Source organism: Microbacterium aurantiacum (assembly GCF_002872075.1).
GTDB classification, from domain to species: domain Bacteria; phylum Actinomycetota; class Actinomycetes; order Actinomycetales; family Microbacteriaceae; genus Microbacterium; species Microbacterium aurantiacum_A.
In genome coordinates this window covers 48,285-105,136 of record NZ_PGGU01000025.1, presented here as the reverse complement: position 1 = coordinate 105,136, position 56,852 = coordinate 48,285, and the positions used below count along the sequence as shown (strand labels likewise).

Below are 56,852 nucleotides of genomic sequence, written 5' to 3'. Positions count from 1 at the left end.
CGGTACGCCTTCGCGAAGCGCGAGCCGCTGAAGGCCGAGCACGAAGCGTTCCGTGACACCGTTCTCGGCAAGCAGACGGACCTCGTCACCATGGAGCAGGGGCAGCGAACCCTGATCGTCGTCGAGGCGGCGCTCGACTCGGCCCGCACCGGAACCTCCCAGACGTTGCTTCCGACGGCGTAGATCAGCGAGCTCTCAGCTCAACCCCGCCCGGAGCACCCGGGCCACTTCGTCCAGCGCAGGCGCGAGTTGCGATGCCGACAGGTCGTACGTCTTCTGCGAACGACGATAGGGGTCGATCACGTCGTCGTCTTCGGAGGGTCCGGCCGGCGTCATCCCGCGCTGGGCGCCGACGGCGCTGACGACAGCGCGCAGCCGTTCTCGCGGCGAGGCCCCGGCGGCGTTCGCCGCTGCGCGCGCCTGATCGGACGTGAGCGTCGAGGCCAGACGGGCGAATTCGCGGAGCGTGAACACCCGCCGAAGGATGCCGGGCGACAACTGAACGGCGTGCGTGCGGTGCTCTCTCGCCATCGCGAGCACGAGGTCGGACTCGCCCAGCAGCGGCTCGACGAGGAAGCGCGCGCGGTGAGCGGCAGCCTCCACTGGAACGGCGCCGAGACCGATGGCGAGCTCCTGCGCGGGATCCGTCATCCCGTGATCGACCAGGGCATGCGTGCCGGCGCTGTGCACCCGCACGCCGAGTTCGCTCAGGCGGGCGCGAAGGAGCACCTCAGCCATCGGTGAGCGGCAGATGTTCCCGGTGCACACCATCAGGATGGTGGGAGCCTCAGCGGGCTCCACAGGGACCGCAGGAGCGGGAGCCGCCGCCGGAACCACCACCGCCGGCACGCCGGTGATGATGGAGGTCTCCTCTTGAGCGGATGAGCTGAGTGCGTCGAGGAGCTCCCGCCGCTGACGGCGACTCAGCTCGATATGGGGATTCTGCGAACCGGGTTCACTCATTCCTCCAGCGTAGAGCGACTCCGGTTGTGAAGACGTGCAACCGGCATGACGGCGTAGCATCCGAACACTCAGCGAGCCGAACTCGAGTGCGGGACCCTTCGACGGCACTGAGACCCAGCGAGGCGATCCGATGTCACGTTGCCCCGACGAATGCGCGGATGGAGTCGGCGAAGCGTTCCTCCCGGAACCGCGCGGTCACCGCCGCCGCGTCGAATGGCACCATCCCGAGCGCGGTCTCGATGGCGACCGCCAGGTCGGCGACATCGGCTGATGCGGCGATCACGCCGCTGACACCGGGCTCGATCGCCTCGACCTGCCCGCCGACGGGGCCGGTGACGACCCGAGCTCCGGCGGCCTGCGCTTCCACGACGACGATGCCGAAGTCCTCGACCGGCGGGAAGACGAACACCCCGGCCCGTTGCATCAGGGCGTAGAGCATCGCGTCGGAGGGCGATTCCACGATCCGAACCGGGACACGCGCTGTTGCGGCCAATGTGCGAAGGTGAGCTCCCTCCGGGCCCCGGCCGGCGATGACGGCGGGCCGCCCGGCCTTCTCGGCCGCCCGGATGACGAGATCGAGTCGCTTGTAGGGGATGAACCGCGATGCGCCGAGCACGTACGACTCGGGCAGGTCGTCGAGCACACGCCGCTCGCTGTCGTCGGTCACGGCGTTGCGCCAGTCGGCGGTGGCGCGGACGCGGTCCACGGCGACGGGCGGGTGGATGACGACGGCGTCCCGTTCCCACGCTGTCGCGATCCGGTCGCGAACGAACGCGCTGTTCGCGGCGATCGCCGTCGCTTCCTGCGCGCGACGACGGTCGAGCCGTCGGAACATCGGCGACACCGCCCTCACCACAGCCCTGTCGCCGCGCTGATCCAGCTCGGGATTCCAGATGTACCGAGCCGGGGTGTGCGCGTAGACGAACTTCGGAACGTCGTGACCGGACAGACGTGCGTGGTGAGCGAAGAGATGCGAGCTGACCAGCATCCAGTCGTAGTCCTCACGAGCGCGGAGCCGCCGCCAGACCGCGGTGGTGAAGGGCAGGGCGAGTGCCTTGTGTCGTCGCAGTGGAGTGCGGGCGAGCCAGGTCTCGAAGACGCGGCGGTCGGCGAATCGTCGGGGTGCGTCGTCCCACAGGCACTGGATGTCTGCGCCGGGGAACGCCCGCGCCATCGCCTCGAGCACCTGCTCGGCTCCACCGGATGCTTCGATCCACTCATGGACGAGAAGGCCCGTCACTACGGTCGACCCATGCCGAAGTAGGTCCATCCGGCGGCACGCCAGGCGGCGGCATCCAGGCAGTTGCGGCCGTCGACGATCACGTGTCCTCGCGTCAATGAGGCCGCATGCTGCGGAGTCATCCGGCGCCGGTACTCGTCCCATTCCGTGACGACGAGCACCGCATCCGCTCCGCGCAGCGTCTCATCGCGGTCGGCTTCATAGGTGAGCTGCGGGTGCAGCCGCCGGGCGTTCGCGATCGCCTGCGGGTCCGTGATGACGACATCGGCTCCGAGGCCGTTCAGCCTCACCGCTGCGTCGAGTGCAGGTGAGTCGCGGACGTCGTCGCTGTGCGGCTTGAACGCCGCCCCGAGCACGGCGACCTTCTTGCCGAACACGACGCCGCCCAGAGCTTCCACGACGAGCTCCACTGCGCGGTCGCGGCGTCTCATGTTGATGGCGTCGACCTCGCGGAGGAAGGCGACCGACTCGCGCCGCCCGAGCTCTTCCGCGCGCGCCGCGAAAGCGCGGATGTCCTTGGGGAGGCATCCGCCGCCGAAGCCGATCCCGGCACCGAGGAACCGCTTGCCGATCCGGTCGTCGTGTCCGAGCGCCTCGGCGAGCTGCGTCACGTCGGCACCGGTGACCTCGGCGATCTCGGCCATGGCGTTGATGAACGAGATCTTCGTCGCGAGGAACGCGTTCGCGGCGACCTTGACGAGCTCAGCCGTCGCGTAGTCGGTGACGAGGAACGGCGTGCCCTTCGCGACCGCGGGGTGGAAGACTTCGCGCAGCACCTGGGCAGCGCGTTCGCCCGCGGGCGTCGCCGCTATCCCGACCACGAGGCGATCAGGATCGATCGTGTCCTGCACGGCCCAGCCCTCGCGGAGGAACTCCGGATTCCAGACCAGCGTGGCACCGGTCGCCTCGACCCGTGGCGCCAGTTCGATCGCCGTGCCCACAGGGACGGTGGACTTGCCGGCGACGACGTCGCCCTCGTGCAGGTAGGGGAGGAGGGCATCGAAGGCGGCGTTCACATGGCTGAGATCGGCGGCGTGCCCGCCCTGCTGCTGCGGCGTTCCGACCCCGATGAAGTGAACCGCGGCGCCTTCGGCAGCGGCGATGTCCGACGTGAACGACAGACGGCCGGAGGCGATGCCCTCGGCGAGGATGTCCTGGAGTCCTGGCTCGAAGAACGGCGCCTCGCCGCGGGACAGCGCTTCGATCTTGCGCGGGTCGATGTCGATTCCGATCACCTCGTGACCGATCGACGTCATGGCCGCAGCGTGCACGGCTCCCAGGTAACCGCAGCCGATGACCGACAATCGCACGATACGTTCCTCTCCCGAAGGGGGCGTCGACACCTCATCATCGCGCATTCCGTGACGGTGATAGGTGAACTGCACGCGAATCTCTAGGCTGGAGATGCCCTGGGTCACGACCGGCGACCGGGCTTGGTCACCTCCACATGTTGGGAACGGATATGAGCACCGGCAATCTGACCGGCACCAGGAGCGAAGGCCGATCGGCATCGCGCTCACGACGACGGATGCTGATCCCTGACGTTCTGCGCGGGGTCGCCATCCTCGCGATGCTGATCTCCCACGCGGGCCCCTTCGTGCCGGACCTGCCGAGGGTGCTGCTGTACATGCAGGGGACCATCAATGACGTCGCCTCGCCCCTGTTCGCCCTCGTCATGGGAATTTCGGCGCAGCTGGTCTGGAACCGCCGCGCCGGGATCCGGCGCACACTCCTGCAGCAGAGCTGGCGCGGAGTGATCCTCGTCGCGTTGGGGATCTGGACGGCGACGTGGGGTTCGTGGGTGGCGATCGTACTGCAGGCGCTCGGACTGCTGCTGGTCCTCGGCGTGCCGCTGCTGCTCCTGGGGACGCGGACCCTGATCGTGGTCGCCGCTGCGATCGCGCTGCTGAGTCAGCCGCTGGTGGCGCTGGCGCGCGGTGCGCTCTGGGTCTACACGCAACCGCTCATCGTGCAGGAGATCGCGAACGGTCTGGCGCTCGGCCGTTCCTACCGGCTGATCAACCTGCTCCCTTTCTTCCTGCTGGGTGCGCTGCTGCTGCGCCACGGCTTCCGGCGTGACCGAGTGCTCTGGACGATGGCAGCGGTCGCGCCCGTCGCCTTCCTCGGTCCCCTGGTCATGGAGAAGTTCTTCACAGTAAAGGCCCAGTCGGGCGACTATCTCGACACGCTGCATGATGTCGGTCTGGTCTTCGCGGTGTATGTCGTCGTCGTGCTGATGGCGACGGCCCGCAACAGCGTCTTCGCGAGGGCGCTGGGCCCCATCGGAGCCTGGGGGCAGGTCGCTCTGAGCCTGTACGTCCTGCACGTCGGTCTCATCGCGATCTGGGCTCGCGTGAACGGATTCCCCGACGAGAACGTGCTGCTGGGGTGGATCGTCATCGTTCCCGGCATGGCGCTTCTCGGCTGGGCCTGGGCGCGCTTCGTCGGGACCGGACCCATCGAGTGGGTACTGGGGTTGGTCACCGGGCGCCCGAAGCGCTGGCGACGCCACTAGCCGGCCGCGGTCGCCGCCTGTGCGTTGACGATTCCGCGCACGAGTGCATCGATCTCGTCTTCTCGATGAGCGGTCGGTGATGCGACGAAGCGGTGACTCAGGCCGCCGAGCAGCAGGGCCGAGGGGATGCCCTCGACGCCGAGAGCTCGTTTGGCTGCTCGCGCCCCGAAGTAGGCGAAGGGCAGCACCTCCGGAATGCGGTCGGCGATGACGTCGGGGCGCGAAGAGGTCGCGACCCGCAGTAGCACCGACGAGCCGATCGCCTGCTGCCACTCGGGAAGCCGGCGCGCGACGGAGACGCATTTCCCGCATTCCGCGGAGAGGAAGACGAGCAGCACGGGGGATCCGCCGCCGAGCGCGTGCAGGGGGATCGTGACGCCTTCGGGGCTCACGAGTTCGGCGTCCGGAATCGGATCGCCTTCCGAAGACACTGAGGCCCCAGGGGATTCCGGTGTCGCATCAGTGCCGGCGCGACGGGCGCGGAGCAGAGCGGCCGTGAGGACGGCGACGGCGAGCAGGGCCCAGGCGAGGCCGCAGAGCAGAACCAGCTCCCGTTCGGACCGGAAGAGCTCGACGACGAACGACCCGTGCGGCAGAGCGGTGACCGCGATGGCGCCCGAGGCGGCCATCAGCACGATGTTGCGGGCGGCCGTCCATCCCGTGACGCGGTCATCGACCGACAGCGGCCCGAAGCATCCGCAATCCACCTCATCACCGCGGCGCAGCACCTTGACGATGAACACGGTGAAGATCGCGAAGGTGCCCAGGGCGAGCGCCGCGGCCGCTGCGCGATACCAGCCGGGGGCCAGGAGCAGGGCGAGGCCGAGCCCGATCTCCCATACGGGAACCGCGGCGGCGATCCACCGGCGCCGGGCGAACTCGGGAACTCCGAGGTCCGCCATGCTGTCGAGGGTGCGGGCGGTGCGACGGGTCTTCGCGGTGCCGGAAAGCAGGAGCACGAACGCGACGAACCCCGTCGAGAACATCAGAATGAACTCGACGGGGTTCGTGGGCATAACCCTCAGATTAGCGTCAGATCAAAGGTCGCAGGTCTGAACGGCGAGCGAGCCCGAGACGAACGGGATGCCGAGCGAGCCCAGGTCGATCGCGGCGGCAAGCAGGCTGCCGGTCGTCGCGCTGTTGTCGCCTGCGTTGGCGTCGGTCTGGACCTGGGTCAGCGTGAAGCTGCTCAGCGCGCCGACGTTGACGACAGCGCGGTAGACGTCGACGGTGAAGGTGCTGCCCTGGGGGATCGCGTTGGTGAGCGTGATCAGGAAGCCCTCGGAGGTGCTGACGACGCCAGCAACGCCGGCGCCGATGACGTCGCCGAGGCCGTCGACGGTCAGCAGCGCGTTCGGGTCGGTGAGCAGGTACTGGGTACCGGCCGGGATGTCGCCGGTCGTCGCGGTGACGATGAACTCGCGAGTCGCGTTCGGCTCGAGGCCGAGGACACCGAGCGCGGTCTGCACGACGCCGACGAGGCCCGCTCCGACGATTCCGGTCAGCACCGAGATGTCGTAGTCGCCGCTGCAGTCAGCGGTGACGGTTGCGTTCCAGGTCGGGACGACGGATGCCGAGGCGAGCGGGGTGGCTGCGGCGACCGCGATGACGGGCAGCGACCAGGCCGCGCCCTTCACGAGGGTACGACGCGAAACGCCCTTGGGCGCGAAGGTGTTCTCTTCAGACATGGGATCTCCGGTGGTCGTTCCGCTGGGGAAGCGGAAGGGTAAGGGAACCGCACAAGCGGTTTCTCTGAGACTGGCGGAACTCTGTACGTTATGGCTGATGGGTGTCGCATCTCGATCGAACGATGTCCGAAATTGATCGAACCGACGGTCTCTGGGCTGCGAGGGGCCGCAGTGCCATACTGAGACCACGCTTGAGGGGGCGCAATGGGGATGAAGGAATGCACGCGCGACGCGTGACCGGCCAGCCCTCTCGCCTGCGCGATTGGTGGGCCGGCGTCTGGCGCTGGGTGCTGTTCGCCTGCGGAGTCGCCGCCGGCGGATATCTGCTGCTCGACCGAGGGATCGCCAACGGCGTGGTCACGGCGGCAGCGATCGGCGTCTTTCTCATCGGGGCGGTGCTCACGGCATCGCAGCCGATGGCGATCGCGCTGATGGCGACACCCGCGCTGTTCATCGTCGAGCGCATCGGAATCGGACCCGGCGACCTGACCGTGTCTGATGCCGCGCTCGCCGCGGCGTTCGGCACCGCGGTGTTCCTCGGCGACCGCGACCTCAGCCCGCCACTGAAGGCACTGCTGCAGCTGAACCTGATCTATCAGTTCACCACGGTGTTCACCGTCATCATCAACCCTTTCGCGCAGAACGCGATCGAATGGTTCCACGCCTGGCTCCTCGTATCGGGAGCCCTCCTCAGCGGCTGGGCGATCGGGCGCGCGGGCAAAGCCCGCACCGCTCTGATTCTCATCTATGCCGTTTCGACGCTCATCGCGCTCGGCACCCTCGCCACCGCGCTCATGCTGGTCGCCGCCGAGGACTTCGGAGCCGTGTACCCGCAGTGGCCGTGGCCCATGCACAAGAACTTCGCGGGATGCGCGCTCGCGTTCGCCGCCTTCGTCGCGTACATCAACCCGGACTGGGCGCAGATCCCCCAGCGGTGGGCGCGCGCCGCGATGATCCTGTTCCTCCTGGCGCTCGCCCTCACCCAGTCCCGGCAGGCGATGATCGGATTCCTCGTGGCGCTCCTCGTCCACGTGTTCCGTCAGGGAGCGGCCCGGCACTGGATCCTCATCACCCTGATCGCCGTTCCCAGCGCTTTCCTCATCGTGCAGAGCGTCATCGAGCAGGTGGATTCGCAGAACCGCTTCAACTCCGTGTACCAGCGGGTCGAATGGATCCAGGAGGTGTACGCGCTCTGGAAGCACTCGCCGTTCGTCGGCCATGGACTGCGCTACTGGTACGTGCATCCGACGGCGAACTTCCAGCCGCCGCAGGCCGAACTCGAAGTCGTGGCCTCCGCCGGCCTCGTCGGCCTTCTGGGGTTCGTCGTCATGTGGATCGGGATCATCGCGGTGCTCTGGCGTGTCGACATCCGGTTCGGGATGCTGGCTCTGGGATCCGTGCTCGCCCGCATCGTGCAGGCGCAGTTCGACCTGTTCTGGGTCTCGGCACAGGTGTCGATCCCGTTCCTCATCGCCGGAATCTGCCTGGGCGCGCAGGCTCTCGCGGTCAGCCGGGGAGAGACCGAGGGCTTCTGGAACGACCGGCGGCGGAGGACTGGCCGGGTCGCGCCGAGGCGCGGGGGAAGGCGCGTGCCGGCGGCGCTCGGCCCCCGTCTCGCAGACGTCACAAGATCGCACCGCCCGCCGGCCGGGTCCGCGCGTAAGATCAGTCGAAACACTGGGGGTGTGCATGCAGATCCGTGATTATCTCCTGGCACTGAGGCGTCATACGATCGCGATCGCCCTGCTGGTGCTCGTGGGGCTCGGTGCGGGCTACGGCTGGGCATCCATCCAGACCCCCGTGTACGAAGCGCAGGCCAGCGGCTTCCTCAAATCGAAGGCGACCGACCAGCAGGGAGTCGCCCTCGCTCCGAGCGCGAGCGACACCTTCGCCAAGGCGAAGGTGCCGACCTATCAGGACATGGCCTACTGGACGAGCGTCGCCGAGTTCGCGGCGAACGAGATCGGGACCGACGTCGCTCCGGAGGACCTCGTGCGACGCATCACCGTCGAGAACCCACTGAACACGCCGATCCTGAAGATCACCGCCCAGGGCTCGACGCCCGAAGCCGCGCGGGATCTCGCATCAGCCTGGGTGCTCGGCCTCACCGCCACGATCGATGAGAACGAGGGAGACGGAACGCCGGGTTCGGCGCCCGTCGGCATCGTGCTCGGCGAATCGGCATCTCTCCCCGCTTCCCCGAGCTTCCCCGACACCAGGACGGCGCTCCTCGTCGGCGGCGTCCTCGGATTCGGCGCCGGCATTGCCTTCGCCCTGCTGCGTGCTCTGTCCGATCGCCGTGTGCGCCCCGGCGACGACGTCGAACAGCGACTCGGCGTCTCGGTGCTCGGCAGCATCCCGATGGTCGGGAAGAAGGATCCGGAGCAGCGCCTCCTCGATCTCTCCGACACGGCCAAGAAGAAGGGCGGCTTCGCGGTATCCGAATCGCTGCGCACCCTGCGCACGAACCTGCAGTTCATGGATGTCGACCATCCGCCGCGCTGCATCGTCGTCACCAGCGCGATGCCGGGGGAGGGCAAGTCCACCGTCGCCGCGAACCTCGCGACGATGCTCGCGGCGAACGGCGAGCACGTGGCACTGGTCGACGGCGACCTCCGGCGCCCGACGGTGGCCACGACCATGGGGCTCATTCCCGGGGCGGGTCTCACCGACGTCCTCGCCGGCCGCGCCGATCTGATCGAGGTGCTGCAGCGCACGCCGCGCGTTCCGGGTCTCGTCGTTCTCGGGGCCGGCACGATCCCGCCGAATCCGAGTGAGCTGCTCGGGTCCGAGCGGATGCGGTCGCTGCTGAACGAACTCGCCGAGCACGCCACGGTGATCATCGATGCGCCACCGCTGCTGCCCGTCACCGACGGCGCCATCCTCACCCATCAGGCCGATGGCGCCATCATCGTCGTCACCGTGGGCAGCAGCACCTACGACCTGGTCGACAAGGCGGTCGAGGCCCTCGAGAAGGTGCGGGGTCGGGTGCTCGGCGTGGTGCTCAACCGGGTGCCGCTGACCGGCGCTGGCTCGGCGAACTACGCGTACGACTACCACCAGCGCGAGCCCGAAACAGTACCCGTCAAACCGAAGACCCCGACGAAGCCCCGACGCGTGCGGACGGCCGCCCGGCCCGGCGGCGGCGTCGTGCGAACGGGACAGAAGCCCAGACCTCGGCCCGCTGCCCCGACCTCGGCGGAGAATGCGGACTTCGACGAGGACGCCGCTCTGGACCAGCTCTTCGACGAAGCTGCCATCGAGACGTCGGTGCCGAAACGGCGACCCAGCGGTTGACGTGCCGTCGTCGGAAGGGCAGCGCTCCCCGTTGCGCATCGCGCTGATCTCGTCATCGTTCGCTCCGCACGTCGGCGGGGTCGAGACGCACGTCGCGCAGGTCGCGATCGAGCTGCACGCGCGGGGGCATGCCGTCGAGGTGTGGACGGTCGACCGCGGCATGTGGTCGTCGCGGTCGTTCCCCGTTCCGGTGCGGTACCTGCCCACTCCGCTGCCCGCGCGCTCGCTCGACGGGCTGTTCCACACGGTCTGGTCGGTGCCGCGGGCCTGGCGTGAATGGCGCCGGACGCACGCACGATTCCGGCCCGATGTGCTGTCGGTGCAGTGTTTCGGACCGAACGGCATCTATGCCTCCGCGCTGCACCGGGTCTTCGCGACGCCGCTGGTGGTCAGCTCCCACGGCGAGACCCTCGGCGATGACAACGGCGTCTATGCGCGCTCCGCGCTGCTGCGTCGGAGTCTGCGCACGGCGGTGGGCCAGGCATCCGCGGTGACCGCCCCGAGCACGTACGTGCTCGATGACCTCAGCGCTCGTTTCGGGCTCGCAGGGGGGACTGTCGTGCCGAACGGCGTCGACCTGTCGATCGGGATCGTGGACCCGGAGCTGCCACGTCAGCGTCTCGTGCTCGCCGTCGGCCGGCTCGGCCGGATGAAGGGCTTCGATCTGCTCATCGAGGCGTTCGCGCGGGCGGAACTCGACGGGGTGCGGCTGGAGATCATCGGCGACGGGCCGGAGCGCGTCCGCCTGCAGCAGCAGATCGTCGCGCTCGGGCTGACCGAGGCCATCACGCTGGTCGGCGAGAAGGACGCGGCGGCGGTCGCGCGACGCATCGGCGACGCGGCGGTCGTCGCGGTGCCGAGCCGGTCCGAGTCGTTCGGGATCGTCGCGCTCGAAGCCTGGAGAGGCGGCTCCGCCCTCGTCATGACGTCACGGGGCGGCGCGGCGGACTTCGTCCGGGACGGCGAGGATGGGCTGCTCGTCGACCCGGAGGACACCGCAGCGCTGGCCGCGGCATTGACGTCGGTGATGACCGACGAGGCGCTGCGTCAGCGGCTCGCTGCACACGGGGCGGTCAGAGTCGGCGAGTACGACTGGTCCCGGGTGGCACTCGCCTACGAGGAGCTGTTCGCCCGGGTGCGTTCGGATGCCGGATCGTGAGATACGAGGGAGCTCTCCGCCGGCGCGGCCGTCAGCTGCGTCGCTTCGCCGAGGCGCTGGCGGAGCCTGGCGCTCGCCGCGACGGCATGATCGTCCCCGCGTTCTGGTGGGACGGGCATCCGAACTTCGGCGACGATCTCACGCCGTGGCTGCTGCCGCACTACGGCTTGGTGCCGCTGTACCGCGAGCCGCGAGCGGCGCGGCTGATCGGAGTGGGGAGCCTGCTCGAGTTCGTGCCGCAGGACTTCACCGGGGCGATCTGGGGCTCAGGGCTCATGAACGATCAGCGGCATCCGCTGCCTGCGGCATCCGTCCTCGCCGTCCGCGGGCCTCTCACCGCGGAGCGCATCGGCCTGTCTTCGGAGCCCGCCTTCGGCGACCCGGGCATCCTCGTCGCCAGACACCTTTCGCATCCGCCGGCGGACGGCCGGATCGCGGTGGTGCCGCACGGACATCACCGTCCGCATGCGCAACTCGATCGTCGAGTTCAGGAAGCCGGCGACGGTGCGCGCGTGGTGAACGTGCATCAGCGGGCTCCGGCGGCGGTGCGCGAGATCGCAGCGAGCCGTGCCGTGATCACGACGTCGTTGCACGGGCTGATCACGGCGGATTCCTACGGCATTCCGGCGGCGTGGACGACGCTGGACCCGCCACTCGGAGGGGGCGACTTCAAGTTCCGCGACTACGAGGCGGCGGTCACCCCCGGGCGCACGCGGTTCCGCCCCTTCGCGGAGGCTGTTTCGCTGGACGAGCTCGCGGCCGAGGCCTGGGCGGCGGATGAGGGCGTCGTCGCGCGACTCTCCGACGGGCTCGAGCGGGCGCTCGCCGAAGCGGCGGCAATGCCGCTCGGTCAGCGCCCTTTTCCCGGGGGCATCCCGGCGGCGCTGCGGGGCGCGTGAAAGAGCCGCACCGCGTCAACGATGCAGTGCGCGTCGCAGGGGACGCGCGAGCGGAAGCGACGCCGCTTCATGCACCAGACGCGACACCGCGTCGCGCGCCTTCTGCACGGCGCCTCGCCGGCGATCGGATGCCCGCCAGTGCCATCCGATCTCCTTCGCGTAGTCGCGGATCTCTCGAGGGTAGGGGCCGTCGGAGGACAGCACGCTCGCGATGAACGCATCGCGTCCGTTGAGGTACGGCTCGATGTCGAACGTCTGCGGGCAGAACTCCTGCAGATGACCCGCCATCTCCAGCGTGAGCATCGCACGCATGCACTTGGAGCAGGCCGAGCAGTTGCGCGTCCGCCGCGGATCGCCGTTCGTGCAGACGTCGAGATAGCGGGACTCCGCACGCCCGATGAGCGACAGGGTCTTCTGCACCCGGGTGAGTCCCGAGTTCGCCGAGCTGACGGTGACGGTGGTCGTCGACAGCAGCGGGACGAGGAACGGATCGAAACGGGCGATCTCGCCGGACGAGTCGATGCGGACGTATGAGAACGGGATCGCCGAGGCGAGGTGCAGGCGGCCGACACCGGCGCTCAGCAGGTGCGGAACCGTGGCGTTGCGCATCGTCACCGACTGGATGAAACCGATCCGCGGGTAGTGCTCGTCGAGATTGCTGTCGACCGTGACGAACGGAAGGCCGAACTCCGCGGCCGCCCGCTCGAGCGGCGCGCGACGCGCGAGCCAGAGGGCGTCGCCTTCGGCGCCGTGCCCGTGGGCGCCCACATTGTTGTTGAGAAGGTGGGTCACGCGCAGCGACACCGGGACGTCGTCTGCCCAGAGGTACTCCGCAAGCGTCGCGAACGAATCCACGCCGCCGGAGAACCCCGTCGACACGCCCGATGCGGGACTCGGCGGTGCGGCGACCTCGTCCGCCGTGACGCGGATCGCGTGCAGTTCCGGATGGATCAGCCGGAGGAGCCGCTGCAGATCGCCGTTCACGCTGTGCAGCAGCGCATCCGTCATCACGCCGCCGATGTGCAGGGCGCGACCCTCCTTCATCGCGGGCATGAGCAGCCCGATCGCGACGTGGTCGGCCCGATCGCCGATGAGGTCGGCGAAGCGTTCCTCCACCGAGAACCACAGCCCCGGTCGACCGCTGACGTCGGCCACCGCGCGCACGCGGTCATCGCGTTCGATACGCGGCGGCGACGTGACGATCGCGTCCATGCGCCCAGTATGACCCTCCGCAGGCGTCTCAGCGCAAGGAGTTCCAGACGCGGGCGTGTGCGAGCGCGCTGCGTTCCCAGGTGAAGCCCGCTGCGTGCTCGCGACCACCGGCCACGAGGGCGCTCAGCGCCGGGTCGCCCGAGGCGGCGTCTAGGAGTCCGGCGGAGATCGCGGCGGCATCCGGCTCGACGAGGAGTGCGTGGCCGGCCGCGACCTCGGGCAGGCTGCTGGTGTTCGCTGCGACCACCGTGACGTTCGCCGCCATCGCCTCGAGCACGGGAAGGCCGAAGCCCTCGTACAGCGAGGGGACGACGACGGCCTGGGCCGAGGCGACCAGTCCCGGCATCTGCGCGTCGGGAAGCCTGCCGAGCAGCCGCACCCCTGGCATGCCCTCGAACAGCGCCGTGCGCTGCGGATGCGGCGGGCCGGCCAGAGCCAGGAGCAGGTCGGGCCGCTCGCGATGGACACGCGGCCACGCCTCGGCGAGCGCGGCGAGGTTCTTGCGCAGGGCGGCGCCCCCTGCGTGCAGCACGTAGGGCCCCTCGAGACCGAGGGCACGGCGCCTTGCGGCATCCAGCGGCTCCGCATCGAAGTAGCGCGCATCCACGCCATTCGGGATGACGTGGGGATCCCGGATGCCGAGCAGGTCGACGGCCTCTGACGCGGTGAACGTCGAGACGCAGATGACCGCGGCGCTTCGCCGCAACTCCTCGGCGGCGGCGCGCACCGGAGCCGACTCGTCGGAGAACCGCCACGCGACGACGTCGTGCAGCGTCGCGACGTCGACGTGCGGCGAGGGCGGCAGCTCGAGGGTCATCCGATGCGAGACGGCATCGCCGGCGTACAGGACCCGTCCGATCGCGCGGCGGGCAGCCGGGGACGCGGCGGCCACGCGGCCGATCGGAAGCCTGCGGTTGCCGGCCAGCGTCGACCGCAACGATCGGAAGGTCAGTGGGCGAAAGGACCACCGCTCGCTCGATACCGATGACAGCGACTCCACGGTTCGACGCGCGATCTGCGATTGATACGCCTGGGCGCCCATCGGCACGTCGGTGGCGATGGTGGCGATCGTGAGGCGCGGCGTGGCCATCAGGTCGCGCCGTTCGTCCGGCCTGTGAGCCTGCAGACGGCATCCGGGAGCAGCTGCGCGGTCATCAGCGTCGCCATCGCGGCCGCAATGACTTCACGAACCGTGCGGCGCGACCGAGCAGACGATTGAGCGCTCCGTAGCGGCGTTCCAGGACGTCGAGGCGCGCGGACTGCCGGGTGTGCTCGTCCGCCAGCTTCCAGTACCGCGCCATGATCTCTTCGACGTGCGCGCCCCAGATCCCGGAGTTCCGCCGGACCACGTCGAGGCTGTGTGTGAGCTTGCCGTCTTCGGTCATCGTGGCGGTCACCTGCGCCGCGTGCCGCCGGTATTCGTAGAGGGGCCGGTGGACGACGCGAGCAGTGCGTCCGCTCGCCAGCAGGCGCACCCAGAACTCCCAGTCCTGGCCGAAGCGGAGTCCGGTCGCGAACCCGCCGAGGGCGACCCAATCGCTCCGGCGGAATGCGGATGCGCCCGGGATCGTGTTCCCGAACAGGATGTCGGCGACGCCGTCAGTGGCCGGCAGCCGATCGACGCCTTCGTACGAGCCGAAGAAGCGCAGATCGGTCGACACGATGCCCACCGATTCGTCGGCGTCGAGCACGGCGGCGACCTCGGCGCACAACGAGGGGAGGATGCGGTCGTCACTGCCCATGGGCATGAGGTAGTCGGTGTCGAGAGCGGCCGCACCGGAATCCAGCGCGACGCTCGTGCCGCGGTTCTCCGGATGCCGCACGACATGCACGCCCCGGTCCGACCACCGGGCGAGTGCGTCCACCGTGCTCGGGTTCGTCGATCCGTCATCGACGACGACGATCGGGCAGGCCACGGTCTGCGCCCGTGCGGAAGCGATGCTCTCATCGAGATACGCACCATCGGTGTTGTACACCGGAATGATGATTCCGATCGTGCCTGTCCCCATGCGTCAGCTCCCCTCAGCAGCCAAAGTCTAGGCCCACGCGCACCGCGGCTCAGTGGTGCCCGTCGATGATCGTCCACGACGGGTCGAGCTGGTAGGCATCGGTGCCCTGCTCGCGGCGAGCGTGGAAGCGGGGCATCACGACTCGGGCATCGGGGTGCAGCACTCCCGCGACATAGCCGCCCCAGTACGAGAAGGTCGAGTTCGTGCCGATCAGCACGCGGGAGCCGCATACCGCGAGGAAGTTGCCCAGAGCGCCGCGGGGCTCGTACACGACCTCGTCGGCGTGGCGCTCCAGCAGGTTCGCCACGTTCTCGCGGCACCATTCGGGGTCGTCGGACACGAGCCGGATGCGCGAGGCCGAGCCGACCGACTCGAGGGCGTCGGCGAGGTAGCCGGCCTGGTCGAATGCGTAGAGGGCACGGAGATGGTCCTGCGCGTAGTAGTCACCGCGGCGGACGTTGACGACGATGGTGTCGCTGTCATCGACCGGGACATGCGGTGCGAGGACGTCGGCGATGAAGGCATCGAGGGCGGGGCGGGTGAACTCCTCGCCGAACTTCTGGTTCCAGTGACGCTCGCCCCACACGCGACGATCGTGGAAGCGCAGCTCGGCCCGGGTGACCGTGAGTTCACGCAGGCCGGGGAAGGCGTCGAACCACTCGTCCATTCCCGGCGCTTCGAGCACCCGCCACGGGTGTCCGGCCGCGGACGACTCGTGCGCGTGCAGCCAGAGATAGAGCCAGTTCCCGAACCGCAGTCCCGCCGGGGGAGTCATCGTGACCGTGCGGTCTCCGCGGCGGAAGCGATCCGCGGTCACAACCCCCAGGCGTCGGGCGCGCCAGGCGAGATGACGCGCGATGCGCGCAACCGGGCGCAGGGATTCGGGCACTCAGCCAGGATAGGACCCGCGTCGAGGGCGGGTGAAGACTATCGACGCAGGGCTGCCCGGATGCGTTCCGCTTCGGGCCCGGATCGCTCGGCCGGCAGCGGCGCCAGTCCGGCCTGCCGGATCGCCGCCCCGGCACCCCAGGCGATACCCAGGACCGAGACACCGAGGCGCTCGATGCGCCGGCGGAGCCCGCCGGCGTCGCGGATGGCGCGCAGGTCGGCGCCGATCCACCGACGCAGAAGCGGTGCGCGAAGCCCGGCGTATCGCGCGAGGAGCACCATGTGGTTCCGACGGCCGTAGAGCTTGTACCGGGTGTCGAAGCGACGACCCTTCACGTGCGGTGCCGGGAGATGGTCGACGACGGCATCCGGCGCGAAGACGGTCCGGCCGCCGATCCGCTTGATCCGCAGGAAGATGTCGGTGTCCTCCCGCATGGCGGTCCCCGGGTAGTCATCGCGGAACCCACCCAGCCGGGCGAGCACCTCCCGGCGGAACGACATGTTGGCGCCGATGCCGTGATCGACGTCGATGATCCCGCTGGGCAGCGACGCGAACCCGGCCGTCAGCGTACCGTCGTCGCGCAGCCGGCCGATCGGGAGGTCGTACGTCTCCTCGCCGGGGAGGAGGTTGCGGGTGCGTCCCGCGACGGCGTCGGGTCGTGGTTCGGAGCCGAAGGCGCCAGTGAGCCCGCTCCGCCATCCGGAGGAGATGACCACATCGTCGTCGAGGAAGGAGATCACGCCGCCGCGCGCGTGCAGCAGGGCCTCATTGCGCGAACGCGTCATCCATCCCGCGAGCCCAGGGCGGTGCAGATACGTGACGGCGGGGAAGGCGGCGACGGCGGCCCGGTCGTCCGCTGTGGCGGAGGCATCCACGACGATGACCTGGACGTCATCGCCGACGTGCTCTGCCAGCGATCGGAGGCATCGCACCATGAAGTCGGAGCGCTCATAGGTGACGATGCACACACTGAGATCCGGGTCGGACATGCGGCTCAGCTTAGTTGTAGGCTCGCCGCTGGAAGGGCTGGAGGTACGGGAGATGGCAGACCGCCGTGTGACGGTGATCGTTCCGACCAACCGGGGTGGTCGCTACCTCGAGGAAGCCGTGGCTTCGGTGCGTGCCCAGACGTCGCCCGTGCACGAGATCCTGCTCGTCGATGACGGCTCACCCGCGCCCGGTCTCTCGGAAGTCGCGGCCCGGATCGGCGTACGGTACGTGCGGCAGGACGCGTCGGGGCTGTCCGTCGCCCGCAATTCCGGGGCGGCGGCGGCGGAGGGCGACTGGATCGCATATCTCGACGACGATGACGTCTGGCATCCGGAGCGGATCGAGCAGCAGCTGCGAGCGCTCGACGCCATGCCCGAAGCCATCGCGGCCTGCACCGGGGGCTGGTACATGGATGCCGACGGGGCGGCGTTCGGCGTCGACTGGGGCGCTCGGCAGGCGACGGCCGTGCAGATGATCGCCTATGAGTCCCTCCCGCCGCGGATCACGACGCTGCTCATCCGGCGAGAGGACTATCTCGCGGTGGGCGGATGCCGCACCGAGATGGAACCGGCTGAGGACAACGACCTGATCCTGCGGCTGCTCCGGAGAGGAGAGTTCGCGGCCGTCGACCGAGCACTGGTCGGTTATCGACGGCACGCGGCGAACGTCACCAGCCGGGGGCTGGCCGGACGCGAGGCGAATCGGCGCGTGCTGCTGGACCTGCTGCGGGACGCACGAAGACACGATGATCACGTGCTGACGGGACTGCTGCGACGGCACCGCAGAGCATTCCGCCACTATGCCGCAGAAGACAACCTCGGCGAGTTCGTCGACGCCCTGCGCCGCCGGGACCGGTCCTACGCCGTTCGCCTCGCCATATGGGGCGCGCGGCGCGCTCCGGCGTCGACGATCGCAGCGGCGGTGGCGCGGCTGGGCCGCCGTATCCGAGGTTCGCACGCCGCCTGAACCATCGCTGACCACCGCATCGCGGTCAGTGGCGCGGGGTCGCGGTCATTCCAGCGATCCGAGTTCGACGAGACGCGCGAACTCGGCATCCTGTGCGCGTACCTCGTCGAAGGTCCCCTCGGCGGCGATGCGTCCCTCGCGCAGATGCACCAGGTGATCGACGGTCCGGATGGTGGAGAGCCGGTGCGCGACGATCACGATCGTCATCCGGCCCCGCAGCTGCTGCAGCGTCTGGGCGATCTCATGCTCGGTCGCGTTGTCCAGCGCACTCGTCGCCTCGTCGAGCACGAGAACACGCGGTCGGCGGTACAGCGCACGGGCGAGCCCCACGCGCTGGCGCTGCCCGCCCGACAGCCGCACGCCGCGGTCTCCCACCATCGTCTCGAAGCCGTCGGGAAGTTCGTCGAGCAACTCGGTGAGCTGGGCCTGCCGCGCCGCCTCGTGCAGTCGGTCGACGTCGATGGCGGCCGCATCCTCGCCGAATGCGATGTTGCGGGTGATCGTCGCGTTGAGGAGGAAGACATCCTGCGGTACGACCCCGATACCCGAATACCACGACGCGAGGTCATCGTCGATCGATCGTCCTCCGCAGCGGATCGCGCCGGACGTCGGAGGCAGCAGGCCGAGCACGAGATCCACCACCGTCGTCTTGCCGGCTCCGCTGCCGCCCGTGAACGCCGTCGTCCGGTTCTCGGCGATCGTGAGGCTCAGGTTCGTGAGCACCGGCTGCTCCGCATCGGGATATGCGAACGTCACGTCGTCGAGCGTGATGTCGCCGACGTACGCGGCGCCGCTCCTGGGTGTCTCGTCGTGGCTGCCCTCGGCCTTCAGCTCGTCGAGGGTCTCGATCATGATCCGCAGTCCGGCCTGGCCGCCGCGCGTCGTCGCGAGGCTCGCACTCACCCGGTTCATCGTCGGCAGGGCGCGCATGGACGCGGCGGCGAAAAGTCCGAGCACGGGAACGACCTGTGCGCCGTCGCCGATGGCGAACAGGATCAGGGCGATCCCGACGATGGCCACGATGAAGGCGATCTCGAGCAGATAGCGCGGCACATCCGAGATGAACCCCATCTCACGGCCGAGGTGCGCTCCCCGCAGGCGGGCCGAGCGGAAAGTGCGCACGAACGTCGATGCGCTGGAGGTGAGTCTCGTCTCGCGGAAGCCGTCGAGGCCCGGCATCAGGGCCTGCCACGCCTCGAGGCTCGTCGCTGCGAGATCCTCGCCGATGCGGAGCTGGCGAGCGCGGAGGATGCGCTGAACACCGAAGACGAGTCCGCCGAACAAGACGACGGCGAAGGCGGTCACGAGAGGTGCGCTGATGGCGAGCACCGCCATGATCGCGAGCAGCATGAGGAAGTCGGTGCACACGTTCACGACGGCCACCAGGACGCTGGCGGCCTGGCTCGTGCAGTCGTTGATGTTGCGATAGACCACGCTCAGGGAGCGCGCGCGATGTGCGGAATACGGAGACAGCACATACCGGTTCATCATCTCGGACGACGCGAGCGCCGCGATACGCGAGGTGCGGCCGAGGAGCCACCAGCGGAAGGCCATGGATCCTGCGCTCTTCACGATGAAGGCCACCGCGACGAATCCGGCGAGCAGCGGGATGAGCGTCGAGAGTTCCGCGGTGCCGACGACGCTGACGACCCACTGCAGGAAATCACCGTCGGGGCTTCCGGAGGTGATCAGCTGCATCAGCGGGATCATCGCGGCGATGCCCGCCATGTCGAGCAGGGCGAGGGTGACGGATGCGGCCACGGTCGAGCCGATCCAGCGGCGCGGATGCGTGTCGGTGAGCAGGAGGAGCCGGCGCAGCTGCGGCAGGAGCCGGGGGCGACGCACGGGATCGGTCATCTTCATCCTCCTGGCCGGTGTCCGCCAGGTGGGTGTTCCCCGCGGAGCGCTCTTACGCTATCATCAGGGTGAAGTCGCTCCGTGTCTGGGGACATGGCGCCTGGGGAAGGGTCCCAGAACGTCAATTGAGCGACCAAAACTGGGGAGTTCAACCATGGTTGACAATGCAGCAAAAACGTCCGAAGGCATCAGCCGTCGCACCGTGACCAAGGCTATGGCCTGGGCGGTTCCGGCTATCGCCATCGCAGCTCCGGTGCCCGCGTTCGCGGCGTCGGGCGAGACGCCGATCATCGATACCGGTGCGGCGTGCAAGGCGCCGGGCAACAGCTGCAACCCGATCGTCAAGGGCTACAGCGTTCCGGCGACCGTCAGCAATCCCGACCAGAACCAGGACGTCTGGATCACCGCGATCTCGATCAACGTGAACACCAGCGGCATCAACTTCGGGCTCAACCCGATCCCGGCACTGCCCTGGTTCATCCCGGCCGGCGGATCGCTCAACGTGAACTTCAACGCGACGAGTCAGAACAGCGCGAATCTCGACTTCGAGCTGGGCTTCCTCGTCACCTGGGGTCACGAGTCCGATGGATCCGACACGGAGCACGAGCAGATCCAGGTCACGGTCACGGTGCCTTCGACTCCGCCGGACTGCTGCAAGCCCTGACCAGCCGAGGCAGCTGATCAAGGCGATCACCCGATCGCCTCGATCACCCGACGCATCTGATCGACGCGCACGCGCCAGTCGGTCCCATCCGCTGCGTCTCCAGGCAGCGGTTCATCGAGCGCGCCGATCACGGCGTCCGCGAACCCTTCCGCGTCCGCGATCCGGATGCGGGCGCCGGACGCGTCACGGAAACCCGCCACGGCGGTCGAGACGACAGGACGCCCTGCCGCCTGGTACTCGTAGAGCTTGATCGGGTCGAGGCTGTCGGTGAAGGCCGTGACCAGATGCGGCACGAGCAGCACATCCGCGTGCTGCAGGTGCGCCGCGACCTGTGAGCGATCGAGCGGGCCGAGGCGCTGCGCGCCCGCTGCGTCGAGGCGAGCATGATCGTGCGGCGTGAGCAGATCAGGACCGGCCAGCACGAGGTGCACGCGGTCGGCGAGCTCCTGAGCCACGCGGATGCAGAGGTCCACGTCGATGCGGTCGGGGTGCAGGGTTCCGAGGTACAGCGCCACGGGAGCGGCCGGAAGATCGGCGGGTCGCTCCGTAGGGCGGCGATAGGCGTCGAGGTCGACGGCGTTCGGGATCAGGTGGATGCCGGTGCGGTCACTGCTCTTGCGACGGACGAGCTCCGGAGAACAGGCGACGACGGCGTCCGCCTGCTCGAGCAGGAGCCGTTCGCCGTCGGCGATGCGCGTGAGCTCGGCCGCCGGGCGCGAAGCGCTGAGCCAGTCGTCGGTGATGTCGTACAGCGTGCGCCATCCCGTCTTCGTCAGCATCCCCGCTGCCGTGGGGTCGTTCACCCAGAGGATCGGCGCGGTGAAACCGAGGGTGGTGGCGGCCCGGCGGATCGCCTCCGCTCGTCGCTCGTCACCGCGGTCATCCCACTTGCGGGGGAGCCATTTGACGGGCCGCATCGTCCACAGCCGGTCCGCCACCCGGCGCACCGGCTGGCCGAACCCGGGACGACGATGACTGCGGACATCGTGCAGCGGGTCGTCGACGGGTTCCACGAACAGCACCCGCAGTTCGGGATCGGCATCGAGGAGCCCCGCGACGAGGTACTGGTTGCGCCGCCAGACGGAATCCCAGCCCTCCAGCGAGAGCACGACGAGGTCGGTCATCCGCTCCTCCTCGCGATCGTGGCGCGGTAGACGGCCTCGGTGCCGGCGGCCTGCTGGGTGAGAGAGAACTCGGTCAGCGCGCGGTCCCGGGCCGCGCGGGCCAGCATTCCCCGGCGACCGGGATCGCCGGCGAAAACGCGTAGCGCGGCGGCAGCATCGGCCACATCGTCCGGCTGGAACATCGCCCGGTCGTCGAGGCCCTCCAGAAGGTCGAGGTGCCCGGCGGCGCCGGCCGCGATCGGTGCGACGGCATGTGCCATCGCTTCCAGGACGGCGAGCCCCAGACCCTCAGCCGGGCAGGGCGCGAGCAGGAGAGATGCCTCTGCGAGCAGGTGCGGCACATCGTCACGGAAGCCGAGCAGCCGCACCGCTTCGACGACCCCGAGGTCCTCGATGAGCGTGGTGAGCTGATCGCGCTCGGGGCCCTCGCCGACCACGTCGAGCCGCCAGCCTTCGGCGGCCAGACCCGATGCCGCGAACGCCTGCACGCCGATGCCGGTGTGCTTCTCGGGCTGCAGCCGCTGCACCATCAGGATGCGCTTCCGGTCGCCGCGGGACACCACCTCTGCGGGCGGGATGCCGGAGTGCACGACGGTGCTCGGCGCGCCGATGGAGCCGGCCACCGCGCGGCTGATCGAGATCTCGGCATCCACCCGTCGTCGGATGATCGCGTCCAGCGGCAGGGGGCCGAAGCGTCCGCGTCGGCTGGCGAAATGGCGGGTGGAAACCAGCGCCGTGTCGCGGCCGAGCAGAGCGATGGCACAGGCTCCGTCGGCGGCTGTCATATGCGAATTCACCACGTCAGCCCGAGTCCGTCGCACGGCGCGGAGCACGTCTCCGGTGCGGGCTGCGGTGACCATGCGGGCGCCGGCCGCCTGCAGGGCGACGGCCATCCGGGCAGGCGCTCCGCCGACGACCGTGACCTCGTGCCCCTGTCCGGCCTGCTCCGACGCGAGGCGCAGCACGAACTGCTCCACGCCCGCGAAGCGATCGGAGGCCACGGCGTGCACGATGCGGAGCGGGGTCACCGTCGTGCCTCGGAGCAGGTGCGGATGCTGCGCATCATCGCGCCTGCCGGAACCGCGCTTCGATGCGCACCGGCCCGAGCCGGTAGATCGCCGCCCGGCGACGCGCCTGAGTGCGCCGCTCGCCCCGTGACAGGGCGGCCCGCATACCCGCGCCGGCCCAGCCGGAGAGGCGCGCCACGGTCCAGCCGGGCGCACCGAAGTGCTTGCGGAAGTAGCGTTCCTGCGATGCGAAGAAGAAGGCCTCGCGACGTCGCGGATCCGAGCTCGTGCCGCCGGCGCGATGCACGGCCGTGGCCGCCGGTACCGCGCGGTGCCGCCAGCCGAGCAGGTGCGCCCGGTACGCCCAGTCCGTCTCTTCGGCGTACAGGAAGAAGCGCTCGTCGAATCCGCCGACCTGCGCGAGCGCCTCGGCACGCAGCAGCAGCACCGAGCCGATCACGAATCCCGGCCCGCCGACGAACCGGCCGAGACCGACGGCATCCTGCAGCGATCGTGAAGGGGTCGGGAACGGCCACTCGACGCGCGCTGCGCGCCCATCGCCATCGACCTGGACCGGCCCCACGCTGGCCAGGTCGGGCGCTGCGTGCAGCGCCCGCTGCAGCGTCTCGATCGCGGCCGGGCTCACCTCGGCGTCCGGGTTCAGCAGGAGCACGTCGGCGTCTGGGCGCTGCCGGTCGGTCAGGGCGAGGTTCACCGCTGCGCCGAAACCGAGATTCGCCCCGGAGTCCCGGTAGCGCACGCCGAGTTCGGCGCACAGTTCTGCGATCTCGGGGAGCGAGGAGTTGTCGACGACGGTGACCGGGAGATCGGCGACAGGAGCGAGTGCTCGGCGCAGCAGGTCGGGAGCGCCGTAGGCCACCACGACGACCTCGACGGGGCGATGCCGAGCGGTCGAGGTGCGAGTCGCTGCCCGGTACAGGTCCTGGTAGGCGGCGGCGACGCTGTCCCAGCTGCATTCGGCGGCGCGAACGCGGCCGGCCGCGACCAGTTCGTCGCGGCGAGCGCCCGCAGCGTCGATCAGAGCTTCGCCCAGCTGCGCGGCCTCTCCGGACGGCACCACGATCCCTGCTCCGCCGACGACGTCCGGGAGGGCGCCGGCGTCGCTGGAGACGACCGGGACGCGCAGTGCCATCGCCTCGACGGCGACGCGCCCGAACTGCTCGGTCCAGCGCGGGGTGGCACGGGACGGCACGGCGAGCACGTCTATCGAGCGATAGAAGCCGTCGACGGCATCCGGATCCAGGGCACCGACCAGCTCGACGCGGTCGGCGACGCCGCGCGCCGACGCCCAGGCAGGGAGATCCGCTTCGAGCGGCCCTGATCCGCCGATCCGCGCACGCAGCCGCGGCTGCAGGGCGAGCGCATCGAGAAGAGTGGCGAAACCCTTCTCCGGCACGAGGCGCCCCAGCATCCCGACGACCACCGGACCGCCGTCCGCCGGGGCGGTCCCGCGCTCGGCGATCGCGCTGCTCACCTCGACGCCGAGCGGGATCACGCGCGCCCTGCCGGCGAAGCCCTTCGCCTCGACGATCCGGGCTGCCTCGGCGTTGCAGGCCGATATACCCGCAGCCGAGCGCAGCGCCCAGCGCTCCAGCCAGCGGAACGGCACCGGATACGTCTTGTGCAGGTTCTGGGCGGTGTACAGCACGATCGGGGCGCGGTTGCGGCGCAGCATCCGCAGCACCAGCACCTCAGCCGTGCTGAGCGCGAACGGCTCCTCGTGGATGTCGATGACGTCCCACTCCTCGCCGAGTGCACGCCAGAGCGGACGGGGGTCGTACAGGAACAGTGCCGGATGCGTGCCGAACGTGCGCGCCGAGGAGGTCATCTCGTCGGGCGCGGCGTCCAGGTCCACCCAGGTGCCTCCTGCGTGCCAGCGACGCGCGGTGATCAGGGAGACGTCGTCGCCACGCGCGCGGAGTGCCTGCTCGCGCCCCCGCCATGCGGCGATCGCGGCGCTGTGCGAAATCCTCAGCACTCGCACGAGGCCTCCCCAAGATATGCTCTGTGAGCAACCATAACCGTCCACCGGTGCGCAGGGGAGCGCACGGACGGCATGCAGTTTTCTGGGGGAAGGGGAGCTGTGGACGGCATCGGATACGACGCGGATCGTCCCCGCGTCGTGCACCTGGATCACACCACCGTGCGCGGCGGTGCGGAGCTCGCTCTCGTGCGTCTGCTGTCGGCCGATCCCGCCTGGACTCCCGCGGTGCTCGTACCGGCGATCGATGAGGTCGACGTGTTCGCTTCGCTGGCGCCGACAGTCGTCCGCCGCACCTGCGGCGTGCGCCAGGAGGCCGGGGGCAGCGACGCCTCGCCCGTGCGTCTGGCCGGCCTCGCGCTCCGCCTGCTCGCGCAGGCCGTGCTCACCCGTACGCATCCGCTGGTCCGCACCGCCGACGTCGTGGCGGCGAACAGCACCCGCGCTGCCGCCTATGCCGCGATCGCGCTGGGGCTCTCGCGCACGCCGCTGGTGGTGCACCTGCGCGACATGATCGACCAGGAGAGCCTGGGGACGTTCGGGTACCGGTTGATGACGCGTCTCGTGCTGCCCCGGGCCGACGCCGTCATCGGCAACTCGAAGGCGACCCTCGCCGGGGCGCTGCCGTTCCTGCGCGCGGATGCCGTGCCCGTCGTCATCCCGAGCGCATCCGGGCTGATGCTCTCCGGCGGGCGAACGCCGCGATCCGGTCCGCTGCGGATCGGGATGCTGGCGCGGATCGATCCGTGGAAGGGTCAGGCCGAGCTGCTGGAGGCATTCGCGGACGCGTTCGGCGGTGGAAATGAAGAACTGGAGCTCGCCGGAGGAGCACCCTTCGAGCACGAGGCATTCGCCGAACGGCTGCGCGGGCGCGCGGCGGCGCTCGGCCTGGCGGACCGTGTGCATCTGCTCGGCCACGTCGACGACACCCACGCGCTGCTGGGGCGCTGGGACATCGCCGTGCAGTACTCCACTCGCGCGGAGCCGATGGGGCAGAACGTGCTCCAGTATCTCGCCGCCGGCGTCGCCGCCGTCGTCGCCGATGAGGGCGGCCCCGCGGAATGGGTCACAGACCGCGTGAACGGGCGCCGCGTCGCCCCTCGCGATGTCCGGGAGCTGACGCGCGCGCTGCGAGAGCTCGGCGGGGATGATCAGGAAAGGCAGCGGCTCGCCGAGGCAGCCGGGCGGACACCCGGGCTGCTCGAAGACGCCGCTGTCGCCGCCGCGCACGCCGAGGTGTTCCGTGAGGTGCTGCATCGCCGTGAGCAGCACGCGCGTCGCCGCCCCGTGCAGGGACGTGCGGGAATAGGCTGACGCCGTGGACTCGCTGGACACGACTCCGATCTCTCTCGACGTGCGGCTGGAGTTCAGCCGAGCGGCCGTCGAGGTGATCGCGCGCCGGGCCCGCATCCGCCTGCTGCACATCAAGGGCGGGACCCTCGACGGCGCGCTGCGCCCGGGGAAGCGCAGCGGCACGGATGTCGACGTGCTGGTGGATCCGCGCCGTGTGCCTGAGCTGCACGCCCGGATGACCGAGAACGGGTGGAGGGTGTACAGCTCCTTCCTCGACGGGTCGCCTTTCGGGCACGCGCAGACCTACCATCACCGGGAGTGGGGCTACCTCGACCTGCATCGCAGGTTTCCCGGTGTCGGCATCGCCGATCAGGACGCCTTCGAGGTGCTGTGGCAAGGGCGCGGATGCCATTTCGCTGCGGGGGTGGAGTGCTCGGTGTCGTCGGTGGATGCGCAGGCCGTGCTCTTCGTTCTCAACGCCGCGCGCGACCTCGACATGCTCGGCGCCGAGGCCAGGGAACTGTGGGCGCGGCAGGCCGACGACGAGCGCGTACGCCGCTCCCGGCTGGTGCGGCGGCTGCGCGCAGAGGTGGCCTTCGCCGCCGCCCTCGGCGATCTCGAGCGCTACCGGCGTCGACGCGAGTACCTGCTCTGGAAGACCGTGTCGCAGGGCGGCAGCAGGACGGCCGAATGGTGGGGGCGGATCAAGGCGGCGCCGACCGTGAGTGCGGCGCTGGGGACGGTCGCACGAGCACCACGCGTCAATCGGGCGGTGCTCGCCCACGAGCTCGGCCATGAGCCCCGGACGCGCGACGTCATCGTCGCCTTCCGGCGACGGATCGGCACGGCGCTCCGCGAATCTTTCGGCCGAGGGGAGCGGAAGCGGTGACCCGCTTCGTGCAGGGCGTCGACGTCGGTGTCGTCGACGACGGAGTGCGGGTGTTCGCGGCTGTGCTCCCCGAAGGCCCCATCATGGTGCTCGCCGGAATGGCCGCAGCGGTGTGGCGAGCGGCGCTCGGCTCGGACCTCCGGACGCTCGCAGAGCAGCTGGTCGACGACGGCCTGTGCGACGAGGACGACGCGGCGGCGGAGGCCGCCCTGTTCGCACGGACGCTGGTGGACGCCGGCCTCCTGCGGGAAGAAGAGGAAACCTGATGACGTCACTGCTCGCAGCGGCCCCCCTGATCCTGGCCGGCGTGCTGATCGCGAGCGGAGTCGCGAAGCTGTTCCGCCCCGAGGATGCATCGGCATGGGAGGAGCTCGGCGTCCCGGCCGTTCTGCGACAGCGGTGGCTGGTCAGATCGCACCCGTGGGGAGAGATCCTGCTCGCGCTGGCGCTGCTCGTCTTCGGCGGCGTTCTCGGCCTTCTGGCCGCCACAGTCGCCGTCCTGCTGTTCGGCGCCTACCTGGTCCTCGTCTGGCGGCGCCGGATGGAGTCGGCCGACGCCTCATGCAACTGCTTCGGCGCGCGCCAGCCGATCACCTGGCTGACGATCGTGCGCAACGGATGGTTCCTGCTGCTGGCGATTCTCTCGGCCGCAGTGAGCTGGACGACGCCGTTGCTCGGCGGCCCGGCCGCCGCGCTGGCCGGCGACAGGGGATGGGTGCTGGCGCTCGCGGCATCCGCCGTCACCGTTGCCTTGATCCTCTGGCACCCGGCCTCGGTCGCGGCACCCGAAGCCGGGGTACCCGTGGTCGGGGGCTCGGCGCACGTCATCGAGGCCGAGCCGGGGGAGTACATCCGAACCCGCACTCCCGCCGTCCCGGTGCAGTTCGCCGACGGCCGCACCGTCAACCTCCGCCAACTCGCGGCACGCGGCCCGATGCTCCTGCTCGCGGTGAAGGAGGGGTGCAGCTCGTGCACGCCGGTGATCGCGGCCGTTCCGCGCTGGCGCGCGCTGCTCCCGCAAGTGAGCGTGCGCTTCCTGCTCTGGCCCGCGCCCGAGAACAGCACGCTCACCGAGACGGCCGAGCCCCAGTCGCTGCACGACCCGCACATGTACGTGCAGGGGTCGATCGCCGATTGGGCGACACCGGCCGCCGTGCTCATCGGCGCCGACGGCTACCTCGCCGGCGGGCCGGTATCCGGTTTCGACGCGATCGACACCATGGTGGACGACATCTACGAGAGCCTGCACGGGGAGCGTCCCGCCCGGAACGCGTGAGAGATCAGCCGCAGCCTTCGCTCGTCAGCGTCTCGCCGACCGGTCGCACCATCGGCGTGTGGCGGATGTCGAGCGGCCCGTATTCGCCGGGGGCGCCGGCGAACGTGGCGACGACGGTGTGGGTCTGACCGGGCTCGTTGAGCACGGGGACTTTGACGGCCCCGCGGCCGAGGTGCTGAACCCCTCCGACACCGGCCGGCTGACCGTCGACCGTGATCCCGGTGAATGTGGATCCGACGGGCCCGTAGAAGACGAGGTCGGTGGCGACATGGCCCTTCGGGAAGTAGCGACCGGGCGCGATGTGGCGAGGGAGATCCGGTGCCTGCTCCGGTGTCACCGTGTTCGTCAGGGTCGCCGTCGTCGTGAAGACGGGGCTGTCCGGCGTCGTGCACTGCGTCGAGACGGCGGCGATGTCGAGCTGCATGTAGTAGTCGAGCTTGCTCTGCGTGAAGTCGTTCACGTAGACGCCGAGCAGCGTGGTGTCGTCGTTCGTGCTCGGGAGGCGACCCGACATCTTCGTCTCGCCGATGAGTTTCGCCTCGGCCTCGTTCGCCGGTGAGTAGAGCAGGCGGTCCTCGTCCACGGCGAGAGTGAGGCTGTCGAGCAGCGCCTTCGGCGGCGCGCTGCCGGAGGTGACCGCGTCGAAGACCGATTTGGCCGCCGCGGCGAAGAACGCGTCCTGCAGGTAGCCCTCGGGGAACATCCAGTACGCCTCGTTGAGGAGCAGGGGCACGGCGTTCTCCGCGGTGAGGGTGATCGGCTCCTGGATGACGTCGATCGTCTCACCGTTGACTTCTGCAGTTGCCGCGGGGATGACCGTGGGCCCGGTCGCCTGGAGCAGGTAACTCAGACCGACGGGGTCGAACGACAGCACGGCGTCGACCGGAGTGCCGAACTGCTCGGCCCAGTACGCGCGGACGACGGCGACCGTCTCGCTGAAGTCGGGACTGAGCGTGGCATCCGAGATCCAGCGACCCATCTTGTCGCCGTACAGAGCTTCGGTCTCGGGATTGAGCGGGATGATCGGCTCGGGGCGGTTGTTCTTGAAGTCCGTGCTCGATGCCTGCTGGGTGATGCTGATGCGTCCCTGGTCGGCCGTCACCATCACGAGGGCGGCCGGATTGCCGCCGGTGCCGCGGGCCTCGGCGTTGTTCTGGAAGATCATCAGGTAGTTCCGCGGGCCTTCGGCGCCGAGCGCGGTCGGCAGGATGCCGATGATGTCCTTGGCGGGTCCGAGCATCGGCTCCATCTCGTCGACGGCTCCGGTCAGCTTCGCGAGCGCGTCGTCGACCTGATCGATCAGCCCGTCCCGGTTGATCGAATCGAGGTCCGAGGCTGCCTTGGTGACGGCATCCGACGCCTGCGCCACCGTGGTCTGCATGCCGGTCACCGCCGCGAGGTCGATGGCGCCGTTCACGGGCTTCAGGGCGTCGATGCTCAGAGATGAGGCAGGGGTCAGCGCGTTGGTCACCAGGTCATCGGTGACGGCGGCAGCGGTACGCACGGCGTACAGGTTCGGGCCGACCACGGGCAGCCACTCGAGGTTCTTCCACAGCTGGCCTCCGGTCTGGGCGCGCGCATCGGCCGTCAGCCCGGCGAGCTGGGCGGTGGTGGCCTTGGCGCCCTCGGAGTCCCCGGCCAGGATCTGGTCCTTGGCTGTCGTCGCCAGTGGCATGGCCTGCTCGAGGGAGCCCTTGGCGGCCATCGCCCGATCGTAGATGCGCTCGCCGACCATCCAGGCCGCGATCCCCGCGGCGATGAGCACGAGCAGGATACCGACCGGGACCCAAAGACGGAAGCTGCGAAGCAGAGGTCGGCGCGGTCGGTCGGCGCGGCTGGCGCGCTCGGCTCTGGTGGTCATGCCCTCAATCGTAGGAGTACCCGCCGAGTGGTTCATGTGAGGTCAGTACGCGCCGTGTCTCCGCAGCACCGCACGCACTGTGCGCCAGATGATCACCAGGTCGCTCGTCAGCGACCAGTTCTCGACGTAGTAGAGGTCGAGGCGGATGCTGTCTTCCCAGGAGAGATCCGATCGTCCGCTGACCTGCCACAGCCCCGTGATGCCCGGCTTGACGAGCAGTCGGCGCTGCACCCACTTCTCGTACGTGTCGACCTCACTCATCAGCGGCGGTCGCGGACCCACCAGAGACATGTCGCCGCGCAGCACGTTCACCAGTTGCGGCAGTTCGTCCAGACTGTATCGGCGCAGGATCCTGCCGAGCCGGGTCACGCGCGGATCGTCCCGCAACTTGAAGAGGATGCCGTTGCCCTCTGAGAGGCCGCGCAGCTCGGGCAGACGCGCCTCGGCGTCGACCACCATCGTGCGGAACTTCAGCATCGTGAACTGGCGGCCCTCGAGCCCGACCCGGCGCTGCCGGAACAGCACCGGCCCCCCATCCTGGCGCACCATCACGGTCAACGCGAGAAAGACCGGACTCAGCACGACGAGCGCGAGCGCCGCGACGATGACGTCGAAGGCGCGCTTGGTCGCATACCGGGAGCCCGTGAACGCCGGATAGTCGACGTGGATCAGAGACAGGCCGGCGACCGGTCGGGCGTGGATGCGCGGGCCGGCGACGTCGGTCAGCGCGGCGGCGACGATGAGACCCACGTTCCGCGATTGCAGATCCCAGCCGAACTGGCGCAGCTGCGCGGGCGTGATCAGATCGGAGCCGCTGTAGACCACGGCGTCCGCCCCGTCCAGATCGATGCCGCCGATCGCGTCGTCGAGGCTGCCGACGACCGGGATGCCAGGGAGCAGGGAGCCCGTTCCCCGCTCGGTCAGGGCGCCGGTGATGACCATTCCGGCCCCGCCGTCGCGCTGCATCTCGCGCGCGATGTGCATCGACTTCGCGTGCTCGCCGACGAGGACGACTCGGGACAGGCAACGGCCCTCGGAGCGCTGAGCGTCCAGCCACCGCCGCCACGCCCAGCGGCTGCCCACGAGCACCGCGAGCCCGGCAGGCAGCGCGAGCAGCAGGTAGCCGCGCGCCACGTCGATGTGCAGGAGGAAGGAGAGGATCGCGAGGACGCCGAAGACGCGGATGCTGGCGTCGGCGACACGACGGAACTCCTGCCAGCCGCTCCCGACGACCTGGGCATCGCGAGTGCCGTAGAGCCGCAGCCCGAGCACCCAGGTGATGACGAAGATCGCCGAGACGGAGGTGTAGGCGATGTCGAAGCCCGCTCCGGTGACGCCCGGGATGTACAGATCGGCGTTGCTCTGGCCGAAGCGCAGAAGTTGAGCGCCGAACACCGCCCCGATGATGATCACGGTGTCCGTGATCAGGAGGCGTCGCGCATACGAGCGCTGCCATCGCGCCGGCCTGTCCGCGTCGATCGCCAGTCGCGCCGCGGTCTGCGTCGCAGCCGACCGTACGGCCGCGGCGGCTCGTTCGTTTCTCCTCCCCTGTCGCGGTGACAGAGCGAGATCCCCAAGTACAGCCACAATCCCTCCCCAGAGAATGTGTGCGCCCCAAACAGCTCCTCCCCGCCCCAGCGGAGAGTGAAGACATCGCTGCCCCAGCAAACGATGCTCTTTCCTCCGTCAAGCTGACGAAGGCCCAGAGCCGCAGTCTAACCGCGAGAATCGGTTTCCGATACCCTGCAGGGCGGAGAAATCGTCAGAGACCCGTCCAGCGACCGATCGGCCACACGATGGCGGCGGCTCGACCGACGATCTGGCCACGTTCCGCCCAGCGCCAGCACTCGGAGGAGGGTACGTCAGCGCCACGGCAGGCGATGGCGGAATCGCTCGATCGGGAACGGTGGTCACCGAGCACGAGGTACGAGTCCGGTGGCACCGTCACCTCGTCGAAGCAACGGCTCGATGCCGGCGTCGATGAGCAGTTCAGGGTGCCGTCGAAGGGGAAGTCCTCGAAGACGTAGGGCTCGTCGATCGGTTCGCCGTCGACGATGAGAGAACCGTCGTCGGTGCAGCAGCGCACGGTCTGCCCAGGACCTGCGACGATGCGCTTGATGAGAGTGTGCGGCCCGGACGGTCCGAAGCCGGTGACTTCGCCCACCCAGCGAAGAACCGCTTTGAGAGGTCCGTCGTCTGCCGCCGACGTGGAACCCCAGCTCTCATCGGCATCGAAGACGACCACATCGCCCGGCGCAGGATCCGCGCCGAGGTAGGCGAGGCGGTTCACCAGCACACGATCACCCGGCCGCAGGGTCTCCTCCATCGAACCGGAGGGAACGAGGTACGGCTTCGCCACGAACGAGAGCACGAGGCCCGCCACGACGAACGCCAGCAGCAGGTGGAACCACACGCTGCCGGTGATCCGGCGGCGCAGTGAGATCGGCTCATCAGCGCTCACGGGGGCTCCAGATCTGAGAGGACGGCGGTGTCAGCCACACTACCGCCAGCGACCACAGGCGGGCATGTCGGCGGTACATGGGGAAGCGGGCCGCTGTAGTACCTTTGTCAAATGCCTCTGGGGGGCATCGATCGACCGGAACAGAGGACGGCTCAATGGATCTGCGCCACTATTTGCGCGTTTTTCGCGCGCATTGGCTGGGAATGCTCGTGCTCGTGGTTGCGGCCGTCGCGGTCGCCTTCGGCTGGACCCTTCTCCAGCCGCGGGTGTACACCGCCGACGCGACGGCGATCGTGCAGGCCACCGCAGCATCCGATGATGTCGGCGCGAAACTCGTGGGCAATCAGCTCGCGGCATCCAGCGTGAAGACCTACATGAACCTCGGCTCGTCCCGTTCTGTCGCCGATCGGGTCATCGAGGACCTGGGGTTGGAGACGACGCCCGAACGGCTGGCATCGCAGGTCACCGTGACCAACCCGCTCGACACGTACTCGCTCAAGGTGACGGCGACCGCGTCGTCGCCCGAGGAAGCCCGCGACATCGCCGAATCCTGGGTGCGCGGCATGGCCGCCGAGGTGAACGTGCTCGAGACGGCCGACGAGGAGAAGCCGGGACTCGTCTACCTCGCCGCGATCGACTCCGCCCGCCTGCCGACCTCGCCCTCATCGCCCAACACGCGGCTCGCCCTCGCGATCGGAGGCCTGATCGGACTTGCCGTCGCGTTCGGATACGCGATGCTGCGATACACGCTCGATCGCCGCATCCGCTCGGTCGACGGCGTCGAGAAGGAACTGGGCGTCGCCGTGGTCGGCACGCTCCCGGAGGAGAAGTCGTTCACCGCAGAGAACCGGCTCATTCCTCAGGACGGCGGCACATCGGTGAACAGCAGTGCCTCGCACCTGTTCGCCATCGCCGAGTCGATGCGAGAGCTGCGCACGAACATCCAGTTCATGGACGTCGACAACCCTCCGCGTGTCATCGTCGTCACCAGCCCGTTGCCCGGTGACGGCAAGTCGACCACCGCGTCCAACCTCGCGATCACCCTCGCCTCCAGCGGGGAACGCGTCATCCTCATCGACGGCGACCTCCGTCGCCCGATGATCGGCAAGATCTTCGGCCTCGTCGACTCCGTCGGTCTCTCCGAGGTGCTCTCAGGGCGCGCGGAGATCGCGCAGGTCGCCCAGCGCATCCCCGGTCGTGACAACCTGATCGTCGTCGCGGCGGGGAAGCTGCCCCCGAACCCGAGTGAGGTGCTCGGCTCGGCGAAGATGCACGAACTGCTGCTCTCGCTCACCCGTGAGGCCATCGTGATCATCGACGCCCCGCCGCTCATCCCCGTGACCGACGCCGCCGTGCTCACGCAGCACGCGGACGGCGCCATCGTGGTGGCGACCGTCGGAAAGACCACCTTCGAGGTGCTCGGAAAAGCACTCGGCAACCTCGAGCGCGCCAACGCGCGAGCGCTCGGAATCGTCCTGAACAGGGTGCCCCGACGTGGCACCGGAGCCGCGTACTACGGATACCAGTACCACGGCGACTACTACCGCGCCGACTCCGATCCGGACGACTCCGAGGTCGTGGAGGCCGAAGGCGGCCCGCGGCGCCGGGGCGCCGCGATCGCGTGAGGCTGCGCTCGTGAAGAAGGCGGTCGTCGCGCTCGCCGCCATGGGTGCCGTCGTGCGCATCGAGTTCGGCGCCGATGTTGCCGACGAGGTCATCGAGCGCGCTCGCCGTGCATGGTCCGGCGCTGCCATCGTGCCGGCACCTGAAGCCTTGGACAGCGACCTCCGCATCGAGGTCGACCAGATCCCGGACATCGAGCGATTCCTCGAGCGGCTGTCCACCGATGTGACGCTCGAGGCCCTCGCTCATGGCCGAGGCAACCTGATGATGCTGCATGCAGCTGGCGTCGCGCTCGACGACGGCAGGGTCATCGCCTTCGTCGGCCCCTCCGGCCGGGGCAAGACGACCCTCAGCCGCGTGCTGGCGAGTGTGCACGGCTACGTCTCGGACGAGACGATCGCCTTCGATCGCGACCTGCGGGTGCTGCCGTACCGCAAACCCCTGTCGGTGGTGCGCAAGGGAGCGCCGAAGGATCAGGTGGCCCCGGCGGATGCCGGAATGCGAGACCTGCCGGACACGGAGCTGACGCTTGCCGCGATCGTCCTCCTCGACCGCGACCCCTCGGTCGTCGAGCCCGAGATCGAGCACCTCCATTTCATCGACGCGGTCCCCCTGCTGGTCGAGCAGACGAGTTACCTGGCCGAGCTCGACGGCACCGTCGCCGCCCTCGCCGAACTCTGCGAGCGCGCCGGCGGCGTCCGCCGTCTGCGCTACTCCGAGGCTGCGGACGTGCCGGCGGTGATCCAGTCTCTGCTGGCGGCAGAACCCGCCCCGGAGCCGTGGGAACGAACCCGGGTCGCTGTGAAGGATGCCGAGGGTCAGTCGTCGTGGGCGGATGCCGTCGACTACGGAGACACCCTCGTCGTGCTCTCCGATCGCACGCTTCGCGTGCTGACCGGGATAGCGCCCACAGTGCTCCGCGCGGCGAGAGAGTCCGACGACCTCGGGTCGATCGTGAACGCGGTGATCGAGCACCACGGGACTCCGCCGAGCGGTGATCCCGAGGAGATGGTCGTCACGGCGATCCAGGAGCTCGTCGAGGCCGGGCTCATTCGTCGCCCCTGACGCCGGCGCTCCAGCATACGGAGGTTCGCCTGCGTCAGCCGTGCCCCGCCCGCAGCGCGCTGGGCGGAGGAAGATGCTCCGCCCCGAGCGCACGCCGCAGCTGCAGCGCGCTCGTGAAACCGGAGTGCCGCGCGATCTCGTCGATGCTGAGGGTGTCGTAGTGCGGGTTGCGCAGCAGCGACTCCGCCAACTCGACGCGCATGCGACGCAGCGCGATCACCGGAGTGGTCATCTCCCGCGCGAAGGCGCGCTGCAGCTGCCGCGCGGATACGTGCAGGTCCTGGCTGAGTTGCGCAGCGGTGAATCCTGCATCCTCGCGCCGCGCCATCATCACTGACCGCGCGCGCTCGATGAGCGGTGCCGCGGCCACCGTGAGGTGGTCGGAGGAGTGTCGTTCCAGAAGGGCGCCGAAGGCCATCTCGACGAGCAATCGCTCGATCGCGTAGCGGGCGACACCCGATGAGTCCTTGGCGGCGCCGGAGAGCGACGTCGCGAAGGCGCTGATGGCAGTGAGGAAGGGCGAGTTCGGGAGCGCCGACGGCACCGGCGCCAGGGTGTTCGCGAATTCAGAGACGGCATCCGGCGGCAGCCAGACGGCGATCAGATCAGCCGGTTCGCTCCACACGATCGTGGCCGAGCCCACCGGCGGCAGGAAGAGCGCCCTCGTCGGCGCGCCGTCTCCCGCCGATACGGTGTGCCCCTCGGCGGCGATGACCAAAGCGGCGAATGCGGCGGAGCCTTCAGGGGGCGCCCACGTCCACTCACCCGGAAGCGGGCGCATCCGGCTCACGCACACCGACCGGAACACACGACTGGAGACCAGCCCGCTGCGATGGGCATCCTGGCCCAGGTGCGTCTGAAGGAGGTGAGAGGCGTTCAGGGATGCCATTTCGGGGGAGGTTCTCAGGGGCGGGACGATCCGCGGGGGAGGCGGAGCGGTCGATTGTCATCGCCAGAGTACAACCACGGGGACGCGGCTCACGCCTTCCTCGCCCCTGGAGGCGCGAACGGCAGGCGGCGTCAGGCGAGCGCGAGCCGGACGACGCGTTCGACCTGGGTGAGAGCGGGAAACAGCTCTCTCGCGGCCTGCTGGTATATCTCGGAATCGCGGCGGTACGGATCGATCACGTCGTCCATCGAGGATGCGCCACCCGACAGCCCGCGTCGATGCGAGATGGCGGTGACCGCCGCGCCGAGCCGGGCCCGGGGAGTGCTCCCGGCATCCGCGGCACGCCGCACGTCATCGTCGGACACCGTCTCGGCCAGCCGTGCGAATTCGCGCACGGGGAACACCCGGTGCAGACGGCTCGGCGTGAGCTGCACGGCGAAGCTGCGATGCTCGCGGGTCATCGTGAGCACGAGATCCGCCTCGATCAGCATCCGCTCGTTGAGGAGCCGCCCTCGGTGCCGCAACGCATCATTCGCGAGGGCGCCCCCGGCAACAGCCAGCTCACCGGCCTGCGCCGTCATCTCGTGGCCGACCAGCGCGTGGGTGCCGGCGCTCGCGACAGTGATGTCGAGCTCGGCCAGCGAGGCACGGAGCATGACCTCGGCGAGCGGAGACCGGCAGATGTTGCCGGTGCAGACGGTCAGGAGCGACGGCGTGCCGTCGCTGTCATGCTCGTCCTCGGGGGCGGGGTCGAACAACGACGAGAGCGGGGATCGAGTCGCCGGCTCGGCATCGGGTGCCGCACTTGCCAGCGATCTTCTTCGCTCACGACGCGTCATCCCCAGCCGCGCCGCCTCGCGATCAGAAGCGTGCATAGGCTCAGCCTAGGACTTCTCGGCCGAACCCGCCGATACGATGTATTCCGTGACCACCGTCGACCCGACTCTGCCGCTGTCCCCGTACCGGGAGATCGGGCGAGCGGAGTGGGCACGGCTCGCGGCGGACATCGATCAGCCGTTGTCCGAGACCGAGGTGATCGAGATCCGCGGCATCGGCGACCGGCTCTCGCTCGACGAGGTGCGCGAGGTGTATCTGCCGCTCAGCCGGCTGCTCAGCCTCTACGCCACCTCCACGAAGCGGCTCGGAGCCGCGACCAGTGCGTTCCTGCAGGAGGAGGACGCCACGACTCCGTTCGTCGTGGCCGTCGCCGGATCCGTGGCGGTGGGCAAATCCACGATCGCCCGTCTGCTGCGTGAGCTGATGAGCCGCTGGCCGGGCACTCCTCGCGTCGAACTCGTCACCACAGACGGGTTCCTCTATCCGAACGCGGAGCTGGAGCGGCGCGGACTCATGGAGCGAAAAGGCTTCCCCGAGTCGTACGACCGCCGTGCGCTGATCCAGTTCCTCACCGAGGTCAAGAGCGGTGCCCCGGAGGTGCGCGCGCCCTTCTACTCGCACATGCGCTACGACATCGTTCCGGATGCGCACGTGGTCGTGCGCCGCCCCGATGTCGTCATCGTCGAAGGGCTCAACGTGCTCTCGCCGCCGCCGGCGCCGAACGATGTGGCGGTGAGCGACCTCTTCGACTTCTCGATCTACGTCGATGCCGACACGTCGCACATCGAGAAGTGGTACGTCGACCGCTTCCTGGCTCTGAGGCAGGGCGCGTTCAGCAACCCGTCCTCGTACTTCAACGTCTTCGCGCACCTCACCGACGACGAGGCGATCACGACGGCGCTCGGATACTGGAACGAGATCAACATGCCGAACCTCGTCGAGAACGTGCTCCCGACGAAGCACCGGGCCCGGCTCGTGCTGAACAAGGGCGCCGATCACGACGTCGAGAGCGTGCTTCTCCGCAAGCTCTGATCCTGCGGAATACGGGCCGCCGTCTCGGCATCCAAGTTCGTTCAGAACCCTCGCAAAAAGTCGCGTTTACTCTTGAACCCATGTGTGGAATCGTCGGATACGTGGGCCCGCGCCCCAGCCAGGACATCCTTCTCGCCGGCCTCGCCCGCCTGGAGTACCGCGGATATGACTCCGCGGGTGTCGCCATCATCGACGGCGACGGCTCGCTCGGCATGCGCAAGAAGGCCGGCAAGCTGAGCATGCTCCGCGACTCGCTCACCGAAGCGCCCCTCGGTGACGGCACGACGGGCATCGGCCACACCCGCTGGGCGACCCATGGCGGCCCCACCGACGTCAACGCGCACCCGCACCTCGCCGACGACGACAAGCTCGCCGTCATCCACAACGGCATCATCGAGAACTTCTCGGCGCTCCGCGGCGAGCTGCTCGCCGATGGCGTCGTCTTCCGCAGCGAGACCGACACCGAGGTCGCCGCGGCCCTCCTCGGACGTGAATACGCGTCGAACGGCGGAGACCTCGAGCTCTCGTTCCGCAACGTCGTGAACCGCCTCGAAGGCGCGTTCACGCTGCTCGCGATGCACCAGGACAAGCCGGGGCTGGTTGTCGGGGCCCGCCGCAACTCCCCGCTGGTGATCGGCCTCGGCGAGGGGGAGAACTTCCTCGGCTCCGACGTCGCCGCATTCGTCGAGCACACCCGCAAGGCCCTCGCGATCGGTCAGGACCAGATCGTGTCGATCACCCCCTCGCAGGTCAGCGTCACGGACTTCGACGGCAATCCGGTCGAGGCGGAGCCGTTCGACGTGTCGTGGGATGCGGGCGCCGCCGAGAAAGGCGGATGGTCCTCGTTCATGGCGAAAGAGGTCGCCGAGCAGCCGGAGGCCGTGGCGAACACGATCCGCGGACGCATCCAGGGCGACCAGGTCATCATCCCGGAGCTCGACGGACTCGACGAGCTCTTCATCGGCATCAACCGCGTGATCATCACCGCCTGCGGGACAGCCTCCTACGCCGCCCTGGTCGGCAAGTACGCGATCGAGCAGTGGGCACGTGTCGCGGTCGACGTCGAGCTCGCCCACGAGTTCCGCTACCGCGACCCGGTGATCGGCGCCGACACCCTCGTCGTCTCGATCAGCCAGTCCGGCGAGACCATGGACACGCTGATGGCCGTGAAGTACGCGCGAGAGCGCGGCGCCCGCACCCTCTCGGTGTGCAACACCCAGGGCGCGACGATTCCTCGTGAATCGGATGCCGTCGTCTACACCCACGCCGGCCCCGAGGTCGCCGTTGCATCCACCAAGGCCTTCTCCGCACAGATCACCGCGCTGCTGCTGCTCGGCCTGCACATGGGTCGCGTCCGCGGCACCGTCGCGGACGCATCGGCGGACGTCGCCGAGCTCCTCGCACTCCCGGACAAGATCGCGCGCGTGCTGGAGCAGGAGCAGGACCACGTCGAGCAGCTCGCCCAGTGGATGGCCGACACGCGTTCGGTGCTGTTCCTCGGCCGCCACGTGGGCTTCCCGATCGCGCTCGAGGGCGCGCTCAAGCTCAAGGAGATCTCGTACATCCACGCCGAGGGCTTCGCCGCCGGCGAGCTCAAGCACGGACCGATCGCGCTCATCGAACCGGGTCAGCCCGTGTTCGTGCTGGTGCCCTCGCCCCGTCATTCGGCGCTGATCCACTCGAAGGTCGTCTCGAACATCCAGGAGATCCGCGCCCGCGGTGCCCGCGTGATCGTGATCGCCGAAGAGGGCGACGCCGCCGTGCTGCCGTTCGCCGACGAGGTCATCCACATCCCGCTCGCCGGGGCCATGTTCGAGCCGCTGCTCGCGGTCGTGCCGCTCCAGGTCTTCGCCATGGCGCTGGCCACGGCCAAGGGTCTCGACGTCGACCAGCCGCGCAACCTCGCGAAGTCCGTCACGGTCGAGTAGGCCGGCATCGGTCCCGTCCTGCGGTACACCTGTCGGCCGACAGTACACCTGTCTGTCAGGACCGGCTGTTTCGGCTGACACTTGTACTTTCGGCAGACGGGTGTACCCAGGTAGGTGCGCCGCGTGGCGTGGGCCGGGTGGGCTTGCCGTACCGCGTATGCCGGGTAGAGCGTGAGGATCAGGCCCGCGCGCGGGCGAGGGCTGGCAGGATCGCCGCCACCACCGTCGGCCAGTCGTGGACGATCATCGCGTAGTCGAAGCGCAGTGTCTCGAATCCGCGGGCGGATGCCGCGGCATCCCTCATCAGGTCGCGATGACGCTTCGTCGGATTGTCGTGGTTCTCCTTCCCGTCGGCCTCGAGGATGACCCGGCCGCCGACGACGAAATCCACCCGGCCGACGCCTTCGATCTCGACCTGGCAGTCGAGACGGATGCCGAGCAGATGCAGGCGCAGGCGCAGCAGCGACTCCAGGCCGCTCGCGGAGTCGTGCCGGGCCAGATCCAGCAGCCAACCGGCGGACTGGGGTAGTTCACGTCGGATGCGAGCGCGATCGTATGCTCCGATCAGACGCTTGTTCCACGCGGACTCATACGCCGCGAAGAACGTCTCCGCGGTGAGGCAGCGGTAAGCATGGATGAGGGCTGCGGCGACCGGGGCGATGCCCAGTCCAGCACGCCCGGGACTGTAGTGAACGGCGCACGCGCAGCCTTCGTGCGGATGCTGGCGGCCGGCGCCTCCCATCCAGACGTGGGCCACGCCCCTATCGTTCTCGCCTGGTGGCAGCATCCACACGCCATGTGCGCGCAGTGCGGAAGTGCACGTGAGCGCACCACCGTGCGTCGCGGCAGCGACGACTTCGGCGTCGGCGGTAGGCAATGCGAACGTGCCCTGACGGATGCGAATGATGCTTCCGGTGCGTGCCGCCGTGGCAATCGCCTTGCGGGAGCATCCGAACTTCTGCAGCTGTGTGCCGCGTGCGATGCCGCCGAGGCGGCCGAGGAGGTCTGCGGGGCTGAACATCCTCCGAGAGTGCACCGTGCGCCCGGTCGTTTGGGGCCTTCCGTGGCGTTTGTGGAGAGTTCCACTGATTCTGAATATGTGCAGGAAGAGTCGGCGCGGGTGGCTCGGCGCACTTGTCTGCTCAGATCACAGGCGTCTGCTGATGTCGGCGATCTCGGCAGACGGGTGGGATCTGAGCAGACGGATGTACCGGGGGCGGATGCAGGGAGGCCAGACGGCGCGAATGCCGGAACGGGCGGCTGACGACGAGTCCGTTCCGGAAGATGGCGCGGGTAGGCTGAACGGGTGATCATCGGGACCGGCATCGACCTCGTCGACATCCCGCGTTTCGAGCGGACTCTCGAGCGGACGCCGAAACTCCTGCAACGACTGTTTGCACCGAGTGAGCGCAGCTTGCGGGTGTCTTCGCTCGCGGCCAGGTACGCCGCCAAGGAAGCCCTCATCAAAGCGCTCGGCGGTTCCGACGGTGTGCACTGGTCCGAGATCGAGATCGCATCCGAAGCATCCGGCAAACCGCACTTCGTGCTCAGCGGCACGACGGCGGAGGTCGTGGTCGCGCGCGGCATCCTCACCCTTCACCTCACCATGTCGCACGACGCCGGCCTCGCGACCGCGTTCGTCGTGGCAGAAGGAGAGCCCCTGTGACCGTGCCGTTCCGGGAGGCGACGATCGATCTCGATGCGATCGCCGACAACACCCGCCACTTCCGCCGGCTCACCGGTGTCGAGGTCATCGCGGTCGTCAAGGCGAACGCCTACGGGCATGGGGCTGCGGTTGCGGCCGTCGCTGCACTCGCGGGGGGTGCCACCAGGATCGGCGTCGCCGAGATCGCCGAAGCGCTGGAGCTGCGCCGGCAGGGAGTGCACGCGCCCATCCTCGCGTGGTTGCACGCCCCCGGGGAGCGGTTCGAGCAGGCCGCGGCCGAAGGCATCGAGGTGGGCATCTCGTCGTTCGACCAGCTGGAGGCGGCTGCGGCCGCCGCGCACGTCGACCGGCCGGTCGCCGTGCACCTCAAACTCGAGACCGGACTGTCCCGCAACGGGATCGCTCCCGCCGACTGGGGGCGCGTGCTCGCCGAGGCGGCGCGACTGGAGCGGATCGGCCGGCTGCGTATCGCAGGACTTTTCAGCCACCTCTCCAACACCTCGCTCGACGACGATCAGAGGGCACTGGCGAAGTTCGAGCAGGGGGCGGTTGCGGCTGCGTCCTTCGGCATCCGCCCGGAGATCCGGCATATCGCCGCGACCACCGCCGCCATCGATCGGCCGGAGATGCGGCTCGACGCCGTCCGGGTCGGCATCGGTCTCTACGGCCTCTCGCCGTTCGAGGACCGCACCTCGGCCGAGCTGGGACTCCGTCCGGCGATGACGCTGCGCGGTGCCGTCGCCGCCGTGCGCCGGGTGCCGGCCGGAACCGGCGTCTCCTATGGCTACGCGCACCGCACGGCCCGCGATACGACGCTCGCGCTGATCCCGCTCGGCTATGCCGACGGCATCCCTCGTCAGGCGTCGGGGAAGGCGCACGTGTCGATCGCCGGTCGCCGCTTCCCGAACGTGGGCCGCATCGCGATGGACCAGTTCGTCGTCGACGTCGGCGACACCGCCATCTCCGTCGGAGACGAAGTGGTGCTGTTCGGAGACCCGACGCTCGGTGTGCCGTCTGCCGCCGAATGGGCGGATGCCGCGGGCACCATCAACTACGAGATCGTCACCCGCATCGGTCCACGAGTGCCGCGGCGGACGTCATGAGCATCGATCCGGCTTTCCTCGGTCGAAGGACGGTCACCACCGCGGAGGCGATGGAGCAGCTCGGGTTCCGCATCGGCGAGCAGCTGCAGGCCGGTGACCTGCTGATCCTCACAGGTCCGCTCGGGGCCGGCAAGACGACGTTCACCCGGGGTCTCGCCGAAGGCCTCGGCGTGAGGGGGCCGGTGCAGAGCCCGACCTTCGTGATCGCGCGCACGCATCCGTCACTGGTCGGCCGGGCACCGCTCGTGCACGTCGACGCGTACCGGCTGGGTTCGGCATCCGAGCTCGACGATCTCGACCTCGACGTCGAGCGGTCCGTCGTCGTGATCGAATGGGGGCGCGGCATGGCGGAGGAACTCGCCGACGCCTGGTGGGACATCGAACTCGAGCGACCGGTCGGCGGCGGCGACGCTCTCGCCGACGAGGACCTCGACGCCGATGCCCCGCGGGTCATCACGATCACGCGCGTCGAGCGCTGAGGCGCCGGGTCTCGGCCGCGACCCGTTCACAACTCCGGAAGAACGGCCCGGAATCGTCCGTTCCGGACCATGATGACGTTCACATGTCGCAGATCTCCGGAGTTATGAACGCCGACTACCCTGGAAGGGTGATCCTCGCCGTCGACACCTCCCTGGGCACGGCCGTCGCGCTCATCGATGCAGACGGCCGTTCGCGCGCGGATGCCGCGACCGTCGACCCGCTCGGACACGCCGAGGTCATCGGCGATCTGCTCCAGCGCGTCCTCGACGGGGCGGGCGCCGGTGAGATCAGCCATGTCGTCGCAGGCATGGGGCCGGGGCCGTTCACGGGGCTGCGCATCGGCATCGCCGCCGCCCGTGCGTTCGCGCTGGGCCGCGCGATCCCGGTCGTCCCCGTGCCGAGTCACTTCGCGGCGGCACTCACCGCCATCGAGACGGATGCCGTGACCGGCGCGTTCGCGATCGTCACGGATGCGCGTCGACGAGAGGTCGCGATCACCGTTTTCGACGGGGTCGACGGCGACGGCATCCCATCCATCGTGGCCGACACGTTCCTGGTCCCTCGCGTCGACGCCGACACCCATCTCGACGGCATCCGCCGCATCGATGTCGACTCGCTCTCCGCGGTGGATCTCGCCCGGGTCGGAGCCAGGGCGAATGCCGCGGGCCGCACGCTCGCCGGGGCGGAGCCGCTGTACCTGCGCGCGCCCGACGTCTCGCTTCCCGGTGCTCCGAAGCGGGTCGGATCATGACACTCCGCCCGGCGGGCCCCGACGATCTGGACGCCATCATGGGCATCGAGACGCGCTCGTTCCCCAGTGACGCGTGGAGCACCGAGACCATGGGCGCAGAGCTTGCCAGCCCGCACAGTGTCTACCTCGTCGACGTGATCGACGGCGGCATCATCGGCTACGGCGGAATCCGTGCGCTGCCGGGCGGGACGGATGCCGACATCCAGACCATCGCCTACGACGCCGGGCACCGTGGCAACGGGCGCGGCCGAGCCCTGCTGCGCGCGCTGCTCGTCGAGGCGAAGGCGCGCGGCGCGAGGGAGATGTTCCTCGAGGTGAGGGCGGACAACCCCGCCGCGGAGGGCCTCTACCGGTCGGAGGGGTTCGATGAGGTCGGACGCCGCCCGCACTACTATCAGCCCGACGACGTCGACGCGATCGTGATGAGGCTCGACCTCCGGGGCTGGAGCCTCGAGCGCACGTCGCCCGCATCGAAGGAGATCGCACACGATGAAGGAGATCCCGCCGGGATGGCCCCTTCAGATCGAGCGGAATCCTTCGTACCGCGAGAGGCGGATGCCGTGAAGGAGACCCGCGCATGAGCGCACCGCTGGTGCTGGGCATCGAGACGAGCTGCGACGAGACCGGAATCGGCATCGTACGCGGCCGGACCCTGCTGTCGAACACGATCGCCTCGAGCATGGACGAGCACGCCCGCTACGGCGGCGTCGTGCCCGAGGTCGCTGCTCGCGCACACCTCGAGGCGCTGCAGCCCTCGATCGAGAAGGCGCTGAGCGAGGCAGGCGTGGGGCTCGAAGACCTCGATGCCGTCGCGGTCACCAGCGGCCCCGGGCTCGCGGGCGCGCTCATGGTCGGCGTCGGCGCTGCGAAGGGCCTCGCGGTGTCGCTCGGCAAGCCGCTGTACGCGGTGAATCATCTCGTCGGGCACATCGCCGCCGACATCCTCACCGCGGATTCCGAGCCGCTCGAGTATCCGACGATCGCGCTCCTCGTCTCCGGCGGGCACACGTCGCTCCTGCACGTGCGCGATCTCACGAGCGATGTCGAGCTGCTCGGCGAGACGATGGACGACGCCGCGGGGGAGGCCTTCGACAAGGTGGCACGGCTGCTGTCGCTGCCCTACCCCGGCGGACCGGAGATCGACCGCGCCGCGCTGGACGGCGACCCGGCGGCGATCAGGTTCCCGCGGGGGCTGTCGCGCGCGTCGGACATGGCGAAGCACCGCTACGACTTCTCGTTCTCCGGCTTGAAGACCGCCGTGGCGCGATGGGTCGAACGCTGCGAGGCGGACGGCGTCGAGGTTCCGGTGGCCGATGTCGCAGCGAGTTTCCGCGAGGCGGTCGTCGACGTGCTCGTGACAAAGGCGCTCGCCGCCTGCGCGGACCTCGGGGTGCCGCGGCTGCTGCTCGGCGGTGGGGTCATCGCGAACCGCCGCCTTCGCGAGGTCGCGGTGGAACGTGCCGAGGCCGCAGGGGTGACCGTCCGGATCCCACCGCTGTCGCTGTGCACCGACAACGGCGCGATGATCGCGGCGCTCGCCGCCGAGCTGATCTCCTCGGGCCGGCGGCCATCGACACTGGCCTTCGGCGCCGATTCGACGCTGCCCGTCACCGAGATCCAGGTGGCCGAGAGCGCAGTACCCGAGGACGGTGATCCCGCATGAGCATCCCTCGCGCCGCAGGTGCTGACGGCCCTGATGCCTCGACGCACGCCGACCCCGGTGATGCGCTGATCGATCCGCCGCACACGAGCGTCGAAGGCCCGAGCGGGGAGGTCGAGCGGCCGGTCGGAACGGCGCGGATCCCCGGTGCGCCCCAGGACGGCTACAGCAGGCTGCCCACCGGTCCGCTCGGCGTCGCGCCGGTGGTCGCGAGCGGACCCGATCCGGACGCCGTCGGAGCGCCGACCGCCGAGTGGGAGCCGGCGACCGCCGCCGACGCGGAGCTCGAAGACACCCGCCTGGCGCCCTGGGCGCTGCTCGCCGCGATCGTCGCCCTCGGAACCTCGTTCTTCGTCGGATGGGGCATTCCCGTCGCCATCGTCGCGGTGATCGCGTCGATCATGTCGCTGCGCCGCCCCGTCGAGAACCGGTCCATCGCACGATGGGCGCTCGTGCTCGGCCTCTGCGCGACCGTCTACAGCCTCGGGTGGCTGGTCTGGGCGGGCATGCAGTTCGAGAGACTCGGATAGCGGATGCTCAGCGCCGACGAGCTCCGGGAACTCCGCTCGCTGCAGGCGCGCGCCTACGGGCGCGACAGCGGCATATCGGATGCGGATGCTCGGCGGCTGCGAGAGCTCGAGCAGCAGCGGATGACGACGTCGAGCGTGGATCAGGGCCCTTCCCCTCTCCTCGCCCGCTCGACGGACACCGATGACGACGATCTTGTGACCCGGATCCCGGAGGAAGTGCGCTCTCCCCGGCGCATCCAGGAGCAGTACCCCGACGAGGCAGCAGCGCACCCTGAATCGGATGCCCCCATTGACGCTGAAATCCCGACGACGGACGATGCATCAATCCGCGGAGTGCTACGTCGCCTGTGGCGTCCGCTGGCCGCGGCATCCGCTGTTCTTCTCGTCTTCGGGCTGGCTGCCGGCTGGGCGATCTTCGGGCAGCGAACGAACGGCATCGCACTGACCGACGAACAGGTGCAGCGCCGGCTGGAGCTCTACGAGCAGGGCAAGTACGACGAGGGCTCACTGCGCGCGGTCGGGCAGAAGAACGATGCGCTGGTCTGGTACGCGACGCGGAGCGACGGCGAATTCGTCTGCATCATCCTCGACGTCGGTGATCAGTCGGCGAACAGCTGTCAGGTCGAGAAGGCGGTGCGAGAGGGCACCATCTCGACCAATGTCATGAGTGCGGCCGCCGACCCCGATACCGGGGAGGAGTCGCATGTGGGCGCGTTCCTTCTGTACTCCACGACGGGTGAGCCGGTCGCAGCGATCCAGCAGTGGACGGCCTCACCCGATGAGACCTGGCTCGATCAGTTCGAGGCAGAGGAACGGGACCGGGCGGAGGCGCTCCTCGAGGCGGGCTTCGAGGAGGGGAGCATGTCGATCGTCGGCTACCTCCGGGATGAGGCGGTGTGGGTCGCGACACGACAGGTCGATCAAGGAACGACCGAATCCTGCATGATCGTCGGCGGGGCGGATGACCCTGCCGGGTGCACGAACATGATGAGCGCGTTCGAGGAGGGACTGAGCGCCACCGTCATCGTCGACGGCAGCACCTGGGCGCTCGACGTGCACTACACGAAGTGGCAGACGCCATACCTCACCATCACCGGCGGTGCGGACGAAGAGTTCATCGTCGCACCAGGCGACCGCGTCGAGGTCGGCGGCGAGCACGGCGACCCGATCGAGATCGGGACCGACGCCCCGCAGGGCTGATCCTGCGGGCGCTACGCCGCGTGCACCCGATCGGCGAGGATCGCAAGACGCCGGCTGCCGACGCGGGTGAGGATCAGCGTCGCGGACTCGTCACCGCGCAACGTCAGCTTCTTCCGGAACGCGGCGGGGTCGATGTCCATGCCGCGCTTCTTGATCTCCAGGGTGCCGACGCCGTTCGCCTTGAGCACGGCGCTGATCGCCGCAGGTTTCGCGGGCATCGTCTCACGCACCCGGAAGGACTGGACGAAGGGACTGGTCACGGCGGCATCAGACGTCAGGTAGGCGATGTGCTCGTCGAGCATCCCGGCGCCGAGACTCCGGGCGACGTCGCCGATGAGGCGCGCGCGGATCACGGCGCCGTCCGGTTCGTGGAGGTACGCGCCGAGTTCTCGGACGGGGGCGTCGTCGGCATCCGCACCGGCGGTGAGTTCGTGCGAGCGCTCGCCGCGGATCACCAGTGCCGCTCGGCGGACGCCGTCTCTGGCGAGCACGCCCGTCCACAGCACCAGTTCCACGACGCTGCCGTCAACGCTGACCCACTGCGCCTCGGCATCGGCGGGGAGTGCGTCGCGGTCGTGTCCCGGGCCGAGCTTGATGCCGGTGGGTACTCGCGAGGCCAGCTCGAAAGCCCAGTCCAGCGAGGGCGAGTAGTCGGATGCGGAGACGCGTCGAGTCTCGCTGTGGCCCGAGGTGCGCCGCGCGGGGTCCATCCAGACAGCATCCATGCCGTCGAGTTCGGCGGTCTCAGCGGTGCCGTGCTGCACGCTCGCTTCGCCGGCGAACGGGGCGAGGTTGTACGCCGCGATCGCCGCGGTCACCTCGTCGGCATCGACGGCGTGCACGCGCAGGCCGGCGCCCGCGAAGGCGAGGGCGTCGCCGCCGATCCCGCATCCCAGGTCGGCAACGCTCGTGATGCCGGCGCTGCGCATGCGCTGGGCGTGCCGCGCGGCGACCCCGAGACGCGTCGCCTGTTCGAGGCCGGCGCGGGTGAAGAGCATCCGTCCGGCGAAGTCGCCGAACTTGGGCTTCGCCCGCGCACGCAGGCTCACCTGGGTGACGACAGCGGCGACCAGTTCGGGGGAGTGACCGGCTGCCCGCATCCGCGTGACCGTGCGGGTGACGTCGGACAGCGACTCGAGCGGACCCGTGCCATCGAGAAGCGACAGACCTTCGGCGGTGAGCAGGGTGCGCAGCTCGGACATCTCCACCACGCCAGCCTACGACCGCGACGGCTGGCACTCGCATTGCATGAGTGCCAGAGGAGCGCCTACACTGGGATTAGCACTCTCGGGTTGAGAGTGCGAACAAGTCTTACGTGTCAGCGTCAAGGAAAGAAGAGGTAGACCGTGTCGGTTTCCATCAAGCCGCTCGAGGACCGCATCGTCATCAAGCAGGTCGAGGCCGAGCAGACCACCGCGAGTGGCCTGGTCATCCCCGACACCGCCAAGGAGAAGCCCCAGGAGGGCGAGGTCGTGGCGGTCGGCCCCGGCCGCATCGATGACAACGGCAACCGCGTACCGCTCGACGTCGCCGTCGGCGACCGCGTGCTCTACAGCAAGTACGGCGGCACCGAGGTGAAGTTCGGCGTGGACGAGTACCTCGTGCTCTCCGCCCGCGACGTCCTCGCAGTCGTCGTTCGCTGAGTCAGCGAAGTTCTCGAAGGGCCCGGATGCCTCAGCGTCCGGGCCCTTCTGCGTCCCTCCGCGATTCGCGGCATAGGGTTGTGCGGTGAGCCCAGACCCGTCGACCCGCGAGAGCCGCACCGCTGGGGCCGCGTACGCGGGCGGTGCATACCTCCTGTGGGGCGTGCTGCCGCTCTACTTCCTGTTGCTCGTGCCGACCGGTCCCTGGGAGGTCGTCGCCTGGCGGGTGCTGCTCTCCTTCGTGTTCTGCCTGGTGCTGCTGACGATCACCCGGGGCTGGGGCGCGTTCCGTGCGATCGTGCGACAGCCGAAGCTGCTCGGCTGGACGGCGCTCGCGGGCCTGCTCATCTACGTCAACTGGCAGGTGTTCCTCATCGGGACGCTCAGCGATCGCATCGTCGAGACCAGCCTGGGCTACTTCATCAATCCGATCACCACCGTGCTGCTCGGGGTTTTCGTGCTGCGCGAGCGCATCCGCCGGCTGCAGTGGGCCGCGATCCTCATCGCGGCGGTCGCGGTCGCGGTGATCGTGATCGGCTACGGCGAGTTCCCCTGGATCGCGCTCTCGCTCACGGCCTCGTTCGGCGTCTACGGGCTGATCAAGAAGAAGATCGGGCCGGCGGTGGATGCCGTCAGCGGCCTGACGCTGGAGTCGTTCTGGCTCATCCCCATCGCCGTCGTACAGCTCGTCATCGTCGCGCAGACCCCCGCCGGCATCACGATGGGCGCGAACGGCGGCTGGCATGCGGCGCTGCTCGCGTTCGCCGGAATCGTCACGGCCGTGCCGCTGCTGATGTTCGCCGCGGGAACGCGCCGCGTGGGCCTCACGGTGGTCGGGATGCTGCAGTTCATCACGCCGGTCATGCAGTTCGTGATCGGCGTCGCATTCCTGCACGAGCCCATGCCGCCGGAGCGCTGGGCCGGTTTCATCATCGTGTGGATCGCGATCGCCGTCTTCGTGATCGATCTGACGCTCGCTTCCCGCCGAGGACGACGCACGGATCCCGCCGAACCCGTCTGAACTTCGGGCGCACGGCATCCGGAACTCAGTGCCGGATCGTTAACGCACTGAAACACTTGGGACATCACCGCGCACGCCTCACGCCCTAGGGTTAGAGCACGCGACCGTGGTCACGATCCACGCTCAGTAACGCAAGGGAGCATCATGAACGTATTGAAGGGCTCGCGCACAGCGAAGGTCTTCGCAGGGATCGCGCTGCTCAGCGCATCCGCACTCGTCGTCGCGGGCTGCAGCACGCCGACCGAAACGCCGTCGGAGGGTGGCGACAAGCCGGCCGCCGACCTCACGCTCAAGCTCGGTTCGCTGCTTCCGCAGACCGGTTCGCTGTCGTTCCTGGGCCCGCCCATGGAGTCCGGCTCCGGACTCGCCGTGCAGGAGGTCAACGAGGCCGCGGCAGGCGTGACGATCGAGATGACAGCCGAAGACGAGGGCGACACCGACACCAAGGCGTACGAGACCTCGATCACCAAGCTGCAGAGCGCCGGCGTCGCCGGCATCGTGGGCGCTGCATCGTCGGGCGTCACGAAGCTGATCCTCGACGGCAACGTCGGCGCGGGGATCATCACGATCTCGCCGTCGAACACGTCGCCGGACTTCACCGCATGGGAGGACGACGGGCTCTACTTCCGCACCGCCCCCAGCGACCTGCTGCAGGGCGAGGTGCTCGGCAACCTGATCGCCGAGGACGGCAACAAGAGCATCGGCGTGATCTACCAGAACAACGCCTACGGCACCGGCCTCTTCGACGCGATCAAGACCACGTTCGAGGGCACCGGCGGCGAGGTCGTCGCCGAGGCTTCCTTCAACATCGGCGACGCGCAGTTCGACGCTCAGGTGTCGACGATCATGGCCGCCAACCCCGACGCGATCGCCGTCGTCTCCTACGACGAGTTCAAGACGATCGCACCGCTGCTGGTGAACGCGGGCTTCGACCCGAGCAAGTTCTACCTGGTCGACGGCAACCTGTCCAACACCTACTCGACGGAGCTTCCGGCCGTCGCGCTCGAGGGAGCGAAGGGCACCAAGCCCGGCCCCGCTCTCGAGGACGACTTCACGGACCGTCTGCAGGCGTACTGGACGGGTGAGGGCAACACCGAGGTCGCCGACTTCACGTACGCGGCTGAGGCATACGACGCCGTCGTGCTGATGGCGCTCGCTTCGCTCGCCGCCGGCTCCACCGAGGGCGCGGACATCGCGGCCAAGATGCAGGAGGTCTCGGGCGGTTCGGGCGATGGTGAGAAGTGCAACAGCTTCGCCGACTGCGCCAAGATCATCAACGACGGCGGCGTGGCCGACTACGACGGCTACTCCGGCGACGTCACGTTCGACGAGAACGGCGACCCGAAGGGCGCCGCGATCGGCGTCTTCGAGTACGGTGCCGACAACACCTACTCGCGGATCAACTGATCGATTCCACGACGAAGGCCCCGGATGCTCGCATCCGGGGCCTTCGTCTATTGAGGCTGGGGGCGGTCAGGCGGCGTCGGTGCCCAGGGTACCCAGGTACAGGCCGATGACCTTCGGGTCGTTCAGCAGGTCGCGCCCGGTGCCCTCGTACGCGTCCTTGCCCTGGTCGAGCACGTAGCCGCGGTCGCAGATCTGCAGGCAGCGTCGTGCGTTCTGCTCGACCATGATCGTCGTGACGCCCGCCTTGTTGATGTCGGAGACACGGATGAACGCGTCGTCCTGGCGGACGGGGGAGAGGCCGGCGGACGGCTCATCCAGCAGCAGCACCGACGGGTCCATCATCAGCGCGCGCGACATCGCCACCATCTGGCGCTCACCGCCCGAGAGCGAACCCGCACGCTGCTTGAGCCGCTTGCCGAGCTCGGCGAAGATTCCGCACACGAACTCCAGTCGCTCCGCATAGATCTTGGGGTTCTGATACAGCCCCATCTGCAGGTTCTCCTCGATGGAGAGCGACGGGAAGACGTTGTTCGTCTGCGGGACGAAGGCGACGCCGCGCCGGACGAGCTTGTCGGCCTTCAGTCCGACGATGCTCTCGCCGTTCAGGGTGACGTCGCCGGAGCGGACGTTGACCAGCCCGAACATCGCCTTGAGCAGCGTCGACTTGCCGGCGCCGTTCGGCCCGATGATGCCGATCAGCTCGCCCTGGCGCGCGACGAGGTTCGCCCCGTTGAGGATGTTGACGCCGGGAAGGTATCCGGCGTGCACATCCTTCAGCTCGACGACGACGCGGTCGCTCAGGGGTGTGTCGACGCTCATACGGTGCCCTCCTGCGTGGTGTCCGAGGCGAGTTCCGCTTCGGCTTCGGCCTCGATCTGCTCCCGCAGCCGTTCTGCCTCGGCAGCCTGGATCACGGGGATCCGCCCGGTGACGGCACCGAGATCGACGTCCTGATGCGCGCCCAGATAGGCGTCGACGACCGCGGGATCCTCCATCACCTCGTCCGGTGGGCCTTCGGCGACGATGCGTCCCTCGGCCATCACGACCACCCAGTCCGCGATGTGGCGGACCATGTGCATGTCGTGCTCGACGAACAGCACGGTCATGCCGAGTTCCTTGAGATCGAGGATGTGGTCCAGCAGCGACTGCGTCAGCGCCGGGTTGACGCCGGCCATCGGCTCGTCGAGCATCACCAGACTCGGGTCGCTCATCAGAGCGCGGGCCATCTCGAGGAGCTTGCGCTGGCCACCGGAGAGAGCCGCCGCGAAATCCTGTTCCTTGGCGTCGAGCTTGAACCGCGCGAGCAGTTCGCGCGCCTTCGCCTCGATCTCCTGGTCCTGCTTGCGCCACAGGAACGGGAAAAGGCTCGACCAGAAGCCCTCGCCGCGCTGGTGGGGCGCGCCGAGCTTCATGTTCTCGAGCACCGTCAGGAGCGACAGCGACTTGGTCAGCTGGAACGTGCGCACCTGGCCCATCCTGGCGACCTTGAACGAGGGGACGCCCGACAGGTTCTTGCCGTCGAACGACCACGTGCCGCTGTTCGGCTTGTCGAATCCGCAGAGCAGGTTGAACAGGGTCGTCTTGCCGGCGCCGTTCGGGCCGATCAGCGCGGTGATCGCGCCTCGGGGGATCTCGACGTGGTCGACATCGACCGCCGTCAGGCCGCCGAAGCGGCGCTGCACGGCGTCGGCCACGAGGATCGGGTCGACTTTCGCGACGCCGGGCTTCGCCGGTCCTGCGGCGAGTCCGGTCGTCTTCGGACGGCGGACGCTGCCGGTGGGGGTGGGTTCACTTGACAAAGGTCATCTCCCTCTTGTCTCCGAGGATTCCCTGCGGGCGGAAGATCACGAGCAGCATGAGGGCGATGCCGACGAAGATGTTCACCAGCGTCGCAGCCTGGCTGTCGGACATGGGCAGCAGGTCGGCCTTCGCCATGCTCGGCAGAAGGTTCGCGAGGAAGGCGAAGACGACCCAGAACAGCACGGCGCCGAGCGTCGGCCCGAAGACCGTCGCCGCTCCTCCGAGGAGCAGCACCGTCCACAGGAAGAAGGTCAGGGAGGTCGTGTAGCTGCCCGGCACGACTGCCGAGGGGAGCACGAAGACGATCCCACCGGCGGCGCCGATGATTCCGCCGACGACGAGCGCCTGCATCTTGTACAGGAAGACGTTCTTGCCGAGGGAGCGCACGGCGTCCTCGTCCTCGCGGATGCCCTTCAGGACGCGGCCCCAGGGGCTGCGCATCAGCGACCACACCAGGAGGATCGCGATGGCCAGCAGCACGATCCCGAAGACGCGGTTCCACAGGTCGTTCGCCGTGTACGTCCAGGGTCCGAAGCCGTACGTGCCGACCGGGAAGGGATTCGCGTCGCGGAAGCCGCCGTTGTACTGCGCCAGACCGTCTGCGGAGTTGGTCCACTCGTCGAAGATCTGGGTGGTGAACAGCAGGCGCACGATCTCGCCGGCGGCGATGGTGGCGATGGCCAGGTAGTCGGCGCGCAGGCGCAGGGTCGGGATGCCGAGGAGCACGGCGAACAGCGCGCCGCCGAGAAGGCCCACCAGCATGCCCACCCACCAGGGCAGGCCCAGGCTCAAGACGGAGATCGCATAGCCGTAGCCGCCGATCGCCATGAAGGCCGCCATGCCGAAGTTCAGCAGCCCGGCGTAGCCGAAGTGCATCGCCAGGCCGGTCGCCGCCAGAGCGTAGGCGATCGTCACCGGGCTGAAGAGGTAGACGGCGGTGTTGGAGAAGATGCTTCCGAAGTCCATGATCAGCCCAGCCTTTCCTTGCGCCCGAGGAGGCCCTGCGGCCTGACCAGGAGGATGACGATGAGAACCACCAGGGCGCTGGCGTACTTCAGATCGGACGGGACCCAGAGAGTGGAGACCTCGACGACGATTCCGACGATGAGGGAGCCGAGGAGCGCGCCGAACGCGGTGCCGAGACCGCCGAGGGTGATCGCGGCGAAGATGAGCAGCAGCATCTGCATGCCCATGTCCCACTTCACGCCGGGTCGGAAGTACGCCCACAGGACGCCGGAGATCGCGGCGAGCACACCGGACAGGATCCAGACGTACCGGATGACCTTGTCGACGTCGATGCCGGATGCCGCGGCGAGCTGGGGGTTGTCGGAGATGGCCCTGGTCGCCTTGCCGATCCGGGTGCGTGTCAGGAAGTACGCGACTCCGAGGATCACGGCGATGCTCACTCCCATCGCGATCAGGTCGATGTAGGACAGCGAGATCGGCCCGAACTGGATCGGTTGCGGACTCGCTCCCGGGAGCTGCCGGGTACTGCCGCCGATGAAGTACTGGAAGATGTAGCGCAGCGCGAGCGAGAGGCCGATGCTCACGATCATGAGCTGCACGATGCCGAGTCCTCGATGGCGGAGCGGGCGCCAGATGCCGGCATCCATCCCCCAGCCGAAGAGACCGCCGCCGACGACCGCGGCGACGATGCCGAGCCAGAGGGGGAGATCCCAGAAAGAGGTGAACACCAGGGCGACGAGACCGCCCCAGGTGACCATCTCGGCGTGCGCGAAGTTCGACAGGCGCGTCGTGCCGTAGATGAGCGCGGCGCCCATCGAGGCGAGCGCGAGGAGCAGGCCGAAGTTCAGACCGCCGACCAGCCGCGAGAGCAGCTGATCGATGAAGGAGACGGTGACCCGCTGCCCCTCACCGAGGAAGAGGTTCATGATCTTGGTGCCGGTGAGGCCGAACTCGACTTCGAACGAAGCCGTCGTGCCTGCGATCGGCTGGGTGCCAGGCGGGAGCAGCGCCGCATCGACGATCACGCCGTCCGGAAGCGTGCCCTCGTCGACGGTGAGCGTGTACTTGTCCTTCTCGGGGACGTACAGGCGCCACTTGCCTTCGGCATCCGTCTCGGTCTCACCCTCGAAGCCGCCGCCCTTGATCGTCATGACCACGCCCTCGACGGGCTCGTCGTCGAACGTGACGACTCCGGCGAAGTAGAAGTCCGTGACTTCCTGACCGTCGTCGGTGGTGTCGGCTGACGCGGCCCCCGGTTGCAGCACCAGGATGGCGAAGGCGAGGAGCGTCCCCAGCAGGGCGATTGCCCATCGGTTGCCGCTGCGTTTCGCCGAGATCGTCGGACTCACAGAACCTCCTGTCCAGTACACAGACCAAGACGGGATGTCCATCGGCCTTGATGTACGACGCTATGAGCGTAGTGTGTCGATTCTGTTTCAACCAACGCACGATCTGCGCACGGTTCTGAGCCGCCGGCCGCCCGGCCTCGGCACAGGGAATTTCTGCAGCCCCACGGCGCTTAGAATTGGTACACCGTCGCCACGCTCTCGCCCTGCAGGAGGACCATCCATGGACCAGCCCGATCCCTTCGGCTTCGTCGGATTGACCTACGATGACGTGCTGCTCCTGCCGGGGCACACCGACGTCATCCCCAGCGAGGCCGACACGTCTTCCCGTGTCACCCGCCGCATCTCGGTCGCCACGCCGCTGCTCTCCAGCGCCATGGACACCGTCACCGAGGCCCGGATGGCGATCGCGATGGCACGAGAGGGCGGCATCGGCATCCTGCACCGCAACCTCTCGATCGCCGATCAGGCGTCGCAGGTCGATCGCGTCAAGCGCAGCGAGTCGGGCATGATCACCGACCCGATCACCACCAGCCCCGACGCCACCGTCGAAGAGGTCGACGCGCTCTGCGCCCAGTACCGCATCTCAGGACTCCCCGTCGTCGACGCCGATGGAAGCCTTCTCGGCATCATCACCAACCGCGACATGCGCTTCGTCTCGGGCTTCGAGCGCCAGACCACGTTCGTGAAGGACGTGATGACCTCGGAGAACCTGGTGACCGCCAAGGTCGGCGTCGCCGCGGGCGAGGTCATCTCCCTGTTCGCGAAGCACCGCGTCGAGAAGCTGCCGCTGATCGACGAGAACGGCAAGCTCGCCGGACTCATCACCATCAAGGACTTCGACAAGAGCGAGAAGTATCCCCTCGCCACCAAGGACGACCAGGGCCGGCTGCGTGTCGGAGCGGCGATCGGTTTCTTCGGCGATGCGTGGGAGCGCGCCGAGGCGTTGCGCGACGCCGGTGTCGACGTCCTCGTCGTCGACACCGCGAACGGGCAGTCGCAGGGCGTCATCGATCTCGTGCGCCGGCTGAAGGCCGAGGAGTCCTTCGCCCACATCGACATCATCGGCGGCAACGTCGCGACCCGCGAAGGCGCACAGGCGCTCATCGACGCCGGCGTGGATGCCGTCAAGGTCGGCGTCGGCCCCGGATCCATCTGCACCACCCGAGTCGTCGCCGGCGTGGGCGTGCCTCAGATCACCGCGGTGTACGAGGCCTCGCTCGCGGCACGGCCCGCCGGCATCCCGGTGATCGCCGACGGCGGCCTGCAGTACTCCGGTGACATCGCAAAGGCGCTCGTCGCCGGCGCCGACGCCGTGATGCTCGGCTCGCTCCTCGCGGGAACCGACGAGTCACCGGGTGAGATCGTCTTCCAGTCGGGCAAGCAGTTCAAGCAGTACCGCGGCATGGGGTCCCTCGGCGCGATGCAGACCCGCGGCAAGCAGACCTCCTACTCGAAGGACCGTTACTTCCAGGCCGACGTCCCCAACGACGACAAGCTGATCCCCGAGGGCATCGAGGGTCAGGTGCCCTACCGCGGCCCGCTCGCGGCGGTGGCGTACCAGCTCGTCGGCGGCCTCCGGCAGTCGATGTTCTACGTCGGCGCCCGCACCATCGAGGAGCTCAAGCAGCGCGGCAAGTTCGT

General features: G+C 69.0%; 53 protein-coding genes (1 of these 53 only partly in view). 28 read left to right on the top strand and 25 right to left on the bottom strand.

All coding sequences use genetic code 11. The annotated features are described in order from the left end of the window. Positions 1-183 carry the end of a Gfo/Idh/MocA family protein gene (locus CUR96_RS16205; RefSeq protein WP_102194362.1) on the top strand. It extends 816 nt beyond the left edge of the window, so the window shows 183 of its 999 coding nt (coding positions 817-999); its start codon lies off the left edge, out of view; it ends in the stop codon at positions 181-183. Between the two features lie 12 nt (positions 184-195). Here CUR96_RS16205 and CUR96_RS16200 read toward each other — a convergent pair whose 3' ends face one another. The 3 genes from CUR96_RS16200 to CUR96_RS16190 form a co-directional block, all read right to left on the bottom strand. Further along, on the bottom strand, positions 196-963 hold the full coding sequence (locus CUR96_RS16200) for a low molecular weight phosphatase family protein (protein ID WP_281255070.1): 768 nt from the start codon (positions 961-963) through the stop codon (positions 196-198). Between the two features lie 133 nt (positions 964-1,096). Beyond that, positions 1,097-2,203, bottom strand: a complete 1,107-nt coding sequence (locus CUR96_RS16195; protein WP_180969078.1) for a glycosyltransferase — start codon at positions 2,201-2,203, stop codon at positions 1,097-1,099. After that, positions 2,203-3,513, bottom strand: coding sequence for a UDP-glucose dehydrogenase family protein (locus CUR96_RS16190; protein WP_102194479.1), 1,311 nt, complete (start codon positions 3,511-3,513; stop codon positions 2,203-2,205). Before CUR96_RS16190 ends, CUR96_RS16195 begins: the two co-directional genes overlap by 1 nt. 152 nt (positions 3,514-3,665) lie before the next feature. On the opposite strand from CUR96_RS16190, the gene CUR96_RS16185 reads away from it, so the two are divergent. Beyond that, positions 3,666-4,718, top strand: coding sequence for a heparan-alpha-glucosaminide N-acetyltransferase domain-containing protein (locus CUR96_RS16185; RefSeq protein WP_180969077.1), 1,053 nt, complete (start codon positions 3,666-3,668; stop codon positions 4,716-4,718). Here the strand turns inward: CUR96_RS16185 and CUR96_RS16180 are convergent. Together CUR96_RS16180 and CUR96_RS16175 are read right to left on the bottom strand one after the other, a co-directional pair. Beyond that, positions 4,715-5,734: a TlpA family protein disulfide reductase gene (locus tag CUR96_RS16180; RefSeq protein ID WP_102194359.1), complete on the bottom strand. Its 1,020-nt coding sequence runs from the start codon at positions 5,732-5,734 to the stop codon at positions 4,715-4,717. The genes CUR96_RS16185 and CUR96_RS16180 overlap by 4 nt on opposite strands. A 21-nt stretch (positions 5,735-5,755) precedes the next feature. Then, positions 5,756-6,406: a hypothetical protein gene (locus CUR96_RS16175; protein ID WP_102194358.1), complete on the bottom strand. Its 651-nt coding sequence runs from the start codon at positions 6,404-6,406 to the stop codon at positions 5,756-5,758. Positions 6,407-6,624: 218 nt separating this feature from the next. On the opposite strand from CUR96_RS16175, the gene CUR96_RS16170 reads away from it, so the two are divergent. From CUR96_RS16170 to CUR96_RS16155, 4 genes are read left to right on the top strand one after another with little or no spacing between them, the layout of a single operon-like run. Beyond that, positions 6,625-8,109, top strand: a complete 1,485-nt coding sequence (locus CUR96_RS16170; RefSeq protein WP_180969076.1) for an O-antigen ligase family protein — start codon at positions 6,625-6,627, stop codon at positions 8,107-8,109. Beyond that, positions 8,096-9,703, top strand: a complete 1,608-nt coding sequence (locus CUR96_RS16165; protein ID WP_146008169.1) for a polysaccharide biosynthesis tyrosine autokinase — start codon at positions 8,096-8,098, stop codon at positions 9,701-9,703. Before CUR96_RS16170 ends, CUR96_RS16165 begins: the two co-directional genes overlap by 14 nt. A 1-nt stretch (position 9,704) precedes the next feature. After that, on the top strand, positions 9,705-10,862 hold the full coding sequence (locus CUR96_RS16160; RefSeq protein WP_180969075.1) for a glycosyltransferase family 4 protein: 1,158 nt from the start codon (positions 9,705-9,707) through the stop codon (positions 10,860-10,862). Next, entirely contained in the window at positions 10,859-11,761 is a 903-nt protein-coding gene (locus CUR96_RS16155; protein ID WP_102194354.1) for a polysaccharide pyruvyl transferase family protein, read from the top strand. Before CUR96_RS16160 ends, CUR96_RS16155 begins: the two co-directional genes overlap by 4 nt. A gap of 15 nt (positions 11,762-11,776) precedes the next feature. On the opposite strand, the gene CUR96_RS16150 is transcribed toward CUR96_RS16155, so the two are convergent. The 5 genes from CUR96_RS16150 to CUR96_RS16130 form a co-directional block, all read right to left on the bottom strand. After that, on the bottom strand, positions 11,777-12,973 hold the full coding sequence (locus tag CUR96_RS16150) for a hypothetical protein (RefSeq protein ID WP_102194353.1): 1,197 nt from the start codon (positions 12,971-12,973) through the stop codon (positions 11,777-11,779). A gap of 28 nt (positions 12,974-13,001) precedes the next feature. Further along, the gene (locus CUR96_RS16145) at positions 13,002-14,063 is read right to left on the bottom strand and encodes a glycosyltransferase family 4 protein (protein ID WP_102194352.1); all 1,062 of its coding nucleotides are present in this window, start codon (positions 14,061-14,063) and stop codon (positions 13,002-13,004) included. Between the two features lie 64 nt (positions 14,064-14,127). Continuing rightward, entirely contained in the window at positions 14,128-14,982 is an 855-nt protein-coding gene (locus CUR96_RS16140; protein ID WP_102194351.1) for a glycosyltransferase, read from the bottom strand. Positions 14,983-15,031: 49 nt separating this feature from the next. Next, on the bottom strand, positions 15,032-15,871 hold the full coding sequence (locus tag CUR96_RS16135) for an alpha-1,2-fucosyltransferase (protein ID WP_146008168.1): 840 nt from the start codon (positions 15,869-15,871) through the stop codon (positions 15,032-15,034). 38 nt (positions 15,872-15,909) lie between these two features. Further along, the gene (locus CUR96_RS16130) at positions 15,910-16,860 is read right to left on the bottom strand and encodes a glycosyltransferase family 2 protein (RefSeq protein WP_102194349.1); all 951 of its coding nucleotides are present in this window, start codon (positions 16,858-16,860) and stop codon (positions 15,910-15,912) included. Between the two features lie 52 nt (positions 16,861-16,912). Here CUR96_RS16130 and CUR96_RS16125 point away from each other — a divergent pair, with 52 nt between their 5' ends. Next, positions 16,913-17,827, top strand: coding sequence for a glycosyltransferase family 2 protein (locus tag CUR96_RS16125; RefSeq protein ID WP_180969074.1), 915 nt, complete (start codon positions 16,913-16,915; stop codon positions 17,825-17,827). A 45-nt stretch (positions 17,828-17,872) separates the two neighbouring features. Here CUR96_RS16125 and CUR96_RS16120 read toward each other — a convergent pair whose 3' ends face one another. Beyond that, the gene (locus tag CUR96_RS16120; protein WP_180969073.1) at positions 17,873-19,684 is read right to left on the bottom strand and encodes an ABC transporter ATP-binding protein; all 1,812 of its coding nucleotides are present in this window, start codon (positions 19,682-19,684) and stop codon (positions 17,873-17,875) included. Positions 19,685-19,838: 154 nt separating this feature from the next. On the opposite strand from CUR96_RS16120, the gene CUR96_RS18815 reads away from it, so the two are divergent. Further along, positions 19,839-20,348, top strand: coding sequence for a hypothetical protein (locus tag CUR96_RS18815; RefSeq protein WP_245861387.1), 510 nt, complete (start codon positions 19,839-19,841; stop codon positions 20,346-20,348). A gap of 26 nt (positions 20,349-20,374) precedes the next feature. Here CUR96_RS18815 and CUR96_RS16110 read toward each other — a convergent pair whose 3' ends face one another. Genes CUR96_RS16110 through CUR96_RS16100 form a run of 3 tightly spaced genes read right to left on the bottom strand, consistent with a single transcriptional unit; the run spans position 20,375 to position 24,484 of the window. After that, positions 20,375-21,472 (bottom strand): glycosyltransferase, encoded by a 1,098-nt coding sequence (locus tag CUR96_RS16110; RefSeq protein WP_102194346.1) that lies wholly within the window; start codon positions 21,470-21,472, stop codon positions 20,375-20,377. Next, a complete protein-coding gene (locus tag CUR96_RS16105; RefSeq protein WP_180969072.1) occupies positions 21,469-22,500 on the bottom strand; it encodes a glycosyltransferase in 1,032 nt (343 codons plus the stop codon). Before CUR96_RS16105 ends, CUR96_RS16110 begins: the two co-directional genes overlap by 4 nt. Positions 22,501-22,534: 34 nt before the next feature. Further along, positions 22,535-24,484: a glycosyltransferase gene (locus tag CUR96_RS16100; RefSeq protein ID WP_245861384.1), complete on the bottom strand. Its 1,950-nt coding sequence runs from the start codon at positions 24,482-24,484 to the stop codon at positions 22,535-22,537. A gap of 99 nt (positions 24,485-24,583) precedes the next feature. Here CUR96_RS16100 and CUR96_RS16095 point away from each other — a divergent pair, with 99 nt between their 5' ends. From CUR96_RS16095 to CUR96_RS16080, 4 genes are read left to right on the top strand one after another with little or no spacing between them, the layout of a single operon-like run. Continuing rightward, positions 24,584-25,795 (top strand): glycosyltransferase family 4 protein, encoded by a 1,212-nt coding sequence (locus CUR96_RS16095; protein WP_180969071.1) that lies wholly within the window; start codon positions 24,584-24,586, stop codon positions 25,793-25,795. Between the two features lie 4 nt (positions 25,796-25,799). Continuing rightward, complete coding sequence (locus tag CUR96_RS16090) at positions 25,800-26,663, top strand: nucleotidyltransferase family protein (RefSeq protein WP_102194343.1); 864 nt, start codon at positions 25,800-25,802, stop codon at positions 26,661-26,663. Next, positions 26,660-26,929: a PqqD family peptide modification chaperone gene (locus tag CUR96_RS16085; protein ID WP_102194342.1), complete on the top strand. Its 270-nt coding sequence runs from the start codon at positions 26,660-26,662 to the stop codon at positions 26,927-26,929. Before CUR96_RS16090 ends, CUR96_RS16085 begins: the two co-directional genes overlap by 4 nt. Further along, positions 26,929-27,939, top strand: a complete 1,011-nt coding sequence (locus tag CUR96_RS16080) for a MauE/DoxX family redox-associated membrane protein (protein WP_102194341.1) — start codon at positions 26,929-26,931, stop codon at positions 27,937-27,939. Before CUR96_RS16085 ends, CUR96_RS16080 begins: the two co-directional genes overlap by 1 nt. A gap of 4 nt (positions 27,940-27,943) precedes the next feature. Here the strand turns inward: CUR96_RS16080 and CUR96_RS16075 are convergent, their stop codons facing one another. The 3 genes from CUR96_RS16075 to lepB form a co-directional block, all read right to left on the bottom strand. Then, a complete protein-coding gene (locus CUR96_RS16075; RefSeq protein WP_180969070.1) occupies positions 27,944-29,800 on the bottom strand; it encodes a DUF4012 domain-containing protein in 1,857 nt (618 codons plus the stop codon). A gap of 42 nt (positions 29,801-29,842) precedes the next feature. Next, positions 29,843-31,213, bottom strand: a complete 1,371-nt coding sequence (locus CUR96_RS16070) for a sugar transferase (protein ID WP_245861382.1) — start codon at positions 31,211-31,213, stop codon at positions 29,843-29,845. Between the two features lie 349 nt (positions 31,214-31,562). Next, a complete protein-coding gene (lepB, locus tag CUR96_RS16065) occupies positions 31,563-32,261 on the bottom strand; it encodes a signal peptidase I (RefSeq protein WP_102194339.1) in 699 nt (232 codons plus the stop codon). A gap of 77 nt (positions 32,262-32,338) precedes the next feature. On the opposite strand from lepB, the gene CUR96_RS16060 reads away from it, so the two are divergent. Both CUR96_RS16060 and CUR96_RS16055 read left to right on the top strand, forming a co-directional pair. After that, on the top strand, positions 32,339-33,886 hold the full coding sequence (locus CUR96_RS16060; RefSeq protein WP_102194338.1) for a polysaccharide biosynthesis tyrosine autokinase: 1,548 nt from the start codon (positions 32,339-32,341) through the stop codon (positions 33,884-33,886). A 10-nt stretch (positions 33,887-33,896) separates the two neighbouring features. Beyond that, a complete protein-coding gene (locus CUR96_RS16055; RefSeq protein ID WP_102194337.1) occupies positions 33,897-34,949 on the top strand; it encodes a hypothetical protein in 1,053 nt (350 codons plus the stop codon). A gap of 34 nt (positions 34,950-34,983) precedes the next feature. Here the strand turns inward: CUR96_RS16055 and CUR96_RS16050 are convergent, their stop codons facing one another. Together CUR96_RS16050 and CUR96_RS16045 are read right to left on the bottom strand one after the other, a co-directional pair. After that, positions 34,984-35,838 carry a helix-turn-helix domain-containing protein gene (locus tag CUR96_RS16050; protein ID WP_102194336.1) on the bottom strand — a complete coding sequence of 285 codons (855 nt, stop codon included), beginning with the start codon at positions 35,836-35,838 and terminating at the stop codon, positions 34,984-34,986. Positions 35,839-35,969: 131 nt separating this feature from the next. Then, positions 35,970-36,713: a low molecular weight phosphatase family protein gene (locus tag CUR96_RS16045; protein ID WP_245861377.1), complete on the bottom strand. Its 744-nt coding sequence runs from the start codon at positions 36,711-36,713 to the stop codon at positions 35,970-35,972. A 40-nt stretch (positions 36,714-36,753) separates the two neighbouring features. On the opposite strand from CUR96_RS16045, the gene coaA reads away from it, so the two are divergent. Next, positions 36,754-37,707 (top strand): type I pantothenate kinase, encoded by a 954-nt coding sequence (gene coaA, locus CUR96_RS16040; RefSeq protein WP_102194335.1) that lies wholly within the window; start codon positions 36,754-36,756, stop codon positions 37,705-37,707. 80 nt (positions 37,708-37,787) lie between these two features. After that, positions 37,788-39,635, top strand: a complete 1,848-nt coding sequence (gene glmS / locus CUR96_RS16035; RefSeq protein ID WP_102194334.1) for a glutamine--fructose-6-phosphate transaminase (isomerizing) — start codon at positions 37,788-37,790, stop codon at positions 39,633-39,635. Between the two features lie 178 nt (positions 39,636-39,813). Here glmS and CUR96_RS16030 read toward each other — a convergent pair whose 3' ends face one another. Continuing rightward, positions 39,814-40,656 carry an endonuclease domain-containing protein gene (locus CUR96_RS16030; RefSeq protein ID WP_102194333.1) on the bottom strand — a complete coding sequence of 281 codons (843 nt, stop codon included), beginning with the start codon at positions 40,654-40,656 and terminating at the stop codon, positions 39,814-39,816. 285 nt (positions 40,657-40,941) lie between these two features. Between CUR96_RS16030 and CUR96_RS16020 the strand changes: the two genes are divergently transcribed. The 8 genes from CUR96_RS16020 to CUR96_RS15985 all read left to right on the top strand — a co-directional run bounded on the left by CUR96_RS16020 (position 40,942) and on the right by CUR96_RS15985 (position 47,025). Continuing rightward, complete coding sequence (locus CUR96_RS16020; protein WP_102194331.1) at positions 40,942-41,301, top strand: holo-ACP synthase; 360 nt, start codon at positions 40,942-40,944, stop codon at positions 41,299-41,301. Next, the gene (gene alr / locus CUR96_RS16015) at positions 41,298-42,404 is read left to right on the top strand and encodes an alanine racemase (protein WP_102194330.1); all 1,107 of its coding nucleotides are present in this window, start codon (positions 41,298-41,300) and stop codon (positions 42,402-42,404) included. The genes CUR96_RS16020 and alr overlap by 4 nt, the downstream gene beginning before the upstream one ends. Next, entirely contained in the window at positions 42,401-42,883 is a 483-nt protein-coding gene (gene tsaE / locus CUR96_RS16010; RefSeq protein ID WP_102194329.1) for a tRNA (adenosine(37)-N6)-threonylcarbamoyltransferase complex ATPase subunit type 1 TsaE, read from the top strand. Before alr ends, tsaE begins: the two co-directional genes overlap by 4 nt. Positions 42,884-43,011: 128 nt before the next feature. After that, positions 43,012-43,635 (top strand): tRNA (adenosine(37)-N6)-threonylcarbamoyltransferase complex dimerization subunit type 1 TsaB, encoded by a 624-nt coding sequence (tsaB, locus tag CUR96_RS16005; protein WP_102194475.1) that lies wholly within the window; start codon positions 43,012-43,014, stop codon positions 43,633-43,635. Further along, the gene (rimI, locus tag CUR96_RS16000) at positions 43,632-44,216 is read left to right on the top strand and encodes a ribosomal protein S18-alanine N-acetyltransferase (protein ID WP_102194328.1); all 585 of its coding nucleotides are present in this window, start codon (positions 43,632-43,634) and stop codon (positions 44,214-44,216) included. Before tsaB ends, rimI begins: the two co-directional genes overlap by 4 nt. After that, the gene (gene tsaD, locus CUR96_RS15995; protein ID WP_102194327.1) at positions 44,213-45,298 is read left to right on the top strand and encodes a tRNA (adenosine(37)-N6)-threonylcarbamoyltransferase complex transferase subunit TsaD; all 1,086 of its coding nucleotides are present in this window, start codon (positions 44,213-44,215) and stop codon (positions 45,296-45,298) included. Before rimI ends, tsaD begins: the two co-directional genes overlap by 4 nt. Beyond that, positions 45,295-45,825: a hypothetical protein gene (locus tag CUR96_RS15990; protein ID WP_245861371.1), complete on the top strand. Its 531-nt coding sequence runs from the start codon at positions 45,295-45,297 to the stop codon at positions 45,823-45,825. The genes tsaD and CUR96_RS15990 overlap by 4 nt, the downstream gene beginning before the upstream one ends. Positions 45,826-45,828: 3 nt before the next feature. Continuing rightward, the gene (locus tag CUR96_RS15985) at positions 45,829-47,025 is read left to right on the top strand and encodes a hypothetical protein (RefSeq protein WP_102194326.1); all 1,197 of its coding nucleotides are present in this window, start codon (positions 45,829-45,831) and stop codon (positions 47,023-47,025) included. A gap of 11 nt (positions 47,026-47,036) precedes the next feature. On the opposite strand, the gene CUR96_RS15980 is transcribed toward CUR96_RS15985, so the two are convergent. Continuing rightward, entirely contained in the window at positions 47,037-48,233 is a 1,197-nt protein-coding gene (locus CUR96_RS15980) for a class I SAM-dependent methyltransferase (protein ID WP_102194325.1), read from the bottom strand. A 138-nt stretch (positions 48,234-48,371) separates the two neighbouring features. Here CUR96_RS15980 and groES point away from each other — a divergent pair, with 138 nt between their 5' ends. The 3 genes from groES to CUR96_RS15965 all read left to right on the top strand — a co-directional run bounded on the left by groES (position 48,372) and on the right by CUR96_RS15965 (position 51,096). Further along, positions 48,372-48,668 carry a co-chaperone GroES gene (gene groES, locus CUR96_RS15975; protein ID WP_102194324.1) on the top strand — a complete coding sequence of 99 codons (297 nt, stop codon included), beginning with the start codon at positions 48,372-48,374 and terminating at the stop codon, positions 48,666-48,668. 85 nt (positions 48,669-48,753) lie between these two features. Then, positions 48,754-49,689, top strand: coding sequence for an EamA family transporter RarD (rarD, locus tag CUR96_RS15970; protein WP_102194323.1), 936 nt, complete (start codon positions 48,754-48,756; stop codon positions 49,687-49,689). A gap of 144 nt (positions 49,690-49,833) precedes the next feature. Continuing rightward, positions 49,834-51,096, top strand: coding sequence for an ABC transporter substrate-binding protein (locus CUR96_RS15965; RefSeq protein WP_102194322.1), 1,263 nt, complete (start codon positions 49,834-49,836; stop codon positions 51,094-51,096). A gap of 66 nt (positions 51,097-51,162) precedes the next feature. Here the strand turns inward: CUR96_RS15965 and CUR96_RS15960 are convergent, their stop codons facing one another. Genes CUR96_RS15960 through CUR96_RS15945 form a run of 4 tightly spaced genes read right to left on the bottom strand, consistent with a single transcriptional unit; the run spans position 51,163 to position 55,211 of the window. Then, entirely contained in the window at positions 51,163-51,915 is a 753-nt protein-coding gene (locus CUR96_RS15960) for an ABC transporter ATP-binding protein (RefSeq protein WP_102194321.1), read from the bottom strand. Next, positions 51,912-52,895: an ABC transporter ATP-binding protein gene (locus tag CUR96_RS15955; RefSeq protein ID WP_102194320.1), complete on the bottom strand. Its 984-nt coding sequence runs from the start codon at positions 52,893-52,895 to the stop codon at positions 51,912-51,914. Before CUR96_RS15955 ends, CUR96_RS15960 begins: the two co-directional genes overlap by 4 nt. Then, on the bottom strand, positions 52,885-53,862 hold the full coding sequence (locus tag CUR96_RS15950) for a branched-chain amino acid ABC transporter permease (RefSeq protein WP_102194319.1): 978 nt from the start codon (positions 53,860-53,862) through the stop codon (positions 52,885-52,887). Before CUR96_RS15950 ends, CUR96_RS15955 begins: the two co-directional genes overlap by 11 nt. A 2-nt stretch (positions 53,863-53,864) precedes the next feature. Next, the gene (locus CUR96_RS15945) at positions 53,865-55,211 is read right to left on the bottom strand and encodes a branched-chain amino acid ABC transporter permease (protein WP_180969068.1); all 1,347 of its coding nucleotides are present in this window, start codon (positions 55,209-55,211) and stop codon (positions 53,865-53,867) included. Positions 55,212-55,431: 220 nt separating this feature from the next. On the opposite strand from CUR96_RS15945, the gene guaB reads away from it, so the two are divergent. Then, on the top strand, positions 55,432-56,852 hold a 1,421-nt coding region (gene guaB / locus CUR96_RS15940), incomplete at its 3' end, for an IMP dehydrogenase (RefSeq protein ID WP_102194472.1).

What these genes read in the sequence shown, in the direction of transcription:
- CUR96_RS16170 (WP_180969076.1), top strand. Translation starts at nt 6,625, where the DNA reads ATGCACGCGCGACGCGTGACCGGCCAGCCCTCTCGCCTGCGCGATTGG.
- CUR96_RS15960 (WP_102194321.1), bottom strand. Translation starts at nt 51,915, where the DNA reads ATGAGCGTCGACACACCCCTGAGCGACCGCGTCGTCGTCGAGCTGAAG.
- CUR96_RS16150 (WP_102194353.1), bottom strand. Translation starts at nt 12,973, where the DNA reads ATGGACGCGATCGTCACGTCGCCGCCGCGTATCGAACGCGATGACCGC.
- CUR96_RS18815 (WP_245861387.1), top strand. Translation starts at nt 19,839, where the DNA reads ATGGTTGACAATGCAGCAAAAACGTCCGAAGGCATCAGCCGTCGCACC.
- CUR96_RS15950 (WP_102194319.1), bottom strand. Translation starts at nt 53,862, where the DNA reads ATGGACTTCGGAAGCATCTTCTCCAACACCGCCGTCTACCTCTTCAGC.
- CUR96_RS16145 (WP_102194352.1), bottom strand. Translation starts at nt 14,063, where the DNA reads ATGGCCACGCCGCGCCTCACGATCGCCACCATCGCCACCGACGTGCCG.
- rimI (WP_102194328.1), top strand. Translation starts at nt 43,632, where the DNA reads ATGACACTCCGCCCGGCGGGCCCCGACGATCTGGACGCCATCATGGGC.
- CUR96_RS16110 (WP_102194346.1), bottom strand. Translation starts at nt 21,472, where the DNA reads ATGACCGACCTCGTCGTGCTCTCGCTGGAGGGCTGGGATTCCGTCTGG.
- CUR96_RS16080 (WP_102194341.1), top strand. Translation starts at nt 26,929, where the DNA reads ATGACGTCACTGCTCGCAGCGGCCCCCCTGATCCTGGCCGGCGTGCTG.
- CUR96_RS16060 (WP_102194338.1), top strand. Translation starts at nt 32,339, where the DNA reads ATGGGGAAGCGGGCCGCTGTAGTACCTTTGTCAAATGCCTCTGGGGGG.
- tsaD (WP_102194327.1), top strand. Translation starts at nt 44,213, where the DNA reads ATGAGCGCACCGCTGGTGCTGGGCATCGAGACGAGCTGCGACGAGACC.
- CUR96_RS16130 (WP_102194349.1), bottom strand. Translation starts at nt 16,860, where the DNA reads ATGTCCGACCCGGATCTCAGTGTGTGCATCGTCACCTATGAGCGCTCC.
- CUR96_RS16175 (WP_102194358.1), bottom strand. Translation starts at nt 6,406, where the DNA reads ATGTCTGAAGAGAACACCTTCGCGCCCAAGGGCGTTTCGCGTCGTACC.
- CUR96_RS15990 (WP_245861371.1), top strand. Translation starts at nt 45,295, where the DNA reads ATGAGCATCCCTCGCGCCGCAGGTGCTGACGGCCCTGATGCCTCGACG.
- CUR96_RS16125 (WP_180969074.1), top strand. Translation starts at nt 16,913, where the DNA reads ATGGCAGACCGCCGTGTGACGGTGATCGTTCCGACCAACCGGGGTGGT.
- CUR96_RS16050 (WP_102194336.1), bottom strand. Translation starts at nt 35,838, where the DNA reads ATGGCATCCCTGAACGCCTCTCACCTCCTTCAGACGCACCTGGGCCAG.
- CUR96_RS16180 (WP_102194359.1), bottom strand. Translation starts at nt 5,734, where the DNA reads ATGCCCACGAACCCCGTCGAGTTCATTCTGATGTTCTCGACGGGGTTC.
- CUR96_RS16120 (WP_180969073.1), bottom strand. Translation starts at nt 19,684, where the DNA reads ATGACCGATCCCGTGCGTCGCCCCCGGCTCCTGCCGCAGCTGCGCCGG.
- CUR96_RS16185 (WP_180969077.1), top strand. Translation starts at nt 3,666, where the DNA reads ATGAGCACCGGCAATCTGACCGGCACCAGGAGCGAAGGCCGATCGGCA.
- tsaE (WP_102194329.1), top strand. Translation starts at nt 42,401, where the DNA reads ATGAGCATCGATCCGGCTTTCCTCGGTCGAAGGACGGTCACCACCGCG.
- CUR96_RS15985 (WP_102194326.1), top strand. Translation starts at nt 45,829, where the DNA reads ATGCTCAGCGCCGACGAGCTCCGGGAACTCCGCTCGCTGCAGGCGCGC.
- CUR96_RS16075 (WP_180969070.1), bottom strand. Translation starts at nt 29,800, where the DNA reads ATGACCACCAGAGCCGAGCGCGCCAGCCGCGCCGACCGACCGCGCCGA.
- glmS (WP_102194334.1), top strand. Translation starts at nt 37,788, where the DNA reads ATGTGTGGAATCGTCGGATACGTGGGCCCGCGCCCCAGCCAGGACATC.
- CUR96_RS16140 (WP_102194351.1), bottom strand. Translation starts at nt 14,982, where the DNA reads ATGGGGACAGGCACGATCGGAATCATCATTCCGGTGTACAACACCGAT.
- CUR96_RS16200 (WP_281255070.1), bottom strand. Translation starts at nt 963, where the DNA reads ATGAGTGAACCCGGTTCGCAGAATCCCCATATCGAGCTGAGTCGCCGT.
- CUR96_RS16165 (WP_146008169.1), top strand. Translation starts at nt 8,096, where the DNA reads ATGCAGATCCGTGATTATCTCCTGGCACTGAGGCGTCATACGATCGCG.
- CUR96_RS16030 (WP_102194333.1), bottom strand. Translation starts at nt 40,656, where the DNA reads ATGTTCAGCCCCGCAGACCTCCTCGGCCGCCTCGGCGGCATCGCACGC.
- CUR96_RS16045 (WP_245861377.1), bottom strand. Translation starts at nt 36,713, where the DNA reads ATGCACGCTTCTGATCGCGAGGCGGCGCGGCTGGGGATGACGCGTCGT.
- coaA (WP_102194335.1), top strand. Translation starts at nt 36,754, where the DNA reads ATGTATTCCGTGACCACCGTCGACCCGACTCTGCCGCTGTCCCCGTAC.
- CUR96_RS15965 (WP_102194322.1), top strand. Translation starts at nt 49,834, where the DNA reads ATGAACGTATTGAAGGGCTCGCGCACAGCGAAGGTCTTCGCAGGGATC.